This is a genomic window from Bacillus sp. CPT56D-587-MTF (assembly GCF_058792335.1).
Map to the genome: position 1 here is coordinate 716,160 of NZ_JBYTEF010000001.1, position 57,671 is coordinate 773,830.

The 57,671-nt window shown below is 35.8% G+C and carries 40 protein-coding genes, 10 pseudogenes and 1 riboswitch (1 of these 51 only partly in view); of the genes and pseudogenes, 42 read left to right on the forward strand and 8 right to left on the reverse strand.

Going from position 1 to position 57,671, the window contains the following annotated elements; translation table 11 throughout:
• The 10 genes and pseudogenes from AC3WVZ_RS03800 to AC3WVZ_RS03845 form a co-directional block, all read left to right on the forward strand.
• Positions 1-807: pseudogene (locus tag AC3WVZ_RS03800) on the forward strand (PH domain-containing protein) (it extends 633 nt beyond the left edge of the window).
• A gap of 92 nt (positions 808-899) precedes the next feature.
• Complete coding sequence (locus AC3WVZ_RS03805) at positions 900-1,337, forward strand: hypothetical protein (RefSeq protein ID WP_000033012.1); 438 nt, start codon at positions 900-902, stop codon at positions 1,335-1,337.
• The gene (locus AC3WVZ_RS03810) at positions 1,334-1,600 is read left to right on the forward strand and encodes a CPCC family cysteine-rich protein (RefSeq protein WP_000877842.1); all 267 of its coding nucleotides are present in this window, start codon (positions 1,334-1,336) and stop codon (positions 1,598-1,600) included. Before AC3WVZ_RS03805 ends, AC3WVZ_RS03810 begins: the two co-directional genes overlap by 4 nt.
• A 338-nt stretch (positions 1,601-1,938) precedes the next feature.
• A complete protein-coding gene (locus tag AC3WVZ_RS03815) occupies positions 1,939-2,475 on the forward strand; it encodes a TetR/AcrR family transcriptional regulator (protein WP_000028016.1) in 537 nt (178 codons plus the stop codon).
• A gap of 172 nt (positions 2,476-2,647) precedes the next feature.
• A riboswitch (cyclic di-GMP riboswitch) is annotated at positions 2,648-2,740 on the forward strand.
• Between the two features lie 59 nt (positions 2,741-2,799).
• Positions 2,800-9,267, forward strand: a pseudogene (locus AC3WVZ_RS03820) (SpaA isopeptide-forming pilin-related protein).
• Positions 9,268-9,490: 223 nt separating this feature from the next.
• Positions 9,491-10,263, forward strand: a protein-coding gene (locus tag AC3WVZ_RS03825) for an IS5 family transposase (protein ID WP_425594293.1) whose coding sequence is annotated in 2 segments (ribosomal slippage) — positions 9,491-9,821 and positions 9,821-10,263 — 774 coding nt in all. Because the reading frame shifts where the segments join, the coding sequence is not laid out codon by codon here.
• 343 nt (positions 10,264-10,606) lie between these two features.
• Positions 10,607-10,864, forward strand: a pseudogene (locus AC3WVZ_RS03830) (hypothetical protein); the annotation flags it as partial.
• Between the two features lie 91 nt (positions 10,865-10,955).
• Positions 10,956-11,897 carry a DMT family transporter gene (locus AC3WVZ_RS03835; protein WP_000939624.1) on the forward strand — a complete coding sequence of 314 codons (942 nt, stop codon included), beginning with the start codon at positions 10,956-10,958 and terminating at the stop codon, positions 11,895-11,897.
• 230 nt (positions 11,898-12,127) lie between these two features.
• Positions 12,128-12,604 (forward strand): PH domain-containing protein, encoded by a 477-nt coding sequence (locus AC3WVZ_RS03840; RefSeq protein ID WP_001182728.1) that lies wholly within the window; start codon positions 12,128-12,130, stop codon positions 12,602-12,604.
• Positions 12,597-14,012, forward strand: a complete 1,416-nt coding sequence (locus AC3WVZ_RS03845; protein WP_233936045.1) for a PH domain-containing protein — start codon at positions 12,597-12,599, stop codon at positions 14,010-14,012. Before AC3WVZ_RS03840 ends, AC3WVZ_RS03845 begins: the two co-directional genes overlap by 8 nt.
• Before the next feature lie 211 nt (positions 14,013-14,223).
• Here the strand turns inward: AC3WVZ_RS03845 and hmoB are convergent, their stop codons facing one another.
• Positions 14,224-14,721: a heme-degrading monooxygenase HmoB gene (gene hmoB, locus AC3WVZ_RS03850; RefSeq protein ID WP_000644062.1), complete on the reverse strand. Its 498-nt coding sequence runs from the start codon at positions 14,719-14,721 to the stop codon at positions 14,224-14,226.
• 127 nt (positions 14,722-14,848) lie between these two features.
• On the opposite strand from hmoB, the gene AC3WVZ_RS03855 reads away from it, so the two are divergent.
• The 4 genes from AC3WVZ_RS03855 (at position 14,849) to hemY (ending at position 20,581) form a co-directional block, all read left to right on the forward strand.
• Positions 14,849-16,966 carry a transglycosylase domain-containing protein gene (locus AC3WVZ_RS03855; protein WP_233936047.1) on the forward strand — a complete coding sequence of 706 codons (2,118 nt, stop codon included), beginning with the start codon at positions 14,849-14,851 and terminating at the stop codon, positions 16,964-16,966.
• Positions 16,967-17,143: 177 nt separating this feature from the next.
• Positions 17,144-18,190, forward strand: a complete 1,047-nt coding sequence (gene hemE / locus AC3WVZ_RS03860) for a uroporphyrinogen decarboxylase (RefSeq protein WP_013141801.1) — start codon at positions 17,144-17,146, stop codon at positions 18,188-18,190.
• 14 nt (positions 18,191-18,204) lie between these two features.
• Positions 18,205-19,140 (forward strand): ferrochelatase, encoded by a 936-nt coding sequence (hemH, locus tag AC3WVZ_RS03865; protein ID WP_167316574.1) that lies wholly within the window; start codon positions 18,205-18,207, stop codon positions 19,138-19,140.
• 19 nt (positions 19,141-19,159) lie between these two features.
• Entirely contained in the window at positions 19,160-20,581 is a 1,422-nt protein-coding gene (gene hemY / locus AC3WVZ_RS03870) for a protoporphyrinogen oxidase (RefSeq protein WP_078186690.1), read from the forward strand.
• A 56-nt stretch (positions 20,582-20,637) separates the two neighbouring features.
• On the opposite strand, the gene AC3WVZ_RS03875 is transcribed toward hemY, so the two are convergent.
• Positions 20,638-21,990: a DUF4026 domain-containing protein gene (locus AC3WVZ_RS03875; protein ID WP_000453703.1), complete on the reverse strand. Its 1,353-nt coding sequence runs from the start codon at positions 21,988-21,990 to the stop codon at positions 20,638-20,640.
• 241 nt (positions 21,991-22,231) lie between these two features.
• Between AC3WVZ_RS03875 and AC3WVZ_RS03880 the strand changes: the two genes are divergently transcribed.
• Positions 22,232-24,598, forward strand: a complete 2,367-nt coding sequence (locus AC3WVZ_RS03880) for a DUF6359 domain-containing protein (protein WP_233936049.1) — start codon at positions 22,232-22,234, stop codon at positions 24,596-24,598.
• A 132-nt stretch (positions 24,599-24,730) separates the two neighbouring features.
• A complete protein-coding gene (locus tag AC3WVZ_RS03885; RefSeq protein WP_001176843.1) occupies positions 24,731-25,030 on the forward strand; it encodes a hypothetical protein in 300 nt (99 codons plus the stop codon).
• A 54-nt stretch (positions 25,031-25,084) separates the two neighbouring features.
• Here the strand turns inward: AC3WVZ_RS03885 and AC3WVZ_RS03890 are convergent, their stop codons facing one another.
• A complete protein-coding gene (locus tag AC3WVZ_RS03890) occupies positions 25,085-25,930 on the reverse strand; it encodes a hypothetical protein (RefSeq protein WP_233936050.1) in 846 nt (281 codons plus the stop codon).
• Positions 25,931-26,159: 229 nt separating this feature from the next.
• Here AC3WVZ_RS03890 and AC3WVZ_RS03895 point away from each other — a divergent pair, with 229 nt between their 5' ends.
• The 6 genes and pseudogenes from AC3WVZ_RS03895 to AC3WVZ_RS03920 all read left to right on the forward strand — a co-directional run bounded on the left by AC3WVZ_RS03895 (position 26,160) and on the right by AC3WVZ_RS03920 (position 33,182).
• Positions 26,160-26,561, forward strand: coding sequence for a BlaI/MecI/CopY family transcriptional regulator (locus tag AC3WVZ_RS03895; protein ID WP_000184509.1), 402 nt, complete (start codon positions 26,160-26,162; stop codon positions 26,559-26,561).
• A gap of 2 nt (positions 26,562-26,563) precedes the next feature.
• A pseudogene (locus AC3WVZ_RS03900) lies at positions 26,564-28,477 on the forward strand (M56 family metallopeptidase).
• 213 nt (positions 28,478-28,690) lie between these two features.
• A complete protein-coding gene (locus AC3WVZ_RS03905; RefSeq protein WP_000963381.1) occupies positions 28,691-29,263 on the forward strand; it encodes a TetR/AcrR family transcriptional regulator in 573 nt (190 codons plus the stop codon).
• A 217-nt stretch (positions 29,264-29,480) separates the two neighbouring features.
• Positions 29,481-32,516 carry a YhgE/Pip domain-containing protein gene (locus AC3WVZ_RS03910; RefSeq protein ID WP_233936052.1) on the forward strand — a complete coding sequence of 1,012 codons (3,036 nt, stop codon included), beginning with the start codon at positions 29,481-29,483 and terminating at the stop codon, positions 32,514-32,516.
• Between the two features lie 143 nt (positions 32,517-32,659).
• Positions 32,660-32,872, forward strand: a complete 213-nt coding sequence (locus AC3WVZ_RS03915; RefSeq protein ID WP_001986098.1) for a hypothetical protein — start codon at positions 32,660-32,662, stop codon at positions 32,870-32,872.
• A gap of 4 nt (positions 32,873-32,876) precedes the next feature.
• Positions 32,877-33,182: a DUF2087 domain-containing protein gene (locus AC3WVZ_RS03920; protein ID WP_233936054.1), complete on the forward strand. Its 306-nt coding sequence runs from the start codon at positions 32,877-32,879 to the stop codon at positions 33,180-33,182.
• Positions 33,183-33,208: 26 nt separating this feature from the next.
• Here the strand turns inward: AC3WVZ_RS03920 and AC3WVZ_RS03925 are convergent, their stop codons facing one another.
• Positions 33,209-33,562 (reverse strand): PH domain-containing protein, encoded by a 354-nt coding sequence (locus AC3WVZ_RS03925; protein WP_001068218.1) that lies wholly within the window; start codon positions 33,560-33,562, stop codon positions 33,209-33,211.
• A 133-nt stretch (positions 33,563-33,695) separates the two neighbouring features.
• Between AC3WVZ_RS03925 and AC3WVZ_RS03930 the strand changes: the two genes are divergently transcribed.
• Both AC3WVZ_RS03930 and AC3WVZ_RS03935 read left to right on the forward strand, forming a co-directional pair.
• The gene (locus tag AC3WVZ_RS03930; RefSeq protein ID WP_000620467.1) at positions 33,696-34,205 is read left to right on the forward strand and encodes a GNAT family N-acetyltransferase; all 510 of its coding nucleotides are present in this window, start codon (positions 33,696-33,698) and stop codon (positions 34,203-34,205) included.
• 194 nt (positions 34,206-34,399) lie between these two features.
• Positions 34,400-35,413, forward strand: coding sequence for a LacI family DNA-binding transcriptional regulator (locus tag AC3WVZ_RS03935; RefSeq protein ID WP_000103712.1), 1,014 nt, complete (start codon positions 34,400-34,402; stop codon positions 35,411-35,413).
• A gap of 39 nt (positions 35,414-35,452) precedes the next feature.
• Here the strand turns inward: AC3WVZ_RS03935 and yhfH are convergent, their stop codons facing one another.
• Positions 35,453-35,581, reverse strand: coding sequence for a protein YhfH (gene yhfH / locus AC3WVZ_RS03940; protein ID WP_000567010.1), 129 nt, complete (start codon positions 35,579-35,581; stop codon positions 35,453-35,455).
• A gap of 203 nt (positions 35,582-35,784) precedes the next feature.
• Between yhfH and AC3WVZ_RS03945 the strand changes: the two genes are divergently transcribed.
• From AC3WVZ_RS03945 to AC3WVZ_RS03990, 10 genes and pseudogenes are all read left to right on the forward strand, one after another.
• Positions 35,785-36,519, forward strand: coding sequence for an MBL fold metallo-hydrolase (locus AC3WVZ_RS03945; RefSeq protein WP_000784668.1), 735 nt, complete (start codon positions 35,785-35,787; stop codon positions 36,517-36,519).
• A gap of 9 nt (positions 36,520-36,528) precedes the next feature.
• Positions 36,529-37,518, forward strand: a complete 990-nt coding sequence (gene lplA / locus AC3WVZ_RS03950) for a lipoate--protein ligase (RefSeq protein WP_000897277.1) — start codon at positions 36,529-36,531, stop codon at positions 37,516-37,518.
• A 139-nt stretch (positions 37,519-37,657) separates the two neighbouring features.
• Entirely contained in the window at positions 37,658-38,086 is a 429-nt protein-coding gene (locus AC3WVZ_RS03955; RefSeq protein ID WP_063220298.1) for a hypothetical protein, read from the forward strand.
• Positions 38,087-38,247: 161 nt separating this feature from the next.
• Positions 38,248-39,780, forward strand: coding sequence for a fatty acid--CoA ligase family protein (locus AC3WVZ_RS03960; RefSeq protein WP_006916060.1), 1,533 nt, complete (start codon positions 38,248-38,250; stop codon positions 39,778-39,780).
• Between the two features lie 167 nt (positions 39,781-39,947).
• Positions 39,948-40,124, forward strand: coding sequence for a hypothetical protein (locus AC3WVZ_RS03965; protein WP_048656907.1), 177 nt, complete (start codon positions 39,948-39,950; stop codon positions 40,122-40,124).
• 174 nt (positions 40,125-40,298) lie between these two features.
• Positions 40,299-41,365, forward strand: a pseudogene (locus tag AC3WVZ_RS03970) (sulfate ABC transporter substrate-binding protein).
• 34 nt (positions 41,366-41,399) lie between these two features.
• On the forward strand, positions 41,400-42,227 hold the full coding sequence (gene cysT, locus AC3WVZ_RS03975; RefSeq protein ID WP_100651196.1) for a sulfate ABC transporter permease subunit CysT: 828 nt from the start codon (positions 41,400-41,402) through the stop codon (positions 42,225-42,227).
• Positions 42,228-42,238: 11 nt separating this feature from the next.
• A complete protein-coding gene (gene cysW / locus AC3WVZ_RS03980) occupies positions 42,239-43,096 on the forward strand; it encodes a sulfate ABC transporter permease subunit CysW (protein WP_063220297.1) in 858 nt (285 codons plus the stop codon).
• Between the two features lie 13 nt (positions 43,097-43,109).
• Positions 43,110-44,183: a sulfate/molybdate ABC transporter ATP-binding protein gene (locus tag AC3WVZ_RS03985; RefSeq protein ID WP_048656904.1), complete on the forward strand. Its 1,074-nt coding sequence runs from the start codon at positions 43,110-43,112 to the stop codon at positions 44,181-44,183.
• A 540-nt stretch (positions 44,184-44,723) separates the two neighbouring features.
• A pseudogene (locus AC3WVZ_RS03990) lies at positions 44,724-48,641 on the forward strand (DNRLRE domain-containing protein); the annotation flags it as partial.
• Positions 48,642-48,743: 102 nt separating this feature from the next.
• Here AC3WVZ_RS03990 and tnpC (AC3WVZ_RS03995) read toward each other — a convergent pair.
• Positions 48,744-50,147: an IS66 family transposase gene (gene tnpC / locus AC3WVZ_RS03995; protein ID WP_100910632.1), complete on the reverse strand. Its 1,404-nt coding sequence runs from the start codon at positions 50,145-50,147 to the stop codon at positions 48,744-48,746.
• A 107-nt stretch (positions 50,148-50,254) separates the two neighbouring features.
• Between tnpC (AC3WVZ_RS03995) and AC3WVZ_RS04000 the strand changes: the two genes are divergently transcribed.
• Positions 50,255-50,536 (forward strand): hypothetical protein, encoded by a 282-nt coding sequence (locus AC3WVZ_RS04000; protein WP_233936055.1) that lies wholly within the window; start codon positions 50,255-50,257, stop codon positions 50,534-50,536.
• 157 nt (positions 50,537-50,693) lie between these two features.
• On the opposite strand, the pseudogene AC3WVZ_RS04005 reads toward AC3WVZ_RS04000, so the two are convergent.
• Positions 50,694-52,063, reverse strand: a pseudogene (locus tag AC3WVZ_RS04005) (IS1182-like element ISBth7 family transposase); the annotation flags it as partial.
• 219 nt (positions 52,064-52,282) lie between these two features.
• Between AC3WVZ_RS04005 and AC3WVZ_RS04010 the strand changes: the two are divergent.
• The 4 genes and pseudogenes from AC3WVZ_RS04010 to AC3WVZ_RS04025 all read left to right on the forward strand — a co-directional run.
• A pseudogene (locus tag AC3WVZ_RS04010) lies at positions 52,283-53,533 on the forward strand (RHS repeat domain-containing protein); the annotation flags it as partial.
• A gap of 145 nt (positions 53,534-53,678) precedes the next feature.
• On the forward strand, positions 53,679-55,082 hold the full coding sequence (gene tnpC / locus AC3WVZ_RS04015; RefSeq protein WP_233935200.1) for an IS66 family transposase: 1,404 nt from the start codon (positions 53,679-53,681) through the stop codon (positions 55,080-55,082).
• A 182-nt stretch (positions 55,083-55,264) separates the two neighbouring features.
• Positions 55,265-56,056, forward strand: a complete 792-nt coding sequence (locus AC3WVZ_RS04020) for a hypothetical protein (RefSeq protein ID WP_063246189.1) — start codon at positions 55,265-55,267, stop codon at positions 56,054-56,056.
• Positions 56,057-56,175: 119 nt separating this feature from the next.
• The gene (locus tag AC3WVZ_RS04025; protein WP_100651204.1) at positions 56,176-56,541 is read left to right on the forward strand and encodes a ribonuclease E inhibitor RraB; all 366 of its coding nucleotides are present in this window, start codon (positions 56,176-56,178) and stop codon (positions 56,539-56,541) included.
• Positions 56,542-56,583: 42 nt separating this feature from the next.
• On the opposite strand, the pseudogene AC3WVZ_RS04030 reads toward AC3WVZ_RS04025, so the two are convergent.
• A pseudogene (locus AC3WVZ_RS04030) lies at positions 56,584-56,676 on the reverse strand (IS6 family transposase); the annotation flags it as partial.
• Here AC3WVZ_RS04030 and AC3WVZ_RS04035 point away from each other — a divergent pair.
• The 3 genes and pseudogenes from AC3WVZ_RS04035 to AC3WVZ_RS04045 form a co-directional block, all read left to right on the forward strand.
• A pseudogene (locus AC3WVZ_RS04035) lies at positions 56,664-56,867 on the forward strand (hypothetical protein); the annotation flags it as partial. The pseudogenes AC3WVZ_RS04030 and AC3WVZ_RS04035 overlap by 13 nt on opposite strands.
• 58 nt (positions 56,868-56,925) lie before the next feature.
• Positions 56,926-57,324, forward strand: coding sequence for a hypothetical protein (locus AC3WVZ_RS04040; RefSeq protein ID WP_492310904.1), 399 nt, complete (start codon positions 56,926-56,928; stop codon positions 57,322-57,324).
• The gene (locus AC3WVZ_RS04045; protein ID WP_000475564.1) at positions 57,317-57,562 is read left to right on the forward strand and encodes a hypothetical protein; all 246 of its coding nucleotides are present in this window, start codon (positions 57,317-57,319) and stop codon (positions 57,560-57,562) included. The genes AC3WVZ_RS04040 and AC3WVZ_RS04045 overlap by 8 nt, the downstream gene beginning before the upstream one ends.
• Positions 57,563-57,671 lie beyond the last annotated feature (109 nt).

The window sequence follows — 57,671 nt, forward strand, 5'->3', positions numbered from 1 at the left end:
TATGTAATGGAACATGATATATATGGCTGGATTTTGATGATAGCTATTTTGCTCGTCCTTTCGTGGATTATATCGACAATTGGTTATGCGCTAAAACATGGAGATTTTACAGTGAATCGAAGAAATGACGAAGTCCGTATTTCGCAAGGATTACTGGAGAAAAAAGAACTCGTACTAAAATTGCACCGTATTCAAGGGATTACGATAAAAGAAGGTATTTTACGCCAACCGTTCGGTTATTGTGCTGTGCAAGTAGAAGTCATTCAAAGTAAGGGAACGGATGACGAAAAAGAAAAAGTTACACTGCATCCTATCATTCGAAAAGATCGAGTGCAACAGTTACTCACGCATTTACAATTACCATACGAACTGAATGCAAATATTACTTCGTTACCAAAAGCAGCATTGCGCCGTTATCTCATTGATAGTTTCATCTTTTTCGCTATGCTCGCAATCCCGCTTACTGGAATAAGCATATACTTTGAAAAGTATTACATCATGTGGGCATTATTACCGCTCGCAATCCTTATCTTTACACTTGGATACGCAACATTTAAAACAAATGGTTACAGTGTTAACGGAGAACAAATTACACTTGTCTATCGTAGCGTCGGAAAATATACAGGACTTATTAGAAGAAGACACGTCCAATCAATGGAGAAGACATAATCATATTTCCAGCGCCGTGCGGATTTATGTACGTATAAGTTTTCGAGTGCATCATCTAGTTACAAAATAGAGCATACGAGAGTAGAAGATGCGGAGAGAATGCAGGATTGGTATAAGAAGAAGTTAAGTGAGAATTAAGTGGAACGGCTCGTCTTTCGCGGAAGACGGGCTATTTTTTTATGCGAAAATAATGAATAATATATGTAAAGAAAAAAGCGAGGTGAATGAGAGTGAGCAAATTTTTAATACCGTATTCATTTTCTATATTAAGTTTCTTTATTTCAGCAACAGCACTTGATTTATATGATAGGATGGGAAACAATAGTGAGCTGGTTTCGCCGAACATAATTGGAAAGATAATTCAATCTACTGCGCAAATGGGAGTCCTTACATTGTATTTCGGAGTACCTATTATTTTAGGTGGCTGTCTACTTGGTGAGCTATTGTTTAGAGGTATCATTTTACGATTTAAACTCAGCTATATTATATCTTTATTATTATATCTACTTTTAGCTTTTAGTATTGTTTTCGTAACGGTAGGCATTCCAACTACATATGAAGATTCTAATACATTTTTCATGGGGATAACTATGATTTGTGCTGTGACATTCTTTATGGGCCGGAATATATGGGAGAAAAAAGAAATGAATAATGGAGTAACAGAATGAAATATACATGTCCGTGCTGCGGGTATAGAACAATAGAAGAAGAACCACCAGGTACATATGAAATTTGTAATATATGTTACTGGGAAGATGATGAGGTACAGTTTAACAATCCTGACTTTGAAGGCGGTGCAAATGAAGTCTCGTTAAGACAAGCACAGAAAAATTTTATTGTATTTGGTGCTTGCGAGGAATGTTTTATTGGATTAGTTAGAAAACCGACTAGTGAAGATGTGAAGGATGCTAGTTGGCAGCGAATTTGTTAAGTGAAATGTTATTACTCAATTCAATGGGAGTAATAACATTTTTTATTTAGTGCTGAAAGAATTACTGCCGTCTTATAAGGTAATAAGAAGGACTAAATTGGTAAATTTTATTAATGGATATATTTTCAATAAATACAAAAGTATAGATGTATAGTCAGCTTTGTGTGTTTAATGTTATCATATTGAATGATATGGAAATTTTTAATAGAATAAGTAACTAAAAATTCAAAGGTAATGAAGCTTTTGTTGTATAAAGAAAATACTTAGTAGTAATCAACAATATTAAAAATAAGATTCGTATTTATATAAATTTAGTAGAAATGGGGTTTTAAAAAGGAATGAGTATAAGCATAACGCGGCAAAAGATTTTGGCGGCCGCTTCTCAAATTGTGCAATGTAAAGGGGTTGCTAAATTAACCTTAGAAGCAGTGGCAAAAGAGGCGGGTGTAAGTAAAGGTGGATTATTGTATCACTTTTCAAATAAAGAAGCTTTAATAGAAGGTATGATAGTCAGAGGGGTAGAGGATTATGAAGGGGCCATTTACAATAAAGTTGCGGAAGACGCAGAGAAGAAAGGGAGATGGGTTCGCTCTTTTGTAGAGGAAAGATTAAATAATGAGAGAAGAACAGAAGAGTTATCTAGTAGTATGATGGCAGCATTCATGTTAAAACCTGAATTACTTGAGCCATTACAACAATCATTTCAGCAACTGCAAAAGAATATAGAAAACGATGAGATAGATGCAGTTTGTGCAACAATTATTAGATTAGCAGCAGATGGATTATGGTATTCGGAATATTTAGGGGTTGGAAGACTAAGCCCCGAGTTAAGAGAAAAAGTGATTCAAGCTCTTATTAGAAATTCATATAAATAGAATATACGAACTATATAATGTGAAAATAATTCACCGTTGCTTCTTTAATGTAGTGGTGAATTATTTTTTTTATTAGAAAAATAGAACAATTTTATAGAGTATTGAATTATAACCGTCCAGACGGTATAGTAATATTTGGTTTAAGAGGAAAATGAAACAAAAAAAGAATAAAAGATATTTTTAGCACACTATTCGAAAGGATAGGCCGCAAAGCTTAGAGTCTACGGTAATACATATTGGTTACTAAGATCGTCTGGTTGCACATTTTTGATGCAACCGGACGGTCTTTTTTTGTTATATAAATATAAAAAATAGGAGGGAACTATGCAAATGAAAAGTACTAAAAGACATATTTCAATGGTTTCATTAGTTTTTCTAGTATTATTTTCAGTGCTGAATGTGTGGGCTCCAGTTATTCAAGCTGCTGTGATGAAAAGTCCAGTGGACGAAATTAATATTTCCCGTACTGATGGCACGACATCTGAACCGTATCAAGCCTCAGATGGTATGAAAGTAGAAGTGAAGTGGTCAGCTAAAGAAAAAATAAAAAGTGGAGATCAATTCACAATTGATATGCCAAAAGAGTTTCGAAAAGACCTTATGAATATGAGTTTTCCTTTAAAAGATGCTGAAGGAAAAACAGTTGGTACATGTGAGATGAAAAAGGGTCTATTAACGTGTACTATGGGGGATTACGTAGAAGGAAAGAATAACATTAAAGGTTCTTTATTCGTAGAATTCTACTTTGGTCTAGAAGCATATGATGGTGTTAAAGAAATTCCATTAGAATTTAACGTTGATGGTCAAATCGTCAATAAAGAAGTAAATGTAAGTAATACGACAGAGAGACCGAAGCCACAGCCCAATACAGATAATCTATTGAAATGGGGTTCTTATAATCAAGAAGATCCTTCGATTGCTGATTGGCTTGTATATGTAAATGCAACTGGAACAGAAATGCAAGATCTTAAATTAACAGATACATTAGGACCTGGGCATGAGTTAATTACAGACAGCGTAGTATTAGAAGAGGCTGTATTTGAAGATGGTTATGCACCAACAAATATTAAGCCAGCAGATTTATCTAACATTAAAATTAATGCAACAAAGGCTGGATTTACAATTGAGTTTCCAGACAGTTCAAAAGGTTATATTTTAAGATATAAAACAAAGATTACTAATCCTTCTGCAAAGCCTCATAAAAATACTGTGAAATTAGAAGGTAAAAATATTAAAACTGAAGAAAAAGTAGGACAAGTATTCGTAAGTGGTGGGGGAGGAACCGGTTCAGGTGACGATAATCCACCTAGTATTGAAAAAAATATAGTTGATGAGAATGGCAAGCTTGTAGAGAATGAGCAGCTAACACAAATGGATCAAGTGATTCAATACCAAGTTGGTACACATATACCAAACGATCCTCCTAAATACACATCAATGGTAATTCGTGATGATTTAGAAGATGTTTTAGAAGTATTAGAGGCAAAAGTGTATGATCAAAATGGCCAAGATATTACTTCTAAAGGGACGTTAAAGATAGATAAGCAAAGAAGTGAAGTAACATTTACGTTTGGTGAGAATTTTGACTATAAGTCATATGAAGACCAGAGAATCAATCTTAGTATCAAGGCGAAAATTAAAAATAATGCAGACTTATCTTCTTACGTAGATAAGAAGATTCCTAATAAAGCGGAATTACATTTTGATGATAAAACATTAACATCAAAAGAAGTAACTATTACGCCGCCTGAAGCTCCAAAAGACGGTACAGTATCGATTCATAAAATAGATTCTGAGGATCTGAACAAAGGGTTAAAAGGTGCCGAATTTGAAGTTCGAAATAGTGCAAATGAAGTTGTTGCAAAACTAAAAACGGACGAAAAAGGTTTTTCAGTACCTCAAACTTTAGCTCCTGGAACGTATAAAGTTTATGAAACAGTAGCACCAGAAGGATATCAAAAATTAAAAGAACCAGTAGAGGTTACACTTCAAGCTGGAGAAACAAAAACAATTGAAATTAAAAATACTATGCAAAAGGGTCAAATTGAAGTAAAGAAAATTGATTCGGAAAATGGTGAAAAACCATTAGCAAATGCAGAGTTTGATATAGTAAAAGACGGTATAGTAGTCGAACATATTGTTACAGATAAAGATGGTAAGGCAATCTCTAAACCGTTAGCACCAGGGAAATATATTTTAAAAGAAACGAAAGCGCCTGAAGGCTACCAATTAAAAGAAGCAGAGTTCGAAGTAAATGTAACAGGGGACGGCATATTCCCAATACAAGTGGAAAATGCAATGGTAGACAAAGGTAATATAGAAATTACAAAAGTGGACAAAGAAAACGGAGCAGTATTAGCGGGTGTCGAATTTGAAGTCCAAGATGAGAAAGATGAAGTAGTAAGAAAAGTAGTAACAGATAAAGATGGAAAAGCAAACGTTTCAGATCTATCAGTAGGAAAGTACAAATTAGTAGAGACAAAAAGCTTACCAGGTTATAAAAAGCTAACAGAACCAGTACCATTTGAAATAAAAAAAGGTATGACAAAAGCTTTAGCAATAAAAGTAGAAAATGAGCAGTTAGACAAAGGCTCAGTAGAAATTACAAAAATAGATAAAGATAGCCAAAAAGTACTAGAAGGCGTAGTCTTCGAAGTGCAAGATGAGCAAGGCAAAGTAGTAACAGAAGTAAAAACAGATAAAGATGGTAAAGCAAAAATCTCTGATTTATCAGTAGGGAAGTACAAATTAGTAGAGACGAAAAGTTTACCAGGCTACAAAAAGCTAACAGATTCAGTATCATTCGAAATTACAAAAGGTATGACAACAGTCCTATCGTTGAAAGTAGAAAATGAACAGTTAGATAAAGGTTCAGTAGAAATTACAAAAATAGATAAAGACAGCAAAAAAGCATTAAAAGGCGTAGTCTTTGAAGTGCAAGATGAAGCTGGAACAGTAGTAAAGGAAGTAAAAACAGATAAAGATGGTAAAGCAAAAATCTCAGATCTATCAGTAGGAAAGTACAAATTAGTAGAGAAAGAAAGTTTACCAGGCTATAAGAAATTAACAGAGCCAGTATCGTTTGAAATTACAAAAGGTATGACCGAGATCTTATCATTAAAAATAGAAAATGAAATGGTAGATACGGGAAATATAGAGATAACAAAGATAGATAAAGATAATAAAGCACCGTTAGCGGGAGTAACATTCATCGTACAAGATGAAAAGGGTAAGGAAGTTACGAAAGTAACGACAGATAAAGAAGGAAAAGCAAATGTTTCAGATTTACCTGTAGGAAAGTATGAATTAGTAGAGGTAGAAAGTTTACCTGGTTATAAAAAGTTAGAAAAACCAGTATCATTTGAAATTAAAAAAGGCATGACTGAGGTTCTATCATTAAAAGTAGAAAATGAAATGGTGGATACAGGGAATGTAGAGATAACAAAAATAGATAAAGATAGTAAAGCTCCATTAGAAAATGTTGTATTTGAAGTACGTGATTCAAAAGGAAAAGTAGTTGCGAAAGTAAAAACGGATAAAGAAGGAAAAGCAAACGTTTCAGATTTATCTATTGGAAAGTATGAGTTGGTAGAAGTAGAAACACCGGCAGGATACAAACCACTAGAAAAGCCAATTTGATTCGAAATTGAAAAGGGTAGAGTAACAGCATTACAATTGACTGTAGAAAATGAATTAGTGGATACAGGAAATGTAGAAATTACAAAAGTAGATAAAGAAAATAAAGATGCTTTAGCTGATGCAGTATTTGAGATTCAAGATGAAGCAGGACAAGTAGTCGCTAAAATAACGACAGATAAAAAAGGACAAGCACAAGTTACTAATTTATCAGTCGGCACATACAAGTTAGTAGAAGTAAAGGCACCAAAAGGATATAAACAATTAGTAGATCCGATTACTTTCCAAATTGAAAAAGGTATGACAAAATCTCTTGCTTTAACAGTAGAAAACGAAATGTTAGACAAGGGAAATGTGGAAGTAACAAAAGTAGATAAAGATAGTCAAAAAGTATTAGAAGGCGTAGTCTTCGAAGTACAAGATGAGCAAGGCAAAGTAGTAACAGAAGTACAAACAGATAAAAATGGTAAAGCAAAAATCTCAGACTTATCTGTAGGAAAGTACAAATTAGTAGAGAAAGAAAGCTTACCAGGCTACAAACAATTAACAGAACCAGTATCATTCGAGATCAAAAAAGGTATGACGAAAGTTTTATCATTGAAAGTAGAGAACGAACAGTTAGATAAAGGTTCAGTAGAGATTACAAAAGTGGACAAAGAAAGTGGCGCAGTATTAGCGGGCGTAACATTCGAAGTGCAAGATGAAAAAGGCAAAATAGTAACAAAAGTAACGACAGATAAAGAAGGACAAGCAACAATTTCAGATTTACCAGTAGGAAAATATAAGCTAGTAGAGGTAGAAAGCTTACCAGGATATAAAAAACTAGCGAAACCAGTATCATTCGAAATCAAAAAAGGTATGACAGAAGTCTTATCACTAAAAGTAGAGAATGAACTAGTAGATAAAGGCTCAGTAGAAATTACAAAAGTAGATAAAGATAGTCAAAAAGTATTAGAAGGCGTAGTCTTCGAAGTACAAGACGACAAAGGCAAAGTAGTAACAGAAGTAAAAACAGATAAAAATGGTAAAGCAAAAATCTCAGACTTATCTGTAGGAAAGTACAAATTAGTAGAGAAAGAAAGCTTACCAGGCTACAAAAAGCTAACAGAGCCAGTATCATTCGAAATTAAAAAGGGTATGACAGAAGTCTTATCATTAAAAGTAGAGAATGAACAGTTAGACAAAGGTTCAGTAGAAATCACAAAAGTAGATAAAGATAGTCAAAAAGTATTAGAAGGCGTAGTCTTCGAAGTACAAGACGACAAAGGAAAAGTAGTAACAGAAGTACAAACAGATAAAAATGGTAAAGCAAAAATCTCAGACTTATCTGTAGGAAAGTACAAATTAGTAGAGACGAAGAGCTTACCAGGTTACAAAAAGTTAACGGAACCAGTATCATTCGAAATTACAAAAGGTATGACGAAAGTTTTATCATTGAAAGTAGAGAACGAACTGTTAGATAAAGGTTCAGTAGAAATTACAAAAGTAGACAAAGAAAGTGGCGCAGTATTAGCGGGCGTAACATTCGAAGTGCAAGATGAAAAAGGCAAAGTAGTAACAAAAGTAACAACAGATAAAGAAGGAAAAGCAACAATTTCAGATTTACCAGTAGGAAAATATAAGCTAGTAGAGGTAGAAAGCTTACCAGGATATAAAAAACTAGCGAAACCAGTATCATTCGAAATCAAAAAAGGTATGACAGAAGTTTTATCACTAAAAGTAGAGAATGAATTAGTAGATAAAGGCTCAGTAGAAATTACAAAAGTAGATAAAGATAGTCAAAAAGTATTAGAAGGCGTAGTCTTCGAAGTACAAGACGACAAAGGCAAAGTAGTAACGAAAGTAAAAACAGATAAAGAAGGAAAAGCGAAAATTTCAGATCTATCTGTAGGGAATTACAAACTAGTAGAAGTAGAAAGCTTACCAGGCTACAAAAAGCTAACAGAGCCAGTATCATTCGAAATTAAAAAGGGTATGACAGAAGTCTTATCATTAAAAGTAGAGAATGAACAGTTAGACAAAGGTTCAGTAGAAATTACAAAAATAGATAAAGATAATAAGGCACCGTTAGCAGGTGTAGTCTTTGAAGTACAAGACGACAAAGGCAAGGTAGTAACGAAAGTAACGACAGATAAAGCTGGAAAAGCAACAGTTTCAGATTTATCAGTAGGAAAGTACAAGCTAGTAGAAGTAGAGAGTTTACCAGGCTACAAAAAATTAGAAAAGCCTGTACCATTTGAAATTACAAAAGGTATGACAAAATCTTTAGCGTTCACTGTAGAAAATGAAATGGTAGATACGGGGAATGTAGAAATCACAAAAATAGATAAAGACAGTAAAGCACCATTAGAAAATGTTGTATTTGAAGTACGTGACTCAAAAGGCAAAGTAGTTGCGAAAGTAACGACGGATAAAGAAGGAAAAGCAAACGTTTCAGATCTATCAGTAGGAAAATACAAATTAGTAGAGACGAAGAGCTTACCAGGTTACAAAAAGTTAACGGAACCAGTATCATTCGAAATTACAAAAGGTATGACAAAAGTCTTATCATTGAAAGTAGAGAACGAACAGTTAGACAAAGGTTCAGTGGAGATTACAAAAATGGCCGCTGAAAGCAAGGAAGTCTTATCAGGAGCTGTGTTTGAAGTTCATGATGAAAAGGGAAAAGTAGTAGTGAAAGTAACAACAGATAAAGATGGAAAGGCAAAAATCACAGATCTATCTGTAGGTAACTACACACTAGTAGAAGTAGAAGCACCAAAGGGATATGAAAAATTAACTAATCCAATTCCATTTGAAATTACAAATGGAATGATAAATGCAGTTCAATTAGAAGTATTAAACAAATTGAATCATTTAGCACCACCAGGTCCAGAAACACCAGATCCAGAAAAGCCTGGAACACCAGATCCAGAAAAATCTGGAACACCAGATCCAGAAAAACCTGGAACACCGAATCCAGAAAAACCTGGAACACCAGATCCAGAAAAACCTGGAACACCAGATCCAGAAAAGCCAGGGACACCGAATCCAGAGAAACCTGAAAAAGAATTACCGAAGACAGGGCAGAAAATGCCTGTGGAACCATATATGGGAGCACTTCTTGTAATGATGAGTTTTGGGTTACTCGTATTAGGTAGAAAACAGCAGAGATAATAAAGGTGAAAAGGTATCCTCAAAGTATTTGAGGATACCTTTTTTAGCATAAAAAAAAGCATCTAGCAAAAGTACTAGATGCAAATAAAAACACAAGGGAAGACAAAATTCTTCCCTTTTCCCGTATGTAATTATATCAAAAAAATTATAAAAAACTAGGGTGTGTCTAAAAACTATTTCTATGGTAGGATTACCTCAAACCATTTAGAGAGAGGTATTTTCTATGACGCCACGCCGCTACGAACTTACAAATGAACAATGGGAACAAATCAAAGACTTTTTCCCACCGTATTCTACTGGTCGTCCGCCTAAAAGAAGTAATCGTGAAATGTTCAATGCTATTTTATGGATAGCTAGGAGCGGCGCTCCCTGGCGTGATTTGCCGGACCATTACGGCTTATGGAAAACCGTGTATGCTCGCTTCTGCAAATGGCGTGATGAAGGTGTCCTACTGACCATTTTTCAAGAATTAAATGCTGAACCGGATTTTGAAAATCTCAGCATAGATTCAACCAGTATCAAAGCGCATCAACATAGTGCTGGTGCAAAAAAAAGGCCATAAATCATGAGTTTCATCAGCATATTGGCATGAGTCGCGGTGGAAAAACTACCAAAATCCATACAATTGTTGATGGTTTAGGCAACCCCATTTTATTTCATTTGACTGGCGGAAATATTTTTGATAGCACTCCAGTTTGCGAGCTTTTGGATGAAATACCAATTAAGGGCAGCAATATTCTTGGTGACAAAGCCTATGGTTCTCATACGATTCGTAACTATATTACCAATCATGAAGCAACCTATACCATTCCACCCAGATCAAATGCGAAAGCTCCTTGGAATGTGGATTGGTATTTATATAAAGAACGCCATTTAGTGGAGTGTTTTTTCAATAAAATCAAGCATTTCCGTAGAATCGCAACACGGTATGATAAGCTGGCATCTTCTTTTTTAGCCTTTGTGTATATCGCTGCCATTTTTCGATTAACACAATGAACAACAGTTTTTAGACACACCCTAGCTATATTTAAAATATAATTTTTAAAAAAGTTATATACATAAATAATTGCAATACGCGCAGTTTTATCTTTCTGAAAAATCCATTTCTTTAATTTCGAATATTAAGACTAATGTTGATAAATCTTCAGATAATTAAAAAAATAACCAAAAGGATATATAATATTGCTTAATAAATAATTTTAATGAATTACATATATTTCATTTGGTGTATTAATTGAATATCATAATTTTAAATTTTATTAAGCAAGAATCTCGGTTACTTATTGCATTTCTAACATAGGGTGAGATAGAAAAATACAATAGTGTGGAGGTTTTTATAATGACGTTTGTTCTTAGTAAAATGAATGGGTTTAGCATAGAAGAAAAGGTACATGAATTTGAATCTAAAGGATTCCTTGAAATCTCAAATGAAATCTTTTTACAAGAGGAAGAGAATCATCGTTTATTAACACAAGCACAGTTAGATTATTATAATTTGGAAGATGATGCGTACAGTGAATGCCGTGCTAGATCTTATTCAAGGTATATAAAGTATGTTGATTCACCAGATTATATTTTAGATAATAGTAATGATTACAATTGAGTGTTTTTGAGGAAAAGCACCTGTCCTTTTTTTAGGCTGGTGTTTTTCTCACTATAAACCGAGTTTTTATTGGAGGGGGATTAATTTGCTTCAAAAGAGTTTTAAGCAAGAGAAAACGGTACCGGCCTTAAAGATGATAGCATCAATGGTTATCTTTGGATCAGTTGGATTTTTTTCTGTTCAAACAAACTTACCTTCGTTTGAATTAGTGTTTGTAAGGTGTATTTTTGCGACAATATTTTTAAGTGTATGCTGGTTGCTTACAGGGCAATATAAACAAGATAAATGGGAACGAAAAGAAGTTATTCAAGTTTTAATATGTGGTTTTTTCTTAGTATTTAATTGGGTTTTCTTATTTAAAGCCTTTGAAAATATGTCAGTTACCATTGCTATCTCAGTTTATCATCTTGCACCAGTAATTGTACTGTTAATTGGAAGTATCGTCTTTAAAGAAAAATTAACATTCATATCTATCATTTCAATAATTGTGTGTTTTGCAGGAGCTTTATTAATTGCTGGTATTGATGGAAGCTTCTCTGTCGGCTCATTAATGTCTTCAGGTATGATATGGGGATTTCTTGCAGCTCTCTTTTATGCATTTACAACTTTATTTGGTAAAGGGATTAACAAAATGAGTGCGTATGCAATGACATTTTTACAAACATTCTTGGGGATATTTCTTTTAATACCATTTATAGATTTAGATGCTTTTAGTGGCCTCACTCAAAGTAATTGGACATATATTATAGCTACTGGTTTTATTCACACAGGGATAGTATATTATCTGTTTTTTGATAGTTTACGCTATTTATCTACAAAAACCATCTCAATATTAGTTTTTTTAGATCCGGCAGTGGCAATATTATTAGATACTGTACTTACTGGATTCCGTCCAACTTTAATGCAAATAACAGGAATTCTTTTTATTTTTATTGGCATGACTTTAACATTAAAAAAATCTAAAGATAAAAAGCTAAGCCAAAAAGAAAAGCAAATTGAAAGCGATGCTAGTATATCTCAACAATAATGAAATATATTGTGTATAAAACGATAAACCTTGCATGAATCATGTAAGGTTTATTTTAGTTCAATATAATTCATATTTATAATACATAATTTTCAAAACTGAGGTATGTGTTTCTTTAATATGCTTTTGATTCAACTATTTTTATTTGACTATAAATTTACAAAAATGTATATAAAACCTTATTTTTTGATAATATATAAGTAATAAATTCATAGAATTGGAGTGATGAGATGCAGCCGTTAGAAAGGGAGATTCATTCTAATATGCTGAAAGTGTGGAGGATGCACGCTTTAATTGGGGCGGTAGTTATACTAACAGTCGTAATTGCGTATTTCTTTTTTATGATTAACTTTAACTGGTGGGGCTGGTTGTTCGGACTATTAGTAACAGGAGCTATTACATTTATTCCCCTTGATTATTTTGTGTTTCCAAATTTACGTCAACGCTATTATAGTTACAGATTAAATGAAGAAGAGATTGAGATTCAAAAGGGAATGTTTGTTGTAAAACGCGTACTTATTCCGATGATCCGTGTGCAGCACGTAACGATTGAGCAAGGGCCGATCATGAGAAAGTATAATTTAGCAGAATTACATATTTCAACAGCCGCAACTTCTCATAGTATTCCAGGTTTAACGAAAGAAGAAGCAGAACAGCTGAAAAGACAAATTGGAGAACTTGCGAAAGTGAGTGATAAGGATGTATAAGAGGCAACATCCGATTACGATATTGTTAGGTATTAGGATTGCGAGTTTGTTGCCACTTATTATTCTTGTTTTATTTAAACCTGATGAACAAGTGGAACCTTGGTATTTATTTTATCTTTTTCTTCTGGTTGTTTTATTCATCATGGCTATTTTTTCAGCAATTAAATGGTATTTTAAAGTGTACTGGATTGAGAATAATATTTTACATATAAAGCACGGTGTTTTTGTAAAGAAGGAAAGCTATTTAAATAAAGAGCGTGTACAAAATATTAGTACGTCTTCTAACATCATTTATCAAATGCTCGGACTTATGAAGTTAAATATAGAAGTAGCCGGTGGTGGTAATGAACCAGAAGTGATGTTGGCTGGTATTAAAGAAGACGAGGCAAAACATTTAATTTCTTTATTACATAAGAAAGAAACTACTGTAAAAGAAGAAATAGAAGAGGAAGAAAGCAAGACGGTTTATCAGTTAACAGCGAAAGAGGTTTTAGCCGCAGCGATTACATCTGGTCGGTTCGGACTAGTGTTCTCTGGGCTAGTACTTCTTTACACAAAGTTTGATTTTGTTCTTCCTGAAGGATTCACAAGTAAAGTAGAAGCGTATGTGATGGGAAACGGTGTTTATAAACTAATTGTAATTGCATTAATTTTAATGGCAATTTCGTGGATTATTTCCACGGCTGGATATGTGTTGAAATATGCAAACTTTAAAATTGAGCGAAAAGGGGAAGAGATTCGTATCGTTCAAGGATTATTTGAAAAGAAAGAGTTTGTCTTAAAATTGCACCGCATTCAAGCGATTACTGTAAAAGAAGGTATGCTTCGCCAGCCGTTTGGCTATTGTGCTGTTGAAGTGGAAGCAATTCAAAGTATTGGAGCAGCAAGTAACGAAGTAATGTTGCATCCATTTATGAAGAAAAAAGATGTACAGCACCTGATCACATATTTAGAGTTACCATATGAAATCGAAGCGGAGATCGTTCACTTACCAAAAACAGCGTTGCGTCGTTATTTCATTATGGGCTGGTTAATAAGTATCATACTCACAGTTCTAATTGCCAGCGTGAGTATATATTTTAAACAATATATTGCGTTGTTTGTTATTTTACCGTTATTTATCGTGTTTTCGTTACTTGCGTATGCTAGATATAAAAGTGGCGGTTATGAATTAAGAGAAAATCAACTAAAGGTTGTATATCGTAATTTTTCGAAATATACAGGAATAATGCGAAGAAGACATGTTCAAGCAGTAGGTTATAATCAATCGTATTTTCAAAGAAAAGATGAATTATGTACAACTCTTGTAGCGGTAGCTGGGCGCGGTTATGAAGTAAAGCATATGAGAAAAAAAGATTCACTTCGTATATATAATTGGTACAAAGAAAAAGGAAACACCGGTGTGTAATGGTGTTTCCTTTTTGTTATTAAATTGATATCTTTAGTCGAATCGTTGATATATTTCAAGATATGATAGATATATTCGGAAAATCGTTGATATATTTCAAGATGTGATAGATATATTCGGAAAATCGTTGATATATTCAAAGATATGATAGATATATTCGGAAAATCGTTAATATAATTTCACGTACTGTTAGTGTTGTATTATGTTTTAATTAAACTAACACATCAAAAGTAGTCACAAAAGATGGACGAGAGAAAATACTCTTTTGCTGTTCCGCATGTGGATGCGCTGGAGCTTGTCCTTCTGCTTGCGTGGGACGTTTTTTATGAGCGTTTTCGAATGAACGTGATTCTGTCCAGTCTTTAAAGTTTTGCTCTGTTTCCCACATCGTTAAGATGACGTATGTATCGTTACTTAATGGACGTAGAACACGGATTGCTTGGAATCCTGGTTCGTTTTCAATAAGGCCTGCGCGGTTTTTAAAGCGGTTTTCAAATACTGGGCGACCTTCGTCTGTGACAGAAATGTTGTTACAAACGATATAGCCAGGTTGTCCTTTAAATTCACCGACAGCATCTAGTACGTCATACTGAAGTGAACCTTCTACAGATTCTTCTGTATTTTCTTTATAAAACATATTTTTTTCATCATTTTTTGCAGTGAAATGTGCTTGTTCTAGAGGTGTTTCGTATGAAATAATAGCCTTCATTTTAATGCCCCCTTAATAGTTTGTTTCTATTATATCAACTCTCTTAAAAAACTTCGAAGATTATATACATAAAGATACTTCTTTTTCAAATAATAAATGTACCATCATTTGGAAAGAAGGACGATGTATGAAGAAAGTAAAGTGGACTTTATTAGGCGGCGTCGCAACGTTCGTAGTAGCGATTGTAATCTATAAACTTATCGTGTTAGCTGGTGGCTATATGATGGATGAAAAGCAGCTCGTTTTCCACTCTTCATCACGTATCGTTGACCAGAAAGGGAAAGAAATTACGAAATTATACGTAGAAAATAGAGAGCTCGTACCGATCGAGCAAATTCCGAAGTATGTGCAGCAGGCGTTTGTTGCGGTGGAAGATTCTCGTTTTTATGAGCATCAAGGGATTGATTATCCGTCTATATTCCGTGCTCTTTATAAAGATACGTTAGCTAGAGAGAAGGTAGAGGGCGGTAGTACCATTACGCAGCAACTCGCTAAAAACGTCTTTTTAACTCGTGAAAAAACATTTACGCGCAAATTGAAGGAAGTCGCAATTTCTCTTCAATTAGAGCAAAAATATACGAAGCAACAAATTCTTGAAATGTATATGAATCATATTTATTTTGGTCATGGGGCTTACGGTATTCAAGCGGCAGCAAAGTTGTATTTTAATAAAAATGTTGAGGATTTAACAGTAGAGGAAGGGGCAATGCTTGCAGGCCTTCCGAAGTCACCAAACGGATATTCACCGTACTATTCTGCAGAGAAGAGTAAGGAACGCCGTGATCTAGTGTTGTCGCTTATGCATAAACAAGGCTATTTGACTGCAGAAGAAAGCGTTCGTTATCAAGGGAAGACAATTGCTCTATATAAAAATTTAGATGAGAATGAGCTTGCATATATGCCGTATATTGATATGGTCATAGATGAAGCCGCTCGTTTATACGGATTGTCTCATCAAGAAGTACTTCGCGGAGGATATACGTTTGTCGTACCTATGGATGAAAAGATTCAAAAGGTAGCATATAACCAGTTTCAAGATGCAAGGAATTTCCCTGGGAAAGAAGAGGGGGCGCAAGGTGCTTTCTTATTAATGGATAATCGTACGGGAGGGATTAAAGCGGCGATTGGGGGAAGAAAGTACGTCCCGAGAGGATTTAATCGTGTTTTTGCCAAAAGGCAGCCTGGATCTGTTTTAAAACCACTTATCGTTTATGCACCAGCACTAGAAACGAAAAAGTATAATCCGTATTCTTTATTAACGAATGAAAGAAATTCTTTTGAAGAGTATGAACCTCGAAATTATAATCATGAGTATTCAAAAGAAATGACGATGTATGATGCGATTTTAGAGTCGGCAAATGTACCGGCAGTTTCTTTATTAAATGAGTTAGGGGTAGAAGAAGGAAAGCAATATTTAGAAAAAGGAAATGTTCATATTGCAGATGCTGGTTTAAGTACAGCGCTTGGCGGATTGAAAAATGGCGTTTCAACATTTGATCTTGTAAAAATGTACCGTTCATTTTTAGCAAATGGAAATATTATCGAGCCGCACGTTATTGATAAAGTATTAAACAGACACGGTGCAGTCATTGGGGAATCTCCAAAAGTAGAGACAAAAATCTTCTCGAAGCAGACAGCATGGTATATGACGAAAATGCTAGAAGGAGTTGTGAAGGAAGGGACAGCAAGAGTGGGTGTATATAACGGTGCGTTAGCTGGAAAAACGGGTACAACTTCATTGCCAAATGACGATAAGGGAGCAAGAGATATGTGGTTCGTTGGTTATACACCGAACTTAGTAGGCGCTGTTTGGATTGGTTATGACCGTACGGATAAGGAGCATCAGTTGCAAGGAGAAAGTGCATCTGCGACAAAATTGTTTAAGAAAATTTTAACGAAGGCTAATGTAGAACATAAAGAGAAGTTTATGAAGCCTGAAGGTGTGGAAACAATCGGCGCTCCGATTCGGCTGCGCAAAATTGAAGATGTAAAAATGAAATTATCATTTAGCCCTTTCGGTTTATTTAAAGCAAAATTAAGCTGGACGCCACTTCCAGATAACAGAATTATGTACCGAATCTATAGAGTGGAGAACGGAATTCATACGCATGTTAGCACTGTAAATGGTGCTGGGGAATATGAGGAAAAGTTCGTTAACATATTTTCAAAACCGAGCTTTTACGTTGTACCATATAATACACAAACGAATCGTGAAGGAGAAAAGTCAAAAGTAGCTAAACCATAGTTTTTCTCTGTGTTATAATAAGAATGTTGTGAAAATAGTAAGCGTTTTTAAGAATGTTTGTGTCAATTTAATGAACAACGTACATAATATTATGCATTTTGTTTTTACAAGCTGTATAGTAAAAAAAGATAAATATCGAACGTATTCGAAGCATTGGTAAGGAAGGGAGCAAGGGTCTTGGTAAGAACTATAAATGAGACATTTTTAAAAGCATGTAGGGGGGAACGTACTGATTATGTACCAGCATGGTATATGCGTCAAGCAGGTCGTTCACAGCCGGAATATAGAAAGATTAAAGAAAAGTATTCTTTATTTGAAATTACACACAATCCAGAGTTATGTGCTTACGTTACAAAATTGCCGGTTGATCAGTATAACGTAGACGCAGCAATTCTTTATAAAGATATTATGTCACCACTACCTGCAATTGGTGTGGATGTAGAAATTAAATCAGGTATTGGCCCAGTTATCGATAACCCAATCCGTTCTTTACAAGACGTAGAAAAACTAGGGGAAATCAATCCAGAAGATGACGTACCGTACATACTAGATACAATTCGTTTATTAACGACAGAAATGTTAGACGTACCGTTAATCGGTTTTTCAGGAGCTCCATTTACATTAGCGAGCTATATGATTGAAGGCGGTCCATCTCGTAACTACCATAATACGAAAGCGTTCATGTATGCAGAGCCGAAAGCTTGGTTCGCTTTAATGGATAAACTAGCAGATATGGTTATTACATATTTAAAAGCGCAAATTAACGCAGGAGCAAAAGCAGTTCAAATTTTCGATTCTTGGGTTGGAACAGTAAATGTAGCGGATTATCGCGTATTTATTAAACCAGCAATGGAGCGTATTTTTGCAGAAGTTCGTAAGATGGGTGTTCCAATGATTATGCACGGCGTAGGAGCTGCACACTTAGTGAATGAGTGGCACGACTTACCGCTTGATGTAGTCGGCTTAGATTGGCGCTTACCGATTGAAGAAGCACGTGCACGGGGCGTTCATAAGGCGGTACAAGGTAATATGGACCCTTCATTCTTACTTGCACCATGGTCTGTTATTGAAGAACATGTAAAAAGTATTTTAGATCAAGGGATGAAACAGCCGGGTTATATCTTTAACTTAGGTCACGGTGTATTCCCAGAAGTAAATCCAGATACATTAAAACGTTTAACTACATTTATTCATGAATACTCTAAAGGGCAGTTAGCGAAGTAAAGGAGCATTGCTGTATGAAAAAGAAAATTGGTTTGCTTGTAATGGCATACGGAACGCCATATAAAGAAGAAGATATTGAACGTTACTATACACATATTCGCAGAGGAAGAAAGCCAAGTCCTGAAATGCTGGAAGATTTAACAGAGCGTTACCGTGCAATTGGTGGTATTTCTCCTTTAGCTACTATTACATTAGAGCAAGCTAAGAAGTTAGAGAAGCGTTTAAATGAAGTACAAGATGAAGTAGAGTACCATATGTATCTTGGCTTAAAACATATTGAACCGTTTATTGAAGATGCAGTGAAAGATATGCATAACGACGGAATACAAGATGCAATCGCGCTTGTTCTTGCACCTCACTATTCTACGTTTAGCGTGAAATCGTACGTTGGACGAGCACAAGAAGAAGCTGAGAAACTTGGAAACTTAACAATTCATGGCATTGATAGCTGGTATAAAGAGCCGAAATTCATCCAGTACTGGGTCGATGCAGTGAAAGGTATATATAACGGTATGTCAGATGCAGAGCGTGAAAAAGCAGTATTAATCGTATCTGCACATAGCTTACCAGAGAAAATTATTGCAATGGGCGATCCATATCCAGATCAATTAAATGAAACAGCGGACTATATCGCGCGCGGAGCTGAAGTAGCAAACTATGCAGTAGGCTGGCAAAGTGCAGGAAACACACCAGATCCTTGGATTGGTCCAGATGTACAAGATTTAACGAGAGAACTAAATGAAAAGCACGGTTATACTTCATTCGTATATGCACCAGTTGGATTTGTTGCGGAACATTTAGAAGTTTTATATGACAACGACTTTGAGTGTAAAGTTGTAACGGATGAAATTGGCGCGGAATATTATCGTCCAGAAATGCCAAATGCATCGGACGCATTTATTGATTGTTTAACAGATGTTGTATTAAAGAAAAAAGAATCTGTACTGTAAGAAGAAAGGGGGAGCCTGCTTGAGGAAAAAGGTTGTGATCATCGGCGGAGGCATCACTGGATTAACAGCAATGTATAACTTACAAAAAAATATTCATGAAAAAAACTTGCCGATTGATACATTACTTATAGAAGCATCGGGTAAACTTGGCGGAAAAATTCAAACCGTTCGAAAAGATGGATTTACAATTGAGCGCGGACCAGATTCTTTCTTAGCACGAAAAGAAAGTGCAGCTAGATTAGTGAAAGAATTAGGTCTTGGCGATGAACTTGTAAATAATCAAGCCGGTCAATCATTTATCCTTGTAAACAATCGGTTACATAAAATGCCGAATGGATCAATGATGGGAATTCCAACGCAAATTACGCCGTTTCTATTTTCCGGGCTGTTCTCCCCAATTGGTAAACTAAGAGCTGGCTTTGATCTATTAATGCCGAGGTCAAAGCCAGTATCTGACCAATCACTCGGACAATTTTTCAGACATCGTCTTGGAAACGAAGTGGTTGAAAACTTAATAGAGCCGTTACTATCGGGTATTTATGCAGGGGATATTGATGAAATGAGCTTAATGTCAACATTCCCGCAAATGTATCAAATTGAGCAGAAACATCGCAGTATTTCACTCGGTATGCGTACGCTCGCTCCGAAAGAAGAGAAAGCTGAACCGAAAAAGGGAATGTTCCAAACAGTGAAAACAGGTTTAGAATCTATCGTAAAATCTCTCGAAGCAAAGATGCATGAAGGTACGATAATAAAGGGAACTCGCATTGAAAAAGTTGCGAAACAGGGTGATGGTTATACGATTACTCTTAGTAACGGAAAAGAAATAGAAGCGGACGCCATCGTAGTGGCAACTTCGCATAAAGTATTGCCGTCCATGTTTGCTCAGTACAAGCAGTTTCGTTTCTTCCGTAATATTCCAGCCACATCCGTTGCGAATGTGGCACTTGCTTTCCAAAAGTCTGCAATCCAGCGCGATATTAATGGTACAGGATTTGTCGTATCACGAAATAGCGATTACACCATTACAGCATGTACGTGGACGCATAAAAAATGGCCACATACAACGCCAGAAGGAAAAACACTCCTTCGCTGTTACGTTGGACGTGCTGGTGATGAAGCGGTTGTAGAACAAACTGAAGAAGAACTCGTTCAGCTCGTACTAGAAGATTTAAGGAAGACGATGGATATTACAGAGGATCCAGAGTTTACAATCGTAAGTCGCTGGAAAGAAGCGATGCCTCAATATACAGTAGGTCATAACGAGCGAATGAAAAAGCTCACAACATTTATGGAGAAAGAGTTGCCAGGTATATACTTGGCAGGTAGCTCCTATGCTGGTGCTGGACTTCCAGACTGTATGAATCAAGGTGAGGAAGCTGCAAAGCGTGTATTATCTCATTTGGAGAAAGTAATAGATGCTGAATTAATCGCACAATAAATTATAAGAAACGCCTTCAATCATATTGAAGGCGTTTCGTTTATTATATAAAATACTTATTCGCCAATAAACATATATAAGTTATTTGGCTTTATAACAGCATCTCCTGCATAAATAACCCAATCTGTTAAGTTATCAAAATCTAAATGATAACTATTTCCTTCACTCATATCTTCTATAAAATATGGTTCATTGATGAGTATTCCTTGAATCAGGTCTTCTGTAATATGTTGCATTTCAAACCACATATGTTCGCTTTTACCCTCTTCATAGGAAACACCAAACTTAGCGAGAAAACGAAACTCTTCATTGGATTTTTCAATTTGAAAAATGTTGCTGAAATACCCGAAAGTATTTTTCGCATTATAAGCCATACGATCGGTTTCACTATTTGTTTTATAGAACATGAGCCCTGTAGCTTCCTCGTGTTCTTTGAAAAAACTTTCAATATATTCTTCTGAAGTATTAAATTTGAATAAGAGAACGGATGGAGATTGATGGTATTCATCTCGGGCATCCATTCCGCCTAAGAATGTATTTTGTGCATCTATTGGCTGTAATTTCACTTCTTCATCCTCGATTGAAGATAATTGGTCCATACTCGTTTTATGCCCTATATAAGATAATCCTTTCTCCCACGGAACAGCGACTGTATGTATAGAACCTTGCTGACTATGCGCGATAACGATAGGCTCATTCATAGGGACTTGTCCATTCTCAACGGCATTATTAGCAAATGTTTGAAAGAGATCGCCAATGCCGTAGTAGGAAGAAATGCGATTTGGAATAATTAACTCTATTTCAGTTACGCCCGCTCTTAAAAGGCCGTGTGTATGAAACCAATATTGCGTAGGCTCGCCTTCTTTATCGTCTTCATAAACGGAATGAATAACGTATAAGTCAGGAATGTCAGGTAATAATTCATTTTCAACGTGATATTCAATATAGTTTCTAGATATCACTTTCATTGCTGCACTTGAATCGATTACAAATAACAAATCTGGGGCGAGGTTCCATAAAAATTGTATTTGCTGGAAAAAGCAGTCGAGTACATCGCCTACAAATAGCGTACGAGTGAAAATTTCAGTACCGAAAGCCGCATCTTCAAAATTACGATCTACAATTGTAGAATCTTGTCTATTGTACATTTTATATTCTTCTGGGTCATTCGCCTCATCAATATGCAGTTCATACGGTATGATTGTTTCATCCATATGTAACTCAACAATAAGGCTTGTCTCATCACTATAAACAATTTTTAACTCATCAACTTTAGTAGCGATATTTTCTAGCCGTTGTTTTAACTGCTCAATTGTAATTCTAGTTGGTATAACAGCAATCATATCTGAAAAATGACGTTCTAATGTTCCATTCATAGCTGCGCGGTATGTTTCTGTTTGCACTTCCATCCAATCACTCCTATTCAAATGAATCCATTTTACATGCCAATCAAATGTCGATATTTTCTGTTTTCTCTCTCTAACATTATAGAGTGCATTTGTAGAAGGTGTAAAATTATTATTTTGTATTATAGTTTGAAAGCTTGTAAATTAAATGAATCTTTTGTAAAATTTGTCGAAAAATAGTTCTATATAACGAATCATTTGTTATGATAGAAATGCTGAGAAAATATGAAATAGGGAGAGGAAAATGGCTGTGAAGAAATTGTTAAGCGTCTTTTTATCATTCTTGCTATTGCTTTCATTTACTGGAACTTTAGCGCAAGCAGAAGAAACTGCTTCTATGTCAGTAGAAAAAGCAATTCAAGTATTTAAGCAGCAAGGGAAAACGAAGGGGATTGTGGAAGGATATATTGTCGGATATACGCAAAGTTCTTCTAAATATACGAAGGATCCAGCTAAGTTTGATGATACAAACGTAGCAATTGCAGATTCGCCAAACGAAACGAATCCAGACAAAATCATGCCCGTTCAGTTGCCAAAAGGTGATGTGAGAACGGCAGTGAATGTAAAAGATCACCCTGAAAATATCGGGAAGAAAGTTAGTTTGACTGGGACTCTTGAATTATATTTTAGTAACCCAGGTCTAAAATCAGTAACAGCTTATAAGTTTCAAGGTGAAGGACAAAACCGTGTTAGCGATGTAGTAGCTTCACCGAACAGCGGAGAAGTTGCTAAAGGAACAGCGGTAACATTAACGACGAATACAGAAGGTGCAACAATTTACTATACGTTAGATGGCTCTAATCCTACTAATAAAAGTGTTCGTTATAATGGACAGATTATAGTGAATGAAAATAGTGTAGTGAAAGCAATCGCAGAAAAAGAAGGACTTACTTCTTCAGCAATTTCGACATTTTCATTTATTATCGTAAATAATGAACAGGTTCGTATTCATGACATTCAAGGAAAATCACATATGTCTCCTTACAACGGGAAGAAAGTAAACAATGTGGAAGGCGTTGTCACAGCGCTTGATAAAAACGGTTTTTATATAGAAGACAATCAGCCAGATAATGATCCAGCTACTTCAGAAGGTATGTACGTATATAAAAAAGATGCGAATGTAGCAGTAGGAGATCTTATTCAAGTTGATGGAGTAGTAGAAGAATATGTTGGACCAGGATATGCAGAGCGATTTGAAACAGACTTAACGACGACAGAAATTAAGGCGAGTCGCGTTGCTGTAATCGCAAAAGATCAATCTTTGCCGGCACCGATTGTACTTGGGGAAAACGGTGTGAAAATCCCAGACCAGATTATTGATAATGATGCATTTAGTTTATTTGATCCAAATGAAGATGCAATCGACTTTTATGAAAGTATAGAAGGTATGCGTGTTACGATGCCAACACCAAAAATTATTACACCTCAGAAAAACGGAAATTTATATGTAACAGTAAAAAATGGTGGAGATAAAATAGTAACACAATATGGCACACCTCTATTAGATGAAAATCAATTAAACCCAGAGCGCCTTTCTGTAAAAGTACCTCGTGATTATGTAGCAAAAGTAGGAGATACTTTCACTGGAGATATAACAGGGGTAGTAGGATATGATTACGGTTCTTTCCGTATTTCGCCAATAACAGAACTGCCAGCTGTAGTGGATGGTGGATTTAAGCAAGTAGGCGCAAATATTCAGCCTCGTCTTGATAAGTTAACGGTTGCTACATATAACATTGAAAACTTCTCAGCGAATAAAAAAGAAACAACAGATGAAAAGGTAAAAGCGTTAGCGTATTCTATTAAATACAACTTAAAAATGCCAGATATTATCGGTGTAGAGGAAATGCAAGATAATAACGGATCAATTAATGACGGTACAACAGATGCGTCATTAAGCGCAAAACGTATCATTGATGCAGTTCTAGAAATTCGTGGACCGAAGTATGAGTATGTAGAAATCGCTCCAAACAATAATCAAGACGGAGGAGCACCAGGAGCGAATATTCGCGTCGGCTTCTTCTATAATCCATCACGCGTGAAATTAGCGCCGGTACCAAAGTTACTTGATAAAAATGTTGTTCGTATTGGAGACGAAAATCCATTATTTGAAAGTACACGTAAACCGTTAGCGGCAGAATTTACGTTCCAAGGACAAAACATTGTTGTCGTTGCAAATCACTTAAACTCAAAACTAGGAGATGCAACGCCATTTGGAAAAGTGCAGCCGCTCGTATTAAAAAGTGAAGACAAACGAATTCAGTTAGCACAAGAAGTAAATCATTTCGTGCAAGGAATTCAGAAAAAGAATACGAATGCACCAGTTGTCGTGTTAGGTGATATGAACGATTTCGAATTCTCTAAACCACTAAAAACACTAGAGGGAACAATCTTAAAAGATATGTTAAACACAGTGCCAAAAGAGAATCGTTACACGTACATTCACGAAGGAAATGCACAAGTGTTAGATCATATTTTAGTAACAAATAATATCGCACCACACACAATTGTAGATCCAGTGCACTTAAACTCAAATATAATGAAAGAGCACGGACGTGTAAGCGACCATGACCCAGTACTTGCTCAAATTGATTTGAAGAAAGCTTCTTAAAGAAAGGAACGCTTAGGTGACTAAGCGTTCTTTGTTTGCATCGTTATAGAATAGTATAAAGAGATGATTCCTTTTTTTGTAATCTAATGATAAAATTGATTGAATATTTAGTTTTTAATAAGGAGGACAACAATGCAGTTACAAATAAATGGAAAGGTAATGAATCAGTTTGCAATTTTTTTTAGTACGATCATCATGCTTCAGTTTGTAGCTGATATAACAGGACTTACAAGCAATCTAGATATTACGTATAACTTAATACATACAGCAGCTTCTTATATAACATTTAGTTTGGCGGTTATTTTCACTTTAATAGGTGCAAGAAGAGAATTAAGTAAATATGCAATTGTTTCATTATGTTTAGTAATAGCGATTAAAGCGATTTATTTTGTAGCGGTTGTTATTTTATGGGGATTGGCAGGTACACCGTAAGTGAATAGTAAATAAAACCCTAATTTCCAATATAGTAAGGAAATTAGGGTTTTATTATACTTGAAACGCCTTTCTACACCGCTCTCTTTTTTGCAACCTTCTTCTATATTTTTTTCTATCACGTTTTACTCCTTGTATATACATGATTAAGCTAACGAAGAGGAAGAAGTCACATTGTATTGTCAAAATATATGGTGACATGCCATGCAGCGGCTGCCTTGGATCATATAAATGAATAGGTGCTCCGCCTATTGTAGGGAGTACCGTATTTAGCAGGACGTAAGGAATAGAGGTAGTTGCAAATGGAAATAGAAGCGCCATATAGTCTTTTTGGGACCATGCAGATGCAGCAAGTCCTAAAAGAGCCATCAAACCTGCAAATAAAAAATTAATTCCGATATATACAGCAATGTAAGTGATGGGAGAAGTTTCATATAAGTTTGCGAACATCCCGTTATCATTTATAATGCCTGAACCAGCCGTTGGTACTCCGTCTGGAATGGTTAATTTGCAAAATAATAACGATAAGATGAATGGAAATGTATAAAGAAGTCCGCCGCAAAAAAATGTAACGATATATTTCGTTACTGAATAAGAAAATAAAGAAATTTCTTTACTGACAAACGGTTTAAAACCATCGGACTTATCCGAGTTATAACTTGTACTAAAGGGAAGACTTGCAATAACTGGCATTAATAATAAATAAACATCCATTTCATTTCCACGAAATCCAATCCATTTAATATCCGTCGATATAGGTCCATTCGCAGCGTCTCCTAAATAACGAATTACATAATAATAATGATAAATACAAATAAGAACAAATCCACTAAACATAATAATTAAAGAAACACGATTACAAAAAGCTTGCTTTATATTTAAACGAAGCGCACGCATCATGACTGAAAAAGCCTCCACTATTTTGATAAACTTGTCTATTTTCTATATTACTATTAATTGTAAAGATTTTCTTGTTTTTTTATTTGATTATTTGAAAAAGAGGAATTTTGTTGTTGTGAAGTAAGGTTTAGCTGAAATTAATTTTTCTAAAATATGGTTGACAATTAAGTATTACATTTGTAATCTTAATTATAGATTACAAATGTAATACTTAGGAGTGAAACATACGATGACAAATCAATTACCTAAAATATCTGAAGCGGAATTAGAAATTATGAAAGTACTTTGGTCGAGTTCTCCGCAAACAGCGAATGAAATTATAGAAGAACTGGAAGATGCAATGGACTGGAAACCGAAAACAATCCGCACATTAATTAATCGATTAGTACAAAAGGAAGCCGTTTCTTACCATCAAGATAAAGGGCGTATGTACGCTTATTATCCGTTAGTATCACAAGATAATTATTTGCAAGTGGAAACGAAATCTTTACTAAAACGTTTTTGCGGTGCAGCGTTTAAGCCATTACTTGTTAATTTCTTAAAAGAGGAGAAATTATCTTCAGAAGATATTAATGAATTAAAACGCATTTTAGATGAGAAGACAGAGGAGAATAAGAGGAAGGATCGATAAAAATGATAAACACGCTTATAAATGTATACCTTCCTCATTTTTTTGATTGGCTTATAGAAACGTCACTTATGGCTAGCATATTAGTCGGATTTATTTTATGTATAAAAGTTCTATTTAGAAATAAATTAACCCCCCGGTGGCAATATATGCTGTGGATCGTATTAATGATAAGACTCCTTTTACCGTGGTCGCCAGATAGCTCTTATAGCATTTACTCATTACTTTCTTATAGTTCTAGCGTATCGGAAGTTATTCCAAAAAATATGCCGGCTACTGAGAATATAGTAAACATAGAAAGCGACCGTAAAGTGGAATTGGAATCAAATTCTAAAATGGTGACAAAAACTAGCGAACCGGAAGTAAAAGTCAGTTCGGAAAAACAGACTACATTTTCTTTATACAAACTTGCTTTGTATGTGTGGCTAGCTGGGTTAATCATATTAGCGGTCATCACGTTTCTTACAAATAGACGTTTATATTCTTACATAAAGAAACAACCGGATATTACGGATGAACAGGCCATTACAGTGTTTAATCGCTGTAAGCAATCTATGAAAATGAAGAAGGCGGTTTCGTTACGTCTAGCGGGAAAGATTGCGAGCCCAACTGTGTTTAGTTTCTTTCGTCCGAAAGTATTACTATCAAAAAAACATATGAAAGTATTAAATGAGCAACAATTACAATATGTCTTTTACCATGAGTTAGCTCATATTAAGAGAAACGATGTAGCTGTAAATTGGATTATGTACAGTTTAATCCTATTAAATTGGTTCAATCCGATTCTTTGGTACGCCTATTTTTGTATGCGAGAAGATCAAGAATTAGCCTGTGATGCATATGCACTTACTTTTATAGATAAAGAGGAACAAATTGCATACGGACATACAATTATTACCCTTCTACAACACTATTCCTATCAAGTACCAAGCCTAGCAAATTTAAGTAGAAATAAACGAACACTAAAAAGGAGAATCGTTATGATTAAAAAATTCCAAAAGAAATCGTATCGTCTTTCTTTACTTGGAGTTATTGCTATAGTTGCTATTGCATCCCTTTCTTTATTCAATGCACGTGCAACGGAAGGAAAAGAAAAGCAAGAGGATAAAGTAGAGCAGTCAAAGGATGCTTTCCAAAATGCTGTAGATACATTATTTGGTACAGAGGAAAAGGCGAGAAAAGAGTGGGGAATGTCAAACTGGCAATATGAAAACCGAACAGCCTTTTTATATCATGCTGAAAAAGCTTTGACAAAGGAAGAGTTTGAGAATTATGTGCAGTTATATAAAGAGGTATTACAGATCGAGAAAAAAGGATTAGTTAGATTAAACTTACCCGAAAATTTCCAAGGGGATATAAAAGAGGTGAAAGAAGAGCGCTTAAGTACAGAAAATCGTGAAAAATTAAAAGAAATTCGTAATAAAACAACTCCTTATGAGGATAAGGTAGGGAAGTATTTAACATATACAGTTGAAGAAGTGCAGCAACATGTTGATTTCAAAATCAAGAGGCCAACTTATACAATTAAAGGATATACCCAAAAAGACGAAAGAGTGAATTATTATCTTAAGATAAAGCCGGAATTCACTATTGAATTAGAATATGCGAACGGAAAAGGAAATTATACAATTTCTCAATCGTAAGTTTTTGGGGAAAGCAAAGACCCATTTAGCCACCAGTTTATAGTGCCTGAAAATATAGAAAAGTACGAACTAGAAGGGAATCAAATATTCTACGCTACTCATCACTCGGATAGTAATTTACAAGGTATGAAGATGATTGTTCCAGCAAAAGGGAAAGATAGTGCATATCAAATTGTCATTATTAATCATAGTTTAGAGAAGCAAGGAGAAGCAGTATTTGATAAGAATGTAAATAAAGAAGAGTTAGAGAAGGTTATGCTTTCTATGGTGAAATAATAAAAAGGTGTTCTTAAGATGTATATCTCAAGAACACCTTTTCCTTTTCTCTTTTCTTCTGATAAACTATGGACAGTATGATATACACTGACTGGAATTTTTTTATACTGGAAATAATAAAAAGAGAACTTGTATAGAATGTAAGCGTGTGGTAATATCAAAGATGTACTGATTGACTATATTATCCAATTGGTCATTTTTGGAGGTGACAATGTGGCGATAGATCGAAAACGTTCTATTATTGAAGCTGCAACAAAGTCTTTTTCAGCGTTCGGTTATAAAGCAACAACGATGGATCAAGTAGCGAAGTTAGCGAATGTAGGAAAAGGAACGATTTATACTTTTTTCAAAAATAAAGAAGAGCTATTTGGTGAAATTATTTCTAATTTAATTACAGAAATGAAGCAAGTTGCAGAAAGTGCAATTCGTTCAGATGTTTCATTTTTTGAAAATGTACATAGAGCATTATATAGCATCTTGGAATTTAGAAAAGAACATCAGCTCATGATTAAATTAATTCAAGAAGAGCGCGATATGGGAACGAAAGAAGTACAAGAAGTTATGCAACAAGTTGATGTGGAAATCGTTTCTGTTATTCAATCGTATTTAAAGATTGCGATTGAAAAAGGTGAAATTAGCAAATGTGATCCAGAAATTACAGCATTTATTATGCTGCGTCTATATGTATCGCTTATTTTTGATTGGGAAAAAAATCACGAACCGCTAGAAAAAGAAAAAATTGCAGAGTTATTTGAACTTTATTTATTAAAAGGATTGTCAAACTAAGATAATCCTTTTAATTTTATAAAAAATGACCAAATAAACAATGCAGTCATATATTTAAGTTAAGGGGGGATATAGAAAAATTATAATCATAATAAGAAAAAGTTGCATAGTAATAAATTCAGGGATAAGGCATATGTATGAACAAGTATAGCCTTTTTGTTTGGGTAAAAATGACTATATGGACATTTTGGTCATTTTATAAAAAGGGGGAGAAATTATGAAAGGGAATCAGTTACTTCGGAAAGAGTTCACGGAAATTATAAAAAGTAAAAAAATATTAATTCCAATTATTGCGGTCTTATTCGTACCGATTTTATATGCAGGGATGTTTTTGTGGGCCTTTTGGGATCCGTATAAACAGTTAGATGACTTACCAGTTGCAGTAGTCAATTTAGATAAAGGCGCAGTATTTGATGGGAAACCAATTGAGGTCGGAAAAGGGCTCGTTGATAATTTAAAAGATAATAAAAGTTTTAAATGGGAGTTCGTAAGTGAAAAAGAAGCGAAGAAAGGAATGGAAGGTAGAAAGTATTACATGTTAGTGCGCATTCCAGATGACTTCTCAAGTAACGCTACAACGTTACTAAAAGACAATCCAAAGCCATTAAACTTAGAGTACATTCCAAACGAAAGTTTAAACTTCTTATCTTCACAAATTGGAGGAACAGCCATTGAAAAGATTAAAACTGAAGTATCAAGTACGTTAACGAAAACATATGCAGAGAAAATGTTCGATTCTATTAAAGACGTCTCAAAAGGATTAGCAGATGGATCAGAAGGGGCAAGTAAACTACACGACGGATCAAGTGAATTGCATGATGGTTCAAGTAAAGTGACGGATGGCCTTCATACACTTCAAGGGAAGTCTGGGGAGATGAAGGATGGAGTTCAGAAATTAGCGGATGGATCTAATAAATTAGTAGATGGGTCAGGCAAAGTAACAAACGGTTTAAATGTGCTAAATAGTAAAACAGGTGAAATGCAGGTAGGTATAGGGAAATTAGTAGATGGGTCAGGCAAAGTAACAAATGGTTTAAATACACTAAATAGCAAAACAGGTGAAATGCAGATAGGTATAGGGAAATTAGTAGATGGGTCAGGCAAAGTAACAGATGGTTTACATGCATTAAATAGCAATGTAGGTATTGGGAAACTAGTAGATGGATCAGGTAAAGTAACAGATGGTTTACATGCATTAAATAGCAATGCAGGTATAGGGAAATTAGTAGACGGATCGGGCAAAGTAACAGACGGTTTAAATACGTTAAATAGTAAAACGGGTGAGTTGCGTGATGGATCTGAGAAAGTGACCGGTGGCTTGAACAAATTAGTAAGTAAATCCGGTGAATTAAAAACAGGAACAACGGACCTATCAAATGGTATGGGAAAACTCGTTGAAGGGCAAAGCCAATTAGAGGAAGGTTCTCAAGCGATCCAAAAGGGATTGCAAGAGTTAAATAGTAACGTACAAAAGTCTGCTGCAGGCTTAGAGGAAATGCAGTCGAAAGTTCCTTCTATATTGAATACAGTAAATGAAAAAATAGATGGAGCTGGGGCGAATGTAAATCAGTTAAATGAACTTACACAATCAACAGCAGGAGATGCAAAAAATGCAGCACAAGAGGTAGCGAATTTACAAAAGCAAATTGAAAGTTTACCAAAAGAATATCAAGAGCAGTTACAACCGTTCATAACAAGTGCTGTAAAAAGTACAGCGACAGTTCAGCAAAAGGCTGCCGGAGTAGCAGGTGGAACAAATAAACTAAATGAAGAAGTAAAACAATTAAAGGGCGAAATACATCAAACAACAAATGGGTTGCAAAAAAACTTACCAAATCCAGCAGGGATAAAAACTCTAGCAGGTGGTATTGAGAAACTAACGAGCGCACAAAATGAATTTGTTAGTAAGTTTCATGGATTTGGTGAGGGATTAGATAATGCAAAAATAGGTGCCGATAAATTAAAAGATGGATCAGTTCAATTAATTGATGGAGTAACGCAATTACAAAGTGGCTCTGGAAAAGTGACAGCAGGATTAGGTCAATTATCTGCAGGAGTAAATCAATTAGCAGATGGGTCTGGTCAAGTAACAGGCGGTTTAGGAACATTATCTGTAGGAGTATCCAAATTAGCAGATGGGTCTGGTCAAGTAACAGGCGGTTTAGGGACATTATCTGTAGGTGTAACGAAATTAGCAGATGGCTCAAGCCAAGTAACAGGTGGTTTAGGAACATTATCTGCAGGAGCAAACCAAATGGCAGGTGGCGTAAATCAATTAGCAGATGGTTCAAGCCAAGTAACAGATGGTTTAGGAACATTATCTGTAGGAGCAAACCAAATGGCAGGTGGCGTAAATCAATTAGCAGATGGATCTAATCAAGTAACAACTGGCTTAGGTACTCTAAATGGTGGCCTAAATAAAATGTCAACCGGCTCAACCCAGCTAATCGACGGAGTAAATAAACTAGCAGACGGATCAGGAAAAGTAACTGATGGACTAGTGAAAGTAAACGATGGTTCAGGTGAACTTGCAGAGAAACTTGGCGAAGGAGCAGAAAAAACTGGTGAAGTAAAAGGGACGGATAAAACGTATGATATGTTTGCAAGTCCTGTAAAAGTGAAGACGGAGAAAATGGCGGAAGTTCCAAACTACGGAACTGGATTTACGCCGTACTTCTTATCACTCGGTTTATTCGTTGGGGCATTACTATTATCAATCGTATATCCATTACGTGATACAGTCGGCGTTCCGAAATCAGGGTTTAGTTGGTTTATTAGTAAGTTCGGCGTACTACTATCAGTTGGTATTATTCAAGCGATAGTAGCAGATGTTATATTACTGTTCGGATTGGGTGTAGAAGTACAAAGCATTCCATACTTCATACTCTTTAGTATCATTACAAGTTTAGCATTTATCGCATTAATTCAATGTTTAGTAACAGCATTCGGTGATGCAGGCCGTTTTATCGCCATCATCACATTAATTATGCAGCTTACAACAAGTGCTGGAACATTCCCGTTAGAGTTGATTCCGAAGTTTTTACAACCATTCAATGCTTGGTTACCGATGACATATTCTGTATCAGGACTGAAAGCAGTCGTATCAAGCGGAGACTTTGACTTCATGTGGCAAAACGTAGGGGTGCTCATGATTTTCATTGTTGTATTATCACTTGGAACAATTGCATCCTTAACTTGGATGCACAAACGACAATTTAGAAATATTGCGGAAAATCAATCGATTGAAGCTTAGAAAAAAGCACCTTTTTGGTGCTTTTTTATTTTAATAGAGGGCATCTTTTCCTTAGTTCATCTATAAATCTTTCTAAAAGCTATAGAAACGAAAGAAAAGGAATTACAACAATTTACAGAGAAACATAGGGTAGAGGAGTTGATATGATGAAAGGCAATCTTACTTATTATTTTATCGTAAATCCGCTAATAATCTTTCTTGTTTATGCCCTTTCACCTATATTGTTTGATAAAGAAGTATATACAAGTATGAAAGATGCATTTGGAATACTTACGTTCTATTATGTGTTAATGGGCGGATATTACTTTATTGATATTTTAAGTGAAAAGATAAAGAAAAAAAGTGATGGAGGATAACAAAATGACTGAAAGTGAAATGAAATTCCGGGATACGACAATTCGTAACTTTTTCGATAAAGAGGATCGTTTAAAATCGATTCCATGTCAAAAGAAGAAAAAACTAGTATTGTTAGAGCATTTAATTAGCAAGTTAAATGCTGAAAATCAATATACAGAAAAAGAAATTAATACATTTATAAAACAATATCATGATGATTTTTGTACAATTAGACGTGAATTTATTGTACAGGGGTTTATGAATAGAGAGGATAATATGTACTGTATAAACGGGAGAGAAGTTTGGACGAAGTGGGAGGAGTTAAAATAATGAATCAGCGAGGGGATCCCCGCTGATTATAAGCCTGTGCTAGTCTTGCTGTTTCTTTGTAGTAAGTCTATGAACGCTTCAACATTCGAACTTGTAATGTATCCAAGCGTTATATGTTCATCTTCATAGTAAAATATTATTTTTTTGTCAAAGATTCTTCTCTTCGTTTCTATGGATAGAATTTTTTCATAATCAAATTCGGCAATGAATGTGTTTTTATATTGGCTAAAAAAGAGAAGTCTTTGATTAGTAGCAAGTAACATGCCAGGATACGGGACTTTATGCGTAATCATATAGCCAGTAAGTGAACATTTTAAAGTAGATAAAATTTTTTCTTCTTTATGTAATAGTTGTTTTGCAGCTGTTAAGATTGGATTCATTGTATACATTCCTTTTATTTTGATATATGAATATTGTATCAAGAGTAAAAAGATTCTCAATATGTAATATTGCATATTGGCCGTTTTATAGTTGTAATATTATTTTTAAAAAGAAAAAGTACGAGGTGATTCAATGATACGGTTAGTAAAAGAGACTGATGCAGAAGCAATTATGAATATTAGAAAAGAAATTATATTATCGGAAACTACTACAAAATTTTTCATAGTATCCCCAAAGAAGTTACCGAATGATATGAATGCAGAAAGAGAAAAGATACGGAAAAGTAATGAGAAAGGTAATCTTTATATCGTGTATGAAGTAGATGGGAAGGTAGTTGGCTTTTTAATTTTCAACCGATATGAACTAGAACGGTTACAACACGCAGGCACAATGGGAATGGGGATTAAAGAGGCGTATTGTAATCAAGGCATCGGCACGAAATTAATTGAATTTCTTATTAGTTGGGCGAAAGGGCAGAAAGGTTTAGAGAAAATTTGTTTAGGTGTAGTTTCTGTTAATGATCGGGCAATTAAAGTGTACAAACGTATGGGCTTTGTAGAAGAAGGCAGACAACGAAAGCAAATAAAGTATGAAGATGGATCATATGGAGATGACGTATTGATGGGGTTTTATATTGAATAAAGGATATATGGTATTAAGAAAAGGAATGTACATAACGTAAATTTCTAAAAGCAGTATATTGCCCATGCATTAACAGACTTTTACCTATGTATAATATTAATATAGTAAAATCATAACAACCGATATTGCAGTTTCCAATAATATACTATATAATCAATTTAAGAAAACGTTTTCATGCAAAGGGGGAGAATTTCGTGTCGACTATAGAGGACGTGGCGAAATTAGCGGGGTTATCAAGGACAACGGTTTCTAGGGTGATTAATAATCATCCATATGTTTCAGATGAGAAGAAAAAAAGGGTTCAATTAGCAATGAAGCATTTAGGCTTCGTTCCTAATTCTGCGGCGAGAAGGCTTCGTAAACAAAAAACAGAAACAATTGCGGTGCTCGTTCCAAGGATTACAAATCCTTTCTTCAGTAGATTTATCGAAGCAATCGAGATTGCTGCTTCTGAACATAAATATAAACTGATTATTTGTCAAACAAGATATTTACCGGAAAAAGAGATGGAGTATTTACAATTATTATCTACGAAGCAAGTAGATGGGATTATTCTATGTTCACTAGAAAATCCGTGGGAAGATGTAGAGCCATACTTACAGCATGGTCCAATCGTGTTGTGTAATGAATATATTGAGGAAGCAAATATTCCAACAGTGAAGTTTGATCATGCGCAAGGAGCATACATAGCTGCGAAGCATGTGTTAGATCAAGGATATCGTAATCTTATTTTTTGCCGTGGTAACGAAACCAAAGTCGTTAGCCAGCAGCGAAAAATGGGCTTTTTACGTGCAATAACTGAGAAGAGCCGCCAAGTAGAAGCGATTGACTTTATTGAAAACGCTTTCTCTTGGGAGGATGGAAAACGAATATTCCATGAAGTATTAAAGGACAAAAAAAATCCTACCGCGATTTTGGCAGGAGGCGATGAGGTAGCAGCTGGAATTATCTCAGAGGCGAAACGCCATAACTGGAGCATTCCAGATGATCTCGCTGTTATCGGTTTTGATAATCAAATATTATCGCAGATTACAGAACCAGGTATTACGACTATTGAACAGCCAATTGATGAAATGGCCCGAAAAGTTGTCGACCTGATGATGGATAAAATCCATACGAAAAATTATCGAAAAAAAGAATTGTATGAGTTTGAACTGGAGCTCTTGGTGAAAGGTTCAACGATGAAGGATAAGATGTTATTAGCCTAGTAGACTATGTCTGCTAGTTTTTTTTATGTTCACAAACTACTATTCTTCGTGAACGCAATCGTCACATTTGTTATGGTATGCTTCGTGTTGCTCATCAATTTCTTTCCCACAGTGCGCACAAGTTTTCGTCGGTAAATTTCTGAAAAACTCCATTGGTTGATCGATCATGTCAATCCCTCCATTTCCATTTCTTACTATCATTGTATTAGTACAAAAAATAAAAGTCAACAACTGTTTTATAACAAAATTGAAAATTAATGAAAAAGTTTAGGAAATGGATTATAGTTAACAATGTAGGATGTAAGTAAAAAACTTTCTCAAGTACGGAGAAAAACTGCATTCCTACTCGGTTTTAGAAAGGATGGATACATATGAAAATGACTGTTGTCGGCTTTTGGGGCGGCTTTCCAGAAGCGGGAGAAGCAACGTCGGGGTATTTGTTTGAACACGATGGTTTTCGTTTACTTGTAGACTGTGGTAGTGGTGTACTAGCACAGCTTCAAAAATATATAACACCGTCTGATATAGATGCAGTTGTACTATCGCACTATCATCACGATCATGTTGCAGATATTGGGGTATTGCAATATGCGAGATTAATTACGAGCGCGACAACAAGGCAACTACCAGAACTACCAATATACGGTCATACGTTTGATGAGAATGGTTTCCATTCTTTAACACATGAACCGCATACGAAAGGAATCGCGTACAATCCAGAAGAAACACTTCAAATTGGACCGTTCTCGATTTCATTCTTAAAAACTGTTCATCCTGTTACATGCTTTGCGATGCGCATTACAGCAGGTAGTGATATCGTAGTATACAGCGCTGATTCCAGTTATATTCCTGAGTTTATTCCATTCACGAAAGATGCTGATCTTTTCATTTGTGAGTGTAATATGTATGCACATCAAGAGGCTGCAAAAGCAGGGCATATGAATAGTACAGAAGTAGCAAGTATTGCAAAAGATGCGAATGTAAAAGAACTTTTATTAACGCACTTACCGCATACAGGCAACCCATCTGATTTAGTAACAGAAGCAAAACAAATTTTCAGTGGCCATATTACGCTAGCGCATAGTGGCTACGTATGGAACTCATGAGGTGATACGATGTTATTTATTGATAATAAAGGAATTACAGACCCTAGAATAAACTTAGCGATTGAAGAATATTGTGTGAAGAATTTAGATATTAACGAAACATATTTACTGTTTTACATTAATGAGCCTTCGATTATCATTGGTAAAAACCAAAACACAGTAGAAGAAATTAATGCAGATTACGTAAAAGAAAAAGGTATTCATGTCGTTCGTCGTCTATCAGGCGGAGGCGCAGTATATCATGATTTAGGAAACTTAAACTTCAGCTTTATTACGAAAGATGATGGAGACAGTTTCAGCAACTTCAAAAAATTCACAGAGCCTGTAACGAAAGCGCTTAGTAAATTAGGCGTAAATGCAGAACTAAGTGGTCGTAACGACATTTTAGCTGAAGGTAGAAAAATTTCAGGTAACGCACAGTTCGCAACGAAAGGTCGTATGTTCAGCCACGGTACGTTACTATTTGACTCTGAAATCGATCACGTCGTATCAGCGTTAAAAGTAAAAATGGATAAGATTCAATCAAAAGGAATTAAGTCAATCCGTAGCCGCGTTGCGAACATTACAGAGTTCCTAAACGAAGAAATGACGACAGAGGAGTTTAGACAACTTCTTCTAGAAACAATTTTCGAAGGAGAAACAGAAATCCCAACGTATGAATTAACAGAAAATGATTGGAAAGAGATCCACAAACTTTCTGAAGAACGTTACCAAAATTGGGATTGGAACTACGGAAAATCACCGAAGTTCAACTTACAACATTCACACCGCTTCCCAGTTGGACAAGTTGATGTTCGTCTTGAAGTGAAAAAAGGAACAGTAACAGAATGTAAAATTTACGGCGACTTCTTCGGTTCACTAGATGTTCATGATATCGAAGAGCGTCTAACAGGCGTTCAGTTCGATAAAGATGCATTCACTGCAGCTTTAGAAGGCGTAGATATCGCACGCTACTTCGGTAACATTACAACAGAAGATTTCTTACATTTATTCTTCTAAAAATGAGGGAGGCTGCCATAAAGGCAGCCTCTTTCTTTTTGTAGTTTTGTCGATATAATTCCATTTACCACAAAATGTATACTTACAGGACATCTGCCTCTTATAAAGGAATATATATATGAAAAGGAGGCGAATCGAAATGAAAAGAGTAATGTACGTTATATTATTGCTCAGCTTCGTCATCGGAATGACAGCGTGTAACAGTGGATTGCCCTCAAGTCGTACAATTTTGTCTATCGGAAAACCGGCTGAGGATAATGTTATATATTTTACGCATACAGATAACAGACGAAAGATACAGGAAATACAAGACATGTTTCAAAATAAGAAGTGGAAAAGAAATGAAACATTCAGCACTGTTAATAAGACACCAGATGTCGTTTTTTCAATAGATGAAGACAATACAGGGTTACCGACATTATATGTTACGGTGTATTTTCATGAAGATGGAGCGGACGCTCTTAACTTGCACGGCGAGCATACGACGTTAAATAAAGAGGAACTTAATAAACTTAGAGAAAAGATGAATGCATATTATCCTAAAATGATTTCTGGTCTAGTTTCATAAATTACTTACAAATAAAATCCCCTTATTTTTCCAAAGTAAACTAAGAGTAGGTGGTCTGTCTATATGCAGTTAATAGAATATCACTTGCCACTTTAATTTTCTTTTAATATAATTAATTTAGAATTTTTAAATATTCTAAATTTTATAAAGGTGGGGTTTTTGTGAATCTCGTTCAATCTTTGGCTGAAACGGCAAAAAAGAAGGGGGATAAACCGGCTTATATATTTATGGATCAGTCGGTCTCATATGACCAATTAAACAAAATGGTCACAAGGTTTTCTGGCAATTTAGCAGAAATGGGCATTGGAAAAGGGGACAATGTCGCATTAGTTGTTGGGAACTCACCACATTTTTTGGTCGGTTTATACGGAACAATGAAAGCCGGAGCAACTGTTATTCCAGTTAATCCAATTTATACAGCAGACGAAATGCATTATATTTTACAAAATGGAGATGTAAAAACAATCATCGTACTCGACGTCCTTCTACCTGTTATACAATCTCTTACAACAAGACTTCCTTCATTAGAAAACATCATCATATGCGAAACCTCATCAGATTTTAACCATACAGAAACCGAAAAAATGAAAACGTTTACTAGTTTTGTGGGGACTGGAGATACAACTTACGAAGGTCCTGAACTAGATGAAGAAGATGTAGCGGTTATCCTATACACTTCGGGCACAACTGGAAAACCGAAAGGCGCTATGTTAACACATAAAAATTTATATAGTAATGCGAGCGATGTGGCTTCGTATTTACAATATACGGCTGATGACCGCGTTGTTGCGGCACTGCCTATGTTCCATGTATTCTGTTTAACAGTTGCGGTAAATGCACCGATTGTGAACGGGGCAACGATTTTAATGTTACCGAAATTTAGTCCGAAAGAAGTATTCCGTATTTGTCGTACGTACGAACCAACGATCTTTGCTGGCGTACCGACGATGTACAATTATTTATATTTATTTGAAGAAGCAAGCGCAGAAGATGTGAAGACGCTTCGTCTTTGTATTTCCGGTGGCGCATCGATGCCTGTTGCTCTTCTACAAAACTTTGAAAAACGTTTTAACGTTATTGTTTCAGAAGGATACGGTTTATCAGAAGCCTCACCAGTTACTTGTTTCAATCCGCTAGATCGTCCTCGTAAACCAGGGTCGATTGGCACAAATATTTGGCATGTAGAAAATAAAATTGTAAATGAACTTGGGGAAGAAGTACCTGTCGGCGCAGTCGGTGAATTAATCGTTCGCGGACCTAACGTTATGAAAGGATACTATAATGCACCAGAAGATACAGCTGCGACATTGAAAGACGGCTGGCTATATACAGGTGACTTGGCGAAAATGGATGAAGAAGGTTACTTCTATATCGTGGATCGTAAAAAAGATATCGTCTTAGTTGGCGGTTATAACGTATACCCTCGTGAAGTAGAAGAAGTATTATATACGCACGAATCAGTAGCGGAAGTTGTTGTAATCGGTGTTCCTGATGAAAACTTAGGAGAAGCAGTGCGAGCTTACGTCGTTCTGAAACAAACGAACGTAACAGAAGAAGAACTAATGCATTACTGTACGTTACATTTAGCGAAATATAAAGTGCCGAAAAGCATTGAGTTTTTAATAGAATTACCGAAGAATACGACGGGTAAGTTGTTAAGAAGAGCATTGAGAGAGAAAGCGATGCAAGTGTAAAAATGAGGCAACCATCTTTGAAGGTGGTTGCCTCATTTTTTTGTGCATTGATTAAGCTGTGGTGCCATATATTTAAAGCTTCATATGACCAACAAGGAGGAGATATACATAGAACAGAAGGGATTAACGCTTACGGCGAGTGCAATATCTTATTTGTGAAATTATGGATGAACTCTGAAAATGATAAGAACGGTAATTTTAATCAAAATGGAGTAGTGGACTGTGAATCAATGGCTACGGTGTTAGTAAATACATATAAATTAGAATGGAATGAAAATAGTAAGTTACCAAAAGAATTTGCTGATTTGAAAAATCATTGGGCTCGAAGTATGCCAATATTTTAGTTTAGCAAGAAAATTCAAATTCCAAGTTGACACATATGAATTACAGAATTAAAATGAAAAGAAATCGAATACAATACATTAGAAGCTAATCAGATAAACTGAAGGCGCACAATGTTCACATTTGTGAATATATTGTGTGCCTTTTTCTATTGTATAAACTAAGGGGGCTTAACGATGAAAAAGTGGGGTAAGACAGCGTTTATGAAAAGTACAGGTGTTTTATTATCAGCAGTTGTACTTTTATCAGGGTGTGGTTCGGCAACATCCACTAGTAATTCTGAAGGAAGTGGAGATAAAAAAACAGTTGAGCTTTTAAATGTTTCTTATGATCCAACGAGGGAGTTATATCAAGATTTCAATAAAGATTTTGCGAAGTATTGGAAAGAGAAGCATGGGCAAACAGTAAATGTAAAACAATCACACGGGGGATCTGGAAGTCAAGCGCGCTCTGTTATTGATGGCTTAGAAGCAGACGTTGTTACACTAGCACTTGCTTATGATATTGATGCGATTAGTAAGAAAAAACAATTAGCAGAAGATTGGCAGAAGATTGGCAGAAGCGACTTGCGAATAATTCCACTCCATACACGTCAACGATTGTATTTCTTGTTCGAAAAGGAAACCCGAAAGGTATTAAAGACTGGGATGATTTAACGAAAAAAGGTGTGTCTGTCATTACACCAAACCCAAAAACATCAGGCGGGGCACGTTGGAACTATTTAGCGGCGTGGGGATACGCACTGAAAAAATATAATAATAGTGAAGATAAGGCGAAAGAGTTTGTTAGCCAAATTTATAAAAACGTAGAAGTATTAGATTCAGGAGCGCGCGGAGCAACGACAACATTTGTTGAAAAAGGAATTGGTGACGTATTAATCGCATGGGAAAATGAAGCGCTATTATCCCAAAAAGAGCTTGGAAAAGATAAATTTGAAATTGTAACTCCTTCTATTAGTGTACTTGCAGAACCACCAGTAGCGGTTGTAGATAAAGTCGTTGATAAAAAAGGAACGAAAAAAGTAGCAGAAGGGTATCTTGAATATTTGTACTCAGAAAAAGGACAGGAAATTGCGGCAAAAAACTTTTATCGTCCGCGTAATGAAAAAGTAGCAGAAAAATATACATCCCAATTTCCGAAAGTTCAATTATTTACGGTAGATGAACTATTTGGTGGCTGGAAAAAAGCACAAGAGAAACACTTTAATGACGGCGGCGTGTTCGATAAAATTTATCAAAAATAATGCGTACTGCTAAAGGGGGATGAGGTGAAAGAGGATGAGGAAGAAACGTATTTTACCAGGGTTTGGATTATCGCTTGGATTTACAATGTTGTACATGAGCTTATTCGTACTTATACCACTTTCTATCGTATTTATTCAAACTTCACAGTTAGGTTGGAAGAAGTTCGCTGGGGTTATAACGAACGAGCGTGTGTTGCATTCCTATCAAGTTAGTTTTACAACTTCATTTGCAGCTGCTATTGTAAATGCCATTTTCGGTTTATTAATAGCTTGGGTGCTCGTACGCTACAAATTTCCAGGGAAACGACTATTAGATGGACTTATTGATTTACCGTTTGCACTTCCGACAGCTGTAGCTGGTATTACACTTACAACGCTTTATGCAGAAAATGGATGGATTGGGAAAATATTTAGTCTGTTTCATATAAAAGTAGCTTTTACACCACTCGGAATTATCGTTGCGCTTACTTTTATCGGTTTACCATTTGTCGTTCGAATGGTGCAACCAGTGCTGCAAAATATTGATAAAGAAGTAGAAGAGGCGGCTTCGAGTTTAGGTGCATCCCGCTTGCAAATATTTGTGAAAATCATTTTACCAGAGATCTTTCCCGCTCTTCTTGCCGGTTTTTCACTCGCATTTGCAAGAGCATTAGGAGAATACGGATCTGTCGTTTTCATCGCAGGTAATATGCCGATGAAAACAGAAATTGCACCACTGATGATTATGACGAAACTAGAACAATATGAGTACGCGGGGGCAACAGCTGTAGCGACCGTGATGCTTATTATTTCTCTCCTTTTCCTTCTTCTTATTAATATGATTCAAAGCTGGAGTAGAAGGCATGAACTAAAAAGTGAATAGGGGGAGAGAAAATGGAACCAACAGTATTAGAAAAGAAAATAGTAAAAAGCGTATCAGCTAAAAAAGAATCTAAGCTTGTACCAGGCATATTAATTACGATTACAGTTTTATTTTTATCTCTCTTTCTATTACTGCCACTCATAACTATTTTTCTAAAAGCCTTTGAAAGAGGGATGGATGTATACTTTGCCGCTATCACTGATCAAGAAGCATTTTCAGCAATTAGGTTAACGCTTCTCGTTGCGTTAATCGTTGTACCGCTGAATACGGTATTCGGAATCGCAGCGGCATGGCTTATTACAAAGTTTCAGTTTAAAGGAAAACAAGTATTACTCTCTCTTATTGAACTGCCGTTTGCTGTGTCACCAGTTATCGCAGGATTAGTATTCGTTTTACTTTTCACACCGAGGGGTGCTCTTGGCGAATGGCTACTTGAACATGGAGTGAAACTCATTTTCTCTGTACCAGGCATTATTATCGCAACAATCTTTGTAACCTTCCCGTTCGTTGCACGTGAATTAATTCCGATTATGCAGGCGCAAGGGAAAAGTGAAGAAGAGGCAGCTTTATCACTTGGCGCAAGTGGCTGGAAAATGTTTTGGCGCGTTACGCTTCCAAATATAAAATGGGGTCTTTTATACGGCATGATTCTATGTAATGCCCGTGCTATCGGTGAGTTTGGAGCCGTTTCTGTCGTATCAGGTCACGTGCGTGGCATTACGAACACGATGCCGCTCCATATTGAAATTTTGTACAATGAATATCAATTTTCAGCAGCATTTGCAGTAGCGACGTTAATGTCATTAATTGCAGTGTTTACACTCGTTATAAAAAACTGGATTGAATGGCGAATGGAAAAACGACAATAAGAGGGGGATTACGGTGAGTATTCAAATTCAAGGTGTATCAAAGCAATATGGTACATTTCAAGCACTAGCAGACATTCATTTGGATATTCCAAAAGGCGAACTTGTTGCCTTATTAGGCCCATCAGGTTCTGGGAAAACGACGTTATTACGCATTATTGCAGGATTAGAAGAAGCGGATGGAGGCTCTATTTCATTTGATGGAGAAGATTTAACAGACATTCACGTGAAAAACAGGCAAGTCGGTTTCGTCTTTCAGCACTATGCGCTCTTTAAACATATGAATGTATTTGAGAATGTCGCTTTCGGTTTAAAAGTAAGAAAGAAAAGCTTAAGACCGTCAGCAGAAGCGATAGAAGAAAAGGTAACAGAATTATTAAAGCTCGTAAAAATGGATGGCTTTGCTAAACGCTATCCAGCGCAATTATCTGGTGGACAACGTCAACGTATTGCACTAGCCCGGGCACTTGCAGTCGAACCGAAAATTTTATTACTCGATGAACCGTTCGGTGCACTCGATGCGAAGGTGAGAAAAGAATTACGCAGATGGCTCCGAAAATTACATGACGAATTTCAAATTACGAGCGTATTCGTAACACATGATCAAGAAGAGGCGTTAGACGTTGCAGACCGCATCGTTGTAATGAATGAAGGCTGCATTGAACAAATGGGAACACCGGAAGAAGTATATGAAAACCCAGCAAGTCCGTTTGTATATGACTTTTTAGGAAATGTAAATTTATTTCACGGCCGCGTTCATAAAGGAAAGCTAAATGTAGGATCGGTCGAACTAGAAGCACCAGAGCATAAGCACGTTTCCAACGTAGACGGAATAGCCTACGTAAGGCCGCATGACTTATCAATCTCTCGTACGAAACAAAGCATAGATGCAATCCCGGCAAAAGTATCTTATTCTCACGCAGTCGGAAATATCGTATATGTAGAATTAAAACGAGACGGAACAGATGAATATTTAGAAGCAGAAATTACGAAAGAACAGTTCAAGCAGCTGAACATTCAAGCGGGTGATTTCGTATACGTACAGCCGAAAGAAGTGAAAGTGTTTATTCCGGAGGATTTTGTAATTTAAGAGTGTTCACTCTTAAATTACAAAATCTATTAATAAGAAAAGGTCTCCTAAAAGATATTTTAGGAGACCTTTTCTTTGTTTATCGTAATAACTTTTCTCATATGAAATGTAGTCGGAAGTTTGCATATATAATAGCGGAGCGTGTTCACACAACTATTTGGTACGAGTAGTAATGAAGAGATTCTTCTTACTTTCTTAAACACAGTTATTACAATTAGAAGACCCACATTTACGCTATTCCAATGAAACTCAATGTATTAGCTTCATTGGAATGCTAGAACAAAAGTGAATGTAAAAGTTTAGTTGAATCATGTTCATATTCTGTCGTTAGTAAATAATAATAGATGTAATTATTGTAATCTTAAATTATATAACAGAATTAATTATCTGAAATGAAATTTTAAAAATTGTTATTAAATTGTCGTATTTTGTGCACAAAATCTTCAAAACTTTAAAACTGTATTTACTTTACTCTTTGGTTTATATAAATTATGATATGTAACATTATATATGTTAAAAATATTTCAGTGAGGTGAGTTTATGGAAGGTAAGAAACAAAGGAAGTGGTATCAGTATTTAATACAACTTATCGTAGTTGCATTAATTGTTACTTCTATACCACTGAATGGGTTGGCAGAAACGGCACCGCCGTTTACACCATCTCCAAATTCAGAACAAAGTCCAGAAGTGGAAAAGAAAGAGGAGCAGGAATTACCAGCTCCACATCCAGATCAATTAAAGAAGGATAAGGCTAAAGCACAGGCGAGTCCGACTGAGATTGTAGAAGAAAGAACGGAAACCGAAAAGGTTTTTGATAACAATGATGGTACTTTTACAAAGAGGGTATATACGGAACCGATTCATGCAGAGAAAGATGGAAAGCTAGAAGAGGTTTCACCAAAATTAGTAGAAGCACCAAATGAAAAAATTGTAACGGAAAATACAACATTAGAACCAGAGTTTGAGAAAGCGACACAAGATGGAAAGTACGTTCAATTTAAAGTAAAAGATCATACGATTCAGTATAAACTAATAAGTGCAAATGGTGAAAAAGGTGAAATGAAGCCATCACCAGTCACTGCAACACATGAAAATAATACAGTATGGTATAAAGGGGTCTTCCCAAATATTGATTTAAAGAGTACGACATTCAATGAAAATGTAAAAGAAGATTTTGTATTACGTGAGTATACAGGACACCACATTTTTACATTTGCATTAGAAACAGATTTAACACCTAGCTTACAGGAAGATGGTTCAATCGACTTCCAAGATGAGAAAAAAGAAAAAGTATTCACATTGCCGAAACCATATATGAATGATTCCAATGTGGACCAGCAATCAGGTGAGGCTGTAACGTCAGATGCAGTTCGCTACAATATTGAGAAGAAAGATGAGAAAACATATACATTAACTGTTACTGCAGATCCGCAGTGGTTACAAGCACCAGAGCGAAAATATCCGGTATATGTAGATCCTTCAATTGAATTGGATAATTTTGAAAATGCTTACGCTTCAAGTGCGTATCCAACTGTCAATTATTCAGGGGGAAAACTTTGGGATTCAGGTCAAAATGCTTATACGTTAAAAGTTGGATATTATGATGGAGCATCTGGAACTAATTTTTCATTTATTAAACCAGATGTTTCAAACTTAAAGGGTGCAAAGATTGAAAGTGCAACATTCCATGCCTATGCAGTTTGGCATTATTATGCGAATCAACCAAATGGTGTTTGGTTAGATGAAGTAACAAGTGGATGGAATGTTGGAAGTGTAAACTGGAATAACAAACCAGGTTCTAACAACATTGCACACGCTGATGTGGGCCGCGGAAAATGGGCCCAGTTCAATGTAACGAATACAGTGAAAGCATGGGTAGAAGGCGCGAGAACAAACAATGGCTTTAAGCTACATGCAAATGGTAATGGTCAAAACCATTGGAAGAAATTCATTGCAGCTGAAAATGGAACGAATGCACCATTCTTGGAAGTGAAATATTCCTACGCAAAACCGAATAAGCCAAGAGTACAAGCTTACTCAAATGGCAGTGGGAGTGGTTCTGGTCACTTCAATGTACAATGGGACGCAGTTCCAGGAGCAACAGGTTATAAAGTTGCCATTTTTAATGGATATGATTATGAATATATTCCTGTTGGGAATGTGACAAGCTGGACGACGAAAGATAAAAAAATATTCCCGACGCCAGAAGAAATTGCACAAGGGCGTTACTGGATACATGATGACGGAAAAGGTGCAGAAGCGCCTACTAACCCAGGACAAATATATAAAAATGCTTACGAGTCAGGAGGTCCGTACGGGGATTATAGCGGAAGAAGTAGCTACTGGATTCGTATTGTAGCAGAGTATCCGTTTGGGGATAGTCCACTTTCAGATGAAATAGTTCCATTTATTCCATTAGAACAAGTGAAAAAGCCAGATGGATCGGCCTACATTAATGCGACAGATAAAGAAACAGGATATGTCACATTAAAGTGGGATGCAGTTCCAGCGGCTGCAGGCTATAAAGTTTGGATTTATAACGGAAAAGATTACGAAGCGTTCGATGTAGGAAATAAAACAAATTGGACAACGCAAAATGAGAAAATTTGGCCAACGAAAGATGAAATTGCAAAAGGCCAATATTTACTTCATCATGATAAAAAAGGTGCAGAATTAGCAGTTGATCCATCACCTGTGTATAAAAATTCTGGCGGAATTTATGCTGGCTTTAAAAATTATTGGTTCCGTGTAACAGCGTATAGTAAAGCCGGACATGCTGAAAGTGAAATTTCGCATGAATTTGTACCTAAATTCTCCCAAGACTTTGGATTTATGGGAATGTTTGATTACTGGGCATCTATTCCAGTTTTAAACGGACAAGTAAATGCATTTAATGGGAACTTCTTAATGAAAGAAACGGATATGACTTTATCTGGTCGTGGCCCAGATGCATCCTTAGTCAGAACTTATAATAGTCAATTAGGGCATATAGGTTTGTTTGGTAAAGGGTGGTACAGTAGTTTAGAAGAAAAAATTTGGCCAGATGCAGAGGGGAACTTACTGCTACATACTGCAAATGGTGCAGATATTACCTTTACTAAAACTGGTGAAAATACGTACCAAGCACCAACTGGTGTATATTTAGAAATTAAGAAAGTATCAGGTGGTTATGAAGTAAAAGATAAAGATCAAACAGTTACTTTCTATCATCATACAGATTTAAGAGGAATCGGGTATGTAAAAGATAAATACGGAAATACGACAACTTATGAATATGATGATGAATTCCGTTTATCAAAAATAAAGAACGCTTCTGGTAAAGAGTTAGTTGTACAATATGATGGAAATAATAAAAAAGCAGCAAAAGTAATCGGTCCAGATAGCAAGACGATTACATTTAAATATGATGGAGATTTACTTGTTTCTTCTACAACTCCAGAAGGAAAAGTATATAAATACGGATATGATAATGGATTATTAACATCTATTTATGATCCGCAACATACAGATGCAAAACCATATAAAACATCATATGCATACGAGAATAATAGGTTAGTAAAAGTAACGGACCCATTAGGGAAAGCTACGACATTAACATATAATACAGATGCGAAAGAAGTTACGTTAACGAATCCTAAAGGGCGTAAAACTGTTTATACGTATAATGATGCTGGAAACCCAGTCAAAACAGTTGAAGATTCTGGACGTCTAAATTTAACAACAACATATGAATATAATGCAAATAACCTAGTAAAAACAACTACCCCGAAAAATCAAACAGAAACAGCGACCTATGATGGTAATGGGAATGTAACTTCTGTTACTGATGAAATGGGAACAGAAAAGTTTGAGTACAATAAAGACAACGGGCTTATAAAAGCGACAGATAATGAAAATCGTGAAACAACAGTTGCTTATAAAGCAGCAAATACAGAAGTGTCTGAAACTGACCAAGCAGCAAATACATCATCTTTCATGCAGTATGATCAGTTTGGAAATCCAATTGCAACAACTAGAGAGCTGGGAACAGGAGAAAACCTGATTCAAAATCCAAGCTTTGAAATGAATAACACTGAGAGATGGAATGAAGAGAAGACTAATAGTCATGGATCATTGAAAAAAGATGCAATATTCGCGCCAGGTGGATTGGGTGGATCTTCATCTTTACAAATGATAGTAAAGGCGCAAAACGCTGGTTGGGGATACCATAGTGCGATTCAAGATGTGGTAGTAGAACCAAATACAACATACACATTAAGTGGGATGATGAAAACATCATTAACTCACGCTGGTGCATTTTTTAATGTTCAGTTATTAAAAGAAGATGGAACCCCTCTTGGAAGTGGGAATAACTGGTTTGATACACGTCATAATAGGATAGAGGGCGAGAAAGATTGGACGAATCGCCAAGTAACCTTTAAGACAACAGATCAAACAAAAAAAGTAACTACTCAGCTTCTTCAAATAAAAAAACAGGCCAAATACATGTTTCCGATTCGAAAACATGAAAAGAAAATACTCCAATCAGAGAAAGAATCTATGCCAAATAGAGAAATTCTCTTATGAAGTCGTGTTATTCCAAGGAACCGTTCTAGTTTCTATGACTTGGTTTATCGCTTGTAAGACCGATTGTTTTTGTTTTTTCATGGTACTCATAAAGCTTCGTATCTGACAAAAAGATTCTGCGCCTTTCTTACTTCGGAAAGTCCCAGACACTTTCTGTTTTACTTTCGTCATCCGAATATCCCGTTCTGCTTGATTGTTATCAAATGGAATGGCTGGATGTTCTAAAAACGCTAGAATTCTGTCAGAATACTTGACGAAGCGATTCCATAAATTTTGAGAAGGCGTCTGCTTTCCTTTCTTCTTTTGTTTCGTGGAAAGAATCTGTTGTTCTTTCAATATGGATTGATACATAATAAACAGATTCTTTTGCGTCGCTTTTGGCATGGTACCTTCGGATTGCTTTTTCATCGTCAACGCTTGCGTTAGAAATTTCTGCATCTGTTGTGCCCATTGTTCTCCAGTACTATCTATAATTCCTTGTAAATCTCGTAAGAGATGGGCATTACATAAAACGTGACGACAATCTGTATACGCATCATACGATTTCCAACCATCATGCATCGCAATTCCAGAAAAAGATGGCAAGATTTCTCCAGCATCCATTGCTTCTTTTCCACGTTTTTGATGAATATGTTGCAATGTCACCTCCGGTGTACTGGCAGTATGTAACCATTGTGTTTTGTTTTCTACACGCATACCAGTTTCATCAAAATGGACAACAGGAGACTGCAGAATCTTTTCCTTTACTTCTTTTATGAATGGCTGCAATTGAGAAGCGAAAGCCTGTGTATGATTTACCAGGGTTCCTTCGCTTATAGAATGTCCAAAACAATCCTGAAAGAATTCTTTTGTTCGCTTCAAAGAAATGCATTGATAATGCGTTAAATAGGGAATCAGTCTTTTTATATTTGGACCATATTGAACAGGACGAGATACTGTCGAAGGAAATTGGGCTTCTTGGATAGAATGGCAATGTGGGCATTCTTTCTGTTCTACTTTATGTTCTGTCACTTCGATCTGAATAGGTGGTAAGTCATACACTTGGCGAATGCGATACCCTTTTACAGGCTCGTGGTTCAAGGAAGTATGACAACAAGTACAATATGTAGGAGAATGTGTAATCGTATGATCTGGAGTCGCTGTCAAACCAAGAGTATGTCCCTTGTGGCCCAACTGGCCACCCGTTTGACGATGAGACGGTTTGCGCAAACTTTTTGTAACGGGCTTACCCAAACCATCTGTAGAAGGTGGCTTATGACTATTTTTGGAGTTTTTTTTTGAAGCATTTTCTAGTTCTTGTATACGTTTTTCTAACTTAGAAAATGTTTCTTCAAATAAAGAAATAACAGCTTCAGGTCCTTTTTTATATGTATCTAAAATAATTTTTCGATCGACCATAAGATTCACCTCCCCTGTTTGATATACTCAGTATTTACAAATGGGAGGCATATGAAACTAGTAAAATTTAAAAAAGACACCGAAAGGTGGCTGAGTAGTTACAAAAAATGGTAGATAGACAACATATAACAGGAACAATAAAGAATAGAATACCCGGAATATTTGAATATAATTATTTTGGGAAATCATTTGCTGATTTTATAGGGAAGGATAAGCTTCAATCTCTTCCATGGTCTAATTCTTTTCCGCTAAACGAAGGACTACTAACAGTTTTAAATGATAAGAAGGAAGAAGAATTTTTACTGTTAGAACAGCGAACGAAGGAGCTCATTGGATTGAACCTTTTTAATGGGAAATCAAGTGATTATCCAGATGTTTTGAAGGGATAGAAAAAGATTCATGTCTTTTTGAGAACTATTTTTAGAAAGAAGAGCTTATATAAGCTCTTCTTTCTCAGAGTGTTGGGAAACCCTTTAGGGTTCCCAACACTCTGGAATCTTTTTTGATTTTAGCGAATAAAAACAACATAAAATAATAGAATTTTAAAAAATAGCCCTCCACCTGACCCTTTTTGGTCAGGTGGAGGGCTATTTTTTTCATGTTTTGACAAGCTGCGGTGAGATAAGCTTGCATTTGGACAGACTTCAGCCCTCGAAACCGGGCATAGCGGTAGCCATGTAGTTCTTTGGCGTCTGCAAAGCTTCGCTCTATAGTGGAACAGCGTACTTTATACAACCTTTTCCCTGTAGCTGTTAGCTTGTTTTTTCTAGCAATATCCTTATATTTCTCCCACACATGATGAGTGATAACTTTTTGTTTTTGTTTCTTTGAAAAGCACACCTCACGTAACGGACAAACAGCGCAGTCTTCTGGATTCGATTTGTATTGACGGTATCCTTCACGATCAGTTGTTACATATTCTAGAATACATCCCATCGGACAAGCGAAAACATTCATTTCTTCTACATATTTAAATTGGCTTTTCGGTACTTCTTTATTCCGTTTTCCAAATCGGCGATACCCCATCACCATAAATATATTCCGTTCTGATAGTTTCTTACAGATATATCCTGTAAAATAGCCAGCATCAAGGGCAACAGCTTCTACTTTGAAGTCGAATTTATCAATCTGAGCTTGGAGGCGTGCTAAATACGGCTCGGAATCTGCCATATTTCCAGCCGTTACATAGGTATCTGTAATAATATTGTACTTCGCATCAGTCGTACGATGATCCAAGAAATGAAAACCATTTGGTTTTCCATCTCTCATTAAAAATCCACTATCTGGATCCGTTGTACTTATACGAGTTTTTTTGGTAGGGGTATCACTTTCCTTTCTAGGTTTTAATTCTTTTTTCCATGTACCTCACGATCTTCGATTACCGCAGCTTCTAGCTCGTCTATATAAAACTTTGCTTTTTCTTTTTTATATTTATGTACAAATTTATTTTTATTGGCATTGGCCTTAATATGTGTAGAATCTGTCATCAGTGCACGTCCTCCTACCATCCGGTGCTCCGTCGCTTGTCTCACAATCTCATCAAAAATTTCTTCGAAAATATTTGTATGAATAAAACGAGTACGACGATTCCAACTGATTGTAGAGTGATCCGGAATAGTATCCGATAGAGAAAACCCTAAAAACCAACGGTAGGCAATATTCGTTTTAATTTCCTTTTCCAATTGACGCTCAGAACGAATACCGTAAAAATATCCAATAAACATCATCTTAAATAAAACAATAGGATGAATGGACGGGCGTCCATTGTTTTCACAGTAATAAGGGCGTAACTTCTCTTCAATAAAATCAAAACTAATTGTCGCTTCAATTGCACGAAGGAAATGATCTTGTGGAACCAACTCTTCTACAGAAACAGATACACGCTCATCACGATGATTTTTTAAAGCACCCATCATAAAAAATCTCTCCTTTTCCTCTTTTTTATCAGTGTTGACACATAAAAAGAGGTTCAGACACAAAAACAGGCTGTGGAGAAGACTTTCTCCACAGCCTGAGAAAGAAGAGCTTATATAAGCTCTTCTTTCTTTGTATATATTAAGGTAGCTTAGTGGTAAAAACATATATGGTGTGTGGGATAATCTTATTAAAAAGTGATGCAAAAAGAATCATGATAGACAAACTTTGTATATGACCCGATTAACCAATTATTAAATGAAGCACTACCAAACGGAACAACTAAATCATACACATATGATGGTTTTGGAAACCGTACAAGTGTGAAAGTTGTAGAGAATGGAAAAGAAACAAAATCTATAGCAGCAACATTTAATGACGGAAATCAGCTTGTGAAATTCGGAAACGAATCGTTAACGTATGATGCGAATGGAAATCGTACATCTGACGGGAAGTACAAGTATACATGGAACGAAGATGACCAACTTGTAGCTATCACAAAACAAGGCGAAAGCAATGCATTTGCGACTTATAAATATGATAATGATAGTCGTCGTATTGAAAAGAGTGTAAATGGTCAAGTAACACGTTATTTCTATGATGGAGATAGTATTAATCCGTTATATGAGACGGATGGTAGTGGAAATGTCCTTCGTCAATATGTATACTCAACAAGTGGCGCGCGCCTAGCGATGAAAGCAAAAGGACAAACGCTATACTACCACTACAACCCACGTGGTGATGTCGTTGCGATGACAGATCAAAATAGAGAAGTTGTAGCAACGTATGAATATGATGCATGGGGTAATGTAGTAAAGAGTGATACAAAAGGTATCGCCGCAGAGAATCCATTTGGATATGCGGGATACATGTATGATAAAGAAATTGGCATGTATTATCTAATTGCGCATTATTATAATCTAGAGCATGGTGTGTTCTTATCGGTGGATCCTGATCCGGACGATGAGGATGATCCGGTTACGATGAATGGGTATACGTATGCGGATAATAATCCGGCGATGATGACGGATCCAGATGGGCATGCTGCTTGGTTAGTTGTTAATGCTGGTTTTGCGCTTTATGATGGATATGGAGCGTATAAATCAGGTAAGAATTGGAAAGGGGTAGTAGCGGCAGGCGCTATTGGGTTTGTTGGCGGCTCAAGGATTAAAGCTGCAAAACATACTGTTTATGTTTTGAAAAATAGTGCAGGTAAAGTGGAGTACGTTGGGAGAACGATTAGTCCAGCTGCTAGGAAAATAGCGCATAGAGCAGTACATCCTGACTTGAAATTTACACGTGTAAGGCGCAATTTAAGTTATTCTGAGGCCAGAGGGATGGAACACCGATTCTATCTAAAATATGGTGGCCAAAAAGAGTTAAGAAATAGAATTAGACCCATAGGTAAAAAGAATAAAAAATATAAATCTTATATGCAGCAAAGTCGTACAAAATATAAAAAGTGGAAGTAAGTGAACATTTCATTTTTAATAGAGTGGGGCAAAATGATTTATTGTAACTACTCAGCCACCTTTCGGTGTCTTTTTTAAATTTTACTAGTTTCATATGCCTCCCATTTGTAAATACTGAGTATATCAAACAGGGGAGGTGAATCTTATGGTCGATCGAAAAATTATTTTAGATACATATAAAAAAGGACCTGAAGCTGTTATTTCTTTATTTGAAGAAACATTTTCTAAGTTAGAAAAACGTATACAAGAACTAGAAAATGCTTCAAAAAAAAACTCCAAAAATAGTCATAAGCCACCTTCTACAGATGGTTTGGGTAAGCCCGTTACAAAAAGTTTGCGCAAACCGTCTCATCGTCAAACGGGTGGCCAGTTGGGCCACAAGGGACATACTCTTGGTTTGACAGCGACTCCAGATCATACGATTACACATTCTCCTACATATTGTACTTGTTGTCATACTTCCTTGAACCACGAGCCTGTAAAAGGGTATCGCATTCGCCAAGTGTATGACTTACCACCTATTCAGATCGAAGTGACAGAACATAAAGTAGAACAGAAAGAATGCCCACATTGCCATTCTATCCAAGAAGCCCAATTTCCTTCGACAGTATCTCGTCCTGTTCAATATGGTCCAAATATAAAAAGACTGATTCCCTATTTAACGCATTATCAATGCATTTCTTTGAAGCGAACAAAAGAATTCTTTCAGGATTGTTTTGGACATTCTATAAGCGAAGGAACCCTGGTAAATCATACACAGGCTTTCGCTTCTCAATTGCAGCCATTCATAAAAGAAGTAAAGGAAAAGATTCTGCAGTCTCCTGTTGTCCATTTTGATGAAACTGGTATGCGTGTAGAAAACAAAACACAATGGTTACATACTGCCAGTACACCGGAGGTGACATTGCAACATATTCATCAAAAACGTGGAAAAGAAGCAATGGATGCTGGAGAAATCTTGCCATCTTTTTCTGGAATTGCGATGCATGATGGTTGGAAATCGTATGATGCGTATACAGATTGTCGTCACGTTTTATGTAATGCCCATCTCTTACGAGATTTACAAGGAATTATAGATAGTACTGGAGAACAATGGGCACAACAGATGCAGAAATTTCTAACGCAAGCGTTGACGATGAAAAAGCAATCCGAAGGTACCATGCCAAAAGCGACGCAAAAGAATCTGTTTATTATGTATCAATCCATATTGAAAGAACAACAGATTCTTTCCACGAAACAAAAGAAGAAAGGAAAGCAGACGCCTTCTCAAAATTTATGGAATCGCTTCGTCAAGTATTCTGACAGAATTCTAGGGTTTTTAGAACATCCAGCCATTCCATTTGATAACAATCAAGCAGAACGGGATATTCGGATGACGAAAGTAAAACAGAAAGTGTCTGGGACTTTCCGAAGTAAGAAAGGCGCAGAATCTTTTTGTCAGATACGAAGCTTTATGAGTACCATGAAAAAACAAAAACAATCGGTCTTACAAGCGATAAACCAAGTCATAGAAACTAGAACGGTTCCTTGGAATAACACGACTTCATAAGAGAATTTCTCTATTTGGCATAGATTCTTTCTCTGATTGGAGTATTTTCTTTTCATGTTTTCGAATCGGAAACATGTATTTGGCCTGTTTTTTTATTTGAAGAAGCTGAGTAGTTACGATTTATTTTCATTGATGTTGAATTATTGTCACTTTTAAACTAACTAGTATTTGGAGGAGATTATATGTTTCCATTAGGTAAACAACCTAAGGTTACTAGAGATTTAGTTGGAGTTAATACTGATGTACAAAAGTTATCTGTTGATGGTGAAACAAAGAATATAGAACTTTTAGGTAAGTTGAAAATTAAGGAATTATGGGTTTTTGCAGTGAATCAGGAGCAATTTGATAATATTATGACGCATGTTAATCCTGAATTACTATATGTTTATAAAATGAGAGTAGAAAATTTATCGATTCTACAGATGATGTCTAATCTTAGGGAAGTATATTTGTGTTGGAATACTAAAAATACTGATTTGTGGAATTTTAGTTATAATAAAAATCTTACTTATCTATTAATAGAAGACTTCTCGAAATTAGAAGATTTAACACCAATAAAAGATGGAGGAAACTTAGGAGGTCTTTATTTAGGCGGCGGGATAACAAAAGCACTTAATGTAAAAACGTTGGAGCCAATTGGTGACTTAGTACGATTAAATGAGCTAACTTTAATGAATATTAAAGTTCAAGATCATTCTTTAGAGCCATTAATGAATTTGAAAAGGCTTAAGAAATTGAATATATCTAACCAATTCCCTATGGAAGAATACGCTAAATTATCGGTGGTATTACAAAATACAGAATGTGAATTTTTTAAACCGTATGTACGCATGGAGTCCACAGAAGGAAAAGATATAATGATGACTGGTAGAAAAAGACCTTGCCTTAATTCGAAGAAAGATGTAGAAAAAATAAGAAAATATGAGCAGAAATTTAAAAAAGTGCAAGAAGAATTTAGAAATAAAATCAAATGAATTTTGTAACTAAATGAAAATATATAAAGTGAAATATTTAACAGGCAAAAGACAAATTAGAAAAGAAACATGGGTTTGTCGAAGAAATACACTATAAATTGGTCTGAAGGAGATTTATAATGTTAGAAACAATTCATGAAAAACAGGAACGAGAAAAACAGGACATAGCAACGCTAACTGCTTTGAAGAACGCGGGATCTAATTTAACAAAGGTACATTACCTAGAACATTACTTTTTAGTAGATACAATAGAGATTGCAGAGAAAATTGCAGATGTGCTACATGAAAAAGGTTATGATATTTATGAACCATCTGAACAACTTTCAGAAGATGGGTTACGTTACTATGTATTTATAGTGGGGAAAAATTGTATACCAACAAAAGAAAATGTTTGGGAAGAAACAAAACATATGGCTGAGTTAGCGGTTTTATATAGTGGAACATGTACTAGTTATGATGGCTGGGAAACACAAGTAATAGAATAAGTTCGGTGGTAAGTTTTGAAAAAAGCATAAACAGAACAATGTTTAGATAATAGCTAGTAATTGTTGAAGTTCATTGTACATTGAAAAGGCGGAGTCTCTTGGAAGGCTTCGTCTTTGTTTATATAAGATATAAATTAGTCTTATTATTCTACCAATACGGTGCACGTGGCGATGTAGTAGCGATAACAGATCAAAATGGACAAGTGGTAGCAAACTGTGAATATGATGCTTGGGGAAATGTCCTAAAGGGCGACGCAAAAGGAATAGCAGCAGACAATCCATTTGGATATGCGGGATACATGTATGATAAAGAAATTGGCATGTATTAATTGATTGCGAGGTACTATAATCCAGACCATGGTGTGTTCTTATCGGTGGATCCGGATGGGCATTGTGCATATCGTCCTTGGGGGACGACACAATTGTGGGTTTATGATGACAGAACAGCTTTATGCAAACTCTAGGGGAGTAAAAGCGGGAATAAAGGGTTGGGCAGAGAGCTATAGTTTTAATTTTATGGGTGGAGGGAATTTTGTTAGTAAATTGGGATCGTTTATAACGGGAGCATCTAAAGGGTGGAAACAATCTAAAACAAAATGTAAGGTAAAGGCGTCCCAAGTAAAAGTTGGAAATCGAAAAGCGATGCAAAGTGTGCTGAAAAGTGCAGGTAAACAAGCAATAAAGGCTGCTATAGTAAGAGGTAGTAATAAAGCTGTAGGAGTATCATCTAAGGTGATTTTAAATGCTGTTAAAACTGGGAAAGGAGAAGATAAGGTTGTTTAAATTAAATAAAGAGATGCAGATTTTATTGAAACAGACATTAGAATCACAAAATAAACATTTACTATGGTTAAATGTTTATGAAGACTTAAGTATGATAGAAACTGAAAAAATAAATAAATTGAGAGATATTATAGTAGATGAATTAATGGAAAAAGGTTTTGATGAACGAGACAATATAAACGATTTGGGAAGAGCATTAGAAGAGCTAATTGATATCTTAGGAAATTTAATACCTTAGAAAATGTTAAGCTGTATGGCAACGTTTTTAGCAGATGGAAAGTTCCGTTAATTACAGAATGAAAGATTATATAATTTTTAACAATGCGCTTAATACGAGCGTAGCTATG

Bases quoted from the DNA above. Each gene is read 5' to 3' on its own strand.
- AC3WVZ_RS03810 (WP_000877842.1), top strand. From the start codon at position 1,334: ATGAAATATACATGTCCGTGCTGCGGGTATAGAACAATAGAAGAAGAA.
- AC3WVZ_RS03815 (WP_000028016.1), top strand. From the start codon at position 1,939: ATGAGTATAAGCATAACGCGGCAAAAGATTTTGGCGGCCGCTTCTCAA.
- AC3WVZ_RS03840 (WP_001182728.1), top strand. From the start codon at position 12,128: ATGCAGCCGTTAGAAAGGGAGATTCATTCTAATATGCTGAAAGTGTGG.
- AC3WVZ_RS03845 (WP_233936045.1), top strand. From the start codon at position 12,597: ATGTATAAGAGGCAACATCCGATTACGATATTGTTAGGTATTAGGATT.
- hmoB (WP_000644062.1), bottom strand. From the start codon at position 14,721: ATGAAGGCTATTATTTCATACGAAACACCTCTAGAACAAGCACATTTC.
- AC3WVZ_RS03855 (WP_233936047.1), top strand. From the start codon at position 14,849: ATGAAGAAAGTAAAGTGGACTTTATTAGGCGGCGTCGCAACGTTCGTA.
- hemH (WP_167316574.1), top strand. From the start codon at position 18,205: ATGAAAAAGAAAATTGGTTTGCTTGTAATGGCATACGGAACGCCATAT.
- AC3WVZ_RS03875 (WP_000453703.1), bottom strand. From the start codon at position 21,990: ATGGAAGTGCAAACAGAAACATACCGCGCAGCTATGAATGGAACATTA.
- AC3WVZ_RS03880 (WP_233936049.1), top strand. From the start codon at position 22,232: ATGGCTGTGAAGAAATTGTTAAGCGTCTTTTTATCATTCTTGCTATTG.
- AC3WVZ_RS03885 (WP_001176843.1), top strand. From the start codon at position 24,731: ATGCAGTTACAAATAAATGGAAAGGTAATGAATCAGTTTGCAATTTTT.
- AC3WVZ_RS03890 (WP_233936050.1), bottom strand. From the start codon at position 25,930: ATGATGCGTGCGCTTCGTTTAAATATAAAGCAAGCTTTTTGTAATCGT.
- AC3WVZ_RS03895 (WP_000184509.1), top strand. From the start codon at position 26,160: ATGACAAATCAATTACCTAAAATATCTGAAGCGGAATTAGAAATTATG.
- AC3WVZ_RS03910 (WP_233936052.1), top strand. From the start codon at position 29,481: ATGAAAGGGAATCAGTTACTTCGGAAAGAGTTCACGGAAATTATAAAA.
- AC3WVZ_RS03915 (WP_001986098.1), top strand. From the start codon at position 32,660: ATGATGAAAGGCAATCTTACTTATTATTTTATCGTAAATCCGCTAATA.
- AC3WVZ_RS03920 (WP_233936054.1), top strand. From the start codon at position 32,877: ATGACTGAAAGTGAAATGAAATTCCGGGATACGACAATTCGTAACTTT.
- AC3WVZ_RS03925 (WP_001068218.1), bottom strand. From the start codon at position 33,562: ATGAATCCAATCTTAACAGCTGCAAAACAACTATTACATAAAGAAGAA.
- AC3WVZ_RS03930 (WP_000620467.1), top strand. From the start codon at position 33,696: ATGATACGGTTAGTAAAAGAGACTGATGCAGAAGCAATTATGAATATT.
- yhfH (WP_000567010.1), bottom strand. From the start codon at position 35,581: ATGATCGATCAACCAATGGAGTTTTTCAGAAATTTACCGACGAAAACT.
- AC3WVZ_RS03945 (WP_000784668.1), top strand. From the start codon at position 35,785: ATGAAAATGACTGTTGTCGGCTTTTGGGGCGGCTTTCCAGAAGCGGGA.
- lplA (WP_000897277.1), top strand. From the start codon at position 36,529: ATGTTATTTATTGATAATAAAGGAATTACAGACCCTAGAATAAACTTA.
- AC3WVZ_RS03955 (WP_063220298.1), top strand. From the start codon at position 37,658: ATGAAAAGAGTAATGTACGTTATATTATTGCTCAGCTTCGTCATCGGA.
- AC3WVZ_RS03965 (WP_048656907.1), top strand. From the start codon at position 39,948: ATGAACTCTGAAAATGATAAGAACGGTAATTTTAATCAAAATGGAGTA.
- cysT (WP_100651196.1), top strand. From the start codon at position 41,400: ATGAGGAAGAAACGTATTTTACCAGGGTTTGGATTATCGCTTGGATTT.
- cysW (WP_063220297.1), top strand. From the start codon at position 42,239: ATGGAACCAACAGTATTAGAAAAGAAAATAGTAAAAAGCGTATCAGCT.
- tnpC (WP_100910632.1), bottom strand. From the start codon at position 50,147: ATGGTCGATCGAAAAATTATTTTAGATACATATAAAAAAGGACCTGAA.
- AC3WVZ_RS04000 (WP_233936055.1), top strand. From the start codon at position 50,255: ATGGTAGATAGACAACATATAACAGGAACAATAAAGAATAGAATACCC.
- tnpC (WP_233935200.1), top strand. From the start codon at position 53,679: ATGGTCGATCGAAAAATTATTTTAGATACATATAAAAAAGGACCTGAA.
- AC3WVZ_RS04020 (WP_063246189.1), top strand. From the start codon at position 55,265: ATGTTTCCATTAGGTAAACAACCTAAGGTTACTAGAGATTTAGTTGGA.
- AC3WVZ_RS04025 (WP_100651204.1), top strand. From the start codon at position 56,176: ATGTTAGAAACAATTCATGAAAAACAGGAACGAGAAAAACAGGACATA.
- AC3WVZ_RS04040 (WP_492310904.1), top strand. From the start codon at position 56,926: ATGGGCATTGTGCATATCGTCCTTGGGGGACGACACAATTGTGGGTTT.